The organism is Streptomyces sp. NPDC033270 (genome assembly GCF_055576575.1).
The window spans coordinates 343,660-399,466 of sequence record NZ_JBVIRA010000001.1 but is presented as its reverse complement, the minus strand read 5'-3'; the positions used below and the strand labels follow the sequence as shown (position 1 = coordinate 399,466).

The 55,807-nt window shown below is 71.2% G+C and carries 49 protein-coding genes (1 of these 49 cut by a window edge); 24 read left to right on the top strand and 25 right to left on the bottom strand.

Annotated elements, in window-relative coordinates:
* Positions 1–99 carry the 5' portion of a response regulator gene (locus tag ACZ5XZ_RS01805; protein WP_468973531.1) on the bottom strand. It extends 549 nt beyond the left edge of the window, so 99 of the gene's 648 nt are visible here — the first part of the coding sequence; its start codon is at positions 97–99; the stop codon falls past the left edge of the window.
* On the bottom strand, positions 90–1,310 hold the full coding sequence (locus tag ACZ5XZ_RS01800; RefSeq protein ID WP_468973529.1) for a sensor histidine kinase: 1,221 nt from the start codon (positions 1,308–1,310) through the stop codon (positions 90–92). The genes ACZ5XZ_RS01805 and ACZ5XZ_RS01800 overlap by 10 nt, the downstream gene beginning before the upstream one ends.
* A gap of 115 nt (positions 1,311–1,425) precedes the next feature.
* Here ACZ5XZ_RS01800 and ACZ5XZ_RS01795 point away from each other — a divergent pair, with 115 nt between their 5' ends.
* The gene (locus tag ACZ5XZ_RS01795; protein ID WP_468974155.1) at positions 1,426–2,934 is read left to right on the top strand and encodes a serine hydrolase domain-containing protein; all 1,509 of its coding nucleotides are present in this window, start codon (positions 1,426–1,428) and stop codon (positions 2,932–2,934) included.
* A gap of 83 nt (positions 2,935–3,017) precedes the next feature.
* Positions 3,018–3,560 carry a YciI family protein gene (locus ACZ5XZ_RS01790; RefSeq protein WP_468973527.1) on the top strand — a complete coding sequence of 181 codons (543 nt, stop codon included), beginning with the start codon at positions 3,018–3,020 and terminating at the stop codon, positions 3,558–3,560.
* A gap of 90 nt (positions 3,561–3,650) precedes the next feature.
* On the opposite strand, the gene ACZ5XZ_RS01785 is transcribed toward ACZ5XZ_RS01790, so the two are convergent.
* Positions 3,651–4,460, bottom strand: a complete 810-nt coding sequence (locus ACZ5XZ_RS01785; protein ID WP_468973525.1) for a LysR family transcriptional regulator — start codon at positions 4,458–4,460, stop codon at positions 3,651–3,653.
* A 67-nt stretch (positions 4,461–4,527) separates the two neighbouring features.
* Here ACZ5XZ_RS01785 and ACZ5XZ_RS01780 point away from each other — a divergent pair, with 67 nt between their 5' ends.
* Positions 4,528–5,424, top strand: a complete 897-nt coding sequence (locus ACZ5XZ_RS01780; protein ID WP_468973523.1) for an NAD(P)H-binding protein — start codon at positions 4,528–4,530, stop codon at positions 5,422–5,424.
* A complete protein-coding gene (locus ACZ5XZ_RS01775) occupies positions 5,421–6,110 on the top strand; it encodes an SDR family oxidoreductase (RefSeq protein ID WP_468973521.1) in 690 nt (229 codons plus the stop codon). The genes ACZ5XZ_RS01780 and ACZ5XZ_RS01775 overlap by 4 nt, the downstream gene beginning before the upstream one ends.
* Before the next feature lie 46 nt (positions 6,111–6,156).
* Here the strand turns inward: ACZ5XZ_RS01775 and ACZ5XZ_RS01770 are convergent, their stop codons facing one another.
* Positions 6,157–6,882: a DUF6585 family protein gene (locus ACZ5XZ_RS01770; protein WP_468973519.1), complete on the bottom strand. Its 726-nt coding sequence runs from the start codon at positions 6,880–6,882 to the stop codon at positions 6,157–6,159.
* Positions 6,879–7,946 (bottom strand): AfsR/SARP family transcriptional regulator, encoded by a 1,068-nt coding sequence (locus ACZ5XZ_RS01765; RefSeq protein WP_468973517.1) that lies wholly within the window; start codon positions 7,944–7,946, stop codon positions 6,879–6,881. The genes ACZ5XZ_RS01770 and ACZ5XZ_RS01765 overlap by 4 nt, the downstream gene beginning before the upstream one ends.
* A gap of 160 nt (positions 7,947–8,106) precedes the next feature.
* On the opposite strand from ACZ5XZ_RS01765, the gene ACZ5XZ_RS01760 reads away from it, so the two are divergent.
* Positions 8,107–10,473, top strand: a complete 2,367-nt coding sequence (locus ACZ5XZ_RS01760; RefSeq protein WP_468973515.1) for a helix-turn-helix domain-containing protein — start codon at positions 8,107–8,109, stop codon at positions 10,471–10,473.
* Here the strand turns inward: ACZ5XZ_RS01760 and ACZ5XZ_RS01755 are convergent.
* The 4 genes from ACZ5XZ_RS01755 to ACZ5XZ_RS01740 form a co-directional block, all read right to left on the bottom strand.
* Positions 10,465–10,944, bottom strand: coding sequence for an Rv0361 family membrane protein (locus ACZ5XZ_RS01755; protein WP_468973513.1), 480 nt, complete (start codon positions 10,942–10,944; stop codon positions 10,465–10,467). The two genes, ACZ5XZ_RS01760 and ACZ5XZ_RS01755, sit on opposite strands and share 9 nt — an antisense overlap.
* A 139-nt stretch (positions 10,945–11,083) precedes the next feature.
* Complete coding sequence (locus tag ACZ5XZ_RS01750) at positions 11,084–11,764, bottom strand: hypothetical protein (protein ID WP_468973512.1); 681 nt, start codon at positions 11,762–11,764, stop codon at positions 11,084–11,086.
* A gap of 2 nt (positions 11,765–11,766) precedes the next feature.
* The gene (locus tag ACZ5XZ_RS01745; RefSeq protein ID WP_468973510.1) at positions 11,767–12,711 is read right to left on the bottom strand and encodes a hypothetical protein; all 945 of its coding nucleotides are present in this window, start codon (positions 12,709–12,711) and stop codon (positions 11,767–11,769) included.
* A gap of 315 nt (positions 12,712–13,026) precedes the next feature.
* On the bottom strand, positions 13,027–15,204 hold the full coding sequence (locus tag ACZ5XZ_RS01740; protein WP_468973508.1) for a polyprenyl synthetase family protein: 2,178 nt from the start codon (positions 15,202–15,204) through the stop codon (positions 13,027–13,029).
* A gap of 346 nt (positions 15,205–15,550) precedes the next feature.
* Between ACZ5XZ_RS01740 and ACZ5XZ_RS01735 the strand changes: the two genes are divergently transcribed.
* Positions 15,551–15,847 carry a hypothetical protein gene (locus ACZ5XZ_RS01735; RefSeq protein ID WP_468973506.1) on the top strand — a complete coding sequence of 99 codons (297 nt, stop codon included), beginning with the start codon at positions 15,551–15,553 and terminating at the stop codon, positions 15,845–15,847.
* Between the two features lie 128 nt (positions 15,848–15,975).
* Here the strand turns inward: ACZ5XZ_RS01735 and ACZ5XZ_RS01730 are convergent, their stop codons facing one another.
* Complete coding sequence (locus ACZ5XZ_RS01730) at positions 15,976–16,725, bottom strand: TioE family transcriptional regulator (RefSeq protein ID WP_468973504.1); 750 nt, start codon at positions 16,723–16,725, stop codon at positions 15,976–15,978.
* A 58-nt stretch (positions 16,726–16,783) separates the two neighbouring features.
* Between ACZ5XZ_RS01730 and ACZ5XZ_RS01725 the strand changes: the two genes are divergently transcribed.
* On the top strand, positions 16,784–18,007 hold the full coding sequence (locus ACZ5XZ_RS01725; protein ID WP_468973502.1) for an erythromycin esterase family protein: 1,224 nt from the start codon (positions 16,784–16,786) through the stop codon (positions 18,005–18,007).
* Here the strand turns inward: ACZ5XZ_RS01725 and ACZ5XZ_RS01720 are convergent.
* Positions 18,002–18,943, bottom strand: a complete 942-nt coding sequence (locus ACZ5XZ_RS01720) for a CAP domain-containing protein (RefSeq protein WP_468973500.1) — start codon at positions 18,941–18,943, stop codon at positions 18,002–18,004. The two genes, ACZ5XZ_RS01725 and ACZ5XZ_RS01720, sit on opposite strands and share 6 nt — an antisense overlap.
* Positions 18,944–19,213: 270 nt before the next feature.
* Here ACZ5XZ_RS01720 and ACZ5XZ_RS01715 point away from each other — a divergent pair, with 270 nt between their 5' ends.
* Positions 19,214–19,378, top strand: a complete 165-nt coding sequence (locus tag ACZ5XZ_RS01715) for a hypothetical protein (RefSeq protein ID WP_468973498.1) — start codon at positions 19,214–19,216, stop codon at positions 19,376–19,378.
* A gap of 146 nt (positions 19,379–19,524) precedes the next feature.
* Here ACZ5XZ_RS01715 and ACZ5XZ_RS01710 read toward each other — a convergent pair whose 3' ends face one another.
* Together ACZ5XZ_RS01710 and ACZ5XZ_RS01705 are read right to left on the bottom strand one after the other, a co-directional pair.
* A complete protein-coding gene (locus ACZ5XZ_RS01710; protein ID WP_468974153.1) occupies positions 19,525–20,751 on the bottom strand; it encodes a glycosyltransferase in 1,227 nt (408 codons plus the stop codon).
* A 322-nt stretch (positions 20,752–21,073) separates the two neighbouring features.
* Positions 21,074–21,814: a dienelactone hydrolase family protein gene (locus ACZ5XZ_RS01705; protein WP_468974151.1), complete on the bottom strand. Its 741-nt coding sequence runs from the start codon at positions 21,812–21,814 to the stop codon at positions 21,074–21,076.
* A 112-nt stretch (positions 21,815–21,926) separates the two neighbouring features.
* Between ACZ5XZ_RS01705 and ACZ5XZ_RS01700 the strand changes: the two genes are divergently transcribed.
* Entirely contained in the window at positions 21,927–22,409 is a 483-nt protein-coding gene (locus ACZ5XZ_RS01700; protein WP_468973496.1) for a MarR family winged helix-turn-helix transcriptional regulator, read from the top strand.
* Between the two features lie 127 nt (positions 22,410–22,536).
* Here the strand turns inward: ACZ5XZ_RS01700 and ACZ5XZ_RS01695 are convergent, their stop codons facing one another.
* Positions 22,537–24,162 (bottom strand): amidase, encoded by a 1,626-nt coding sequence (locus ACZ5XZ_RS01695; protein WP_468973494.1) that lies wholly within the window; start codon positions 24,160–24,162, stop codon positions 22,537–22,539.
* A 532-nt stretch (positions 24,163–24,694) separates the two neighbouring features.
* Between ACZ5XZ_RS01695 and ACZ5XZ_RS01690 the strand changes: the two genes are divergently transcribed.
* The 5 genes from ACZ5XZ_RS01690 to ACZ5XZ_RS01670 all read left to right on the top strand — a co-directional run bounded on the left by ACZ5XZ_RS01690 (position 24,695) and on the right by ACZ5XZ_RS01670 (position 29,558).
* A complete protein-coding gene (locus ACZ5XZ_RS01690; RefSeq protein WP_468973492.1) occupies positions 24,695–24,802 on the top strand; it encodes a keywimysin-related RiPP in 108 nt (35 codons plus the stop codon).
* Positions 24,803–24,957: 155 nt separating this feature from the next.
* Entirely contained in the window at positions 24,958–26,877 is a 1,920-nt protein-coding gene (locus ACZ5XZ_RS01685) for a lasso peptide isopeptide bond-forming cyclase (RefSeq protein ID WP_468973490.1), read from the top strand.
* Between the two features lie 14 nt (positions 26,878–26,891).
* On the top strand, positions 26,892–27,149 hold the full coding sequence (locus ACZ5XZ_RS01680; protein WP_468973488.1) for a lasso peptide biosynthesis PqqD family chaperone: 258 nt from the start codon (positions 26,892–26,894) through the stop codon (positions 27,147–27,149).
* 155 nt (positions 27,150–27,304) lie between these two features.
* Complete coding sequence (locus ACZ5XZ_RS01675) at positions 27,305–27,721, top strand: lasso peptide biosynthesis B2 protein (RefSeq protein WP_468973486.1); 417 nt, start codon at positions 27,305–27,307, stop codon at positions 27,719–27,721.
* A 4-nt stretch (positions 27,722–27,725) separates the two neighbouring features.
* Entirely contained in the window at positions 27,726–29,558 is a 1,833-nt protein-coding gene (locus ACZ5XZ_RS01670; protein WP_468973484.1) for an ABC transporter ATP-binding protein, read from the top strand.
* 60 nt (positions 29,559–29,618) lie between these two features.
* On the opposite strand, the gene ACZ5XZ_RS01665 is transcribed toward ACZ5XZ_RS01670, so the two are convergent.
* A complete protein-coding gene (locus ACZ5XZ_RS01665) occupies positions 29,619–30,626 on the bottom strand; it encodes a hypothetical protein (protein WP_468973482.1) in 1,008 nt (335 codons plus the stop codon).
* Between the two features lie 803 nt (positions 30,627–31,429).
* Between ACZ5XZ_RS01665 and lanKC the strand changes: the two genes are divergently transcribed.
* The 4 genes from lanKC to ACZ5XZ_RS01645 all read left to right on the top strand — a co-directional run bounded on the left by lanKC (position 31,430) and on the right by ACZ5XZ_RS01645 (position 38,019).
* Positions 31,430–34,036 carry a class III lanthionine synthetase LanKC gene (lanKC, locus tag ACZ5XZ_RS01660; RefSeq protein ID WP_468973480.1) on the top strand — a complete coding sequence of 869 codons (2,607 nt, stop codon included), beginning with the start codon at positions 31,430–31,432 and terminating at the stop codon, positions 34,034–34,036.
* A gap of 63 nt (positions 34,037–34,099) precedes the next feature.
* A complete protein-coding gene (locus ACZ5XZ_RS01655) occupies positions 34,100–34,228 on the top strand; it encodes a SapB/AmfS family lanthipeptide (protein ID WP_468973478.1) in 129 nt (42 codons plus the stop codon).
* Positions 34,229–34,414: 186 nt separating this feature from the next.
* Complete coding sequence (locus ACZ5XZ_RS01650; protein WP_468973476.1) at positions 34,415–36,175, top strand: ABC transporter ATP-binding protein; 1,761 nt, start codon at positions 34,415–34,417, stop codon at positions 36,173–36,175.
* Positions 36,172–38,019 carry an ATP-binding cassette domain-containing protein gene (locus ACZ5XZ_RS01645; protein ID WP_468973474.1) on the top strand — a complete coding sequence of 616 codons (1,848 nt, stop codon included), beginning with the start codon at positions 36,172–36,174 and terminating at the stop codon, positions 38,017–38,019. Before ACZ5XZ_RS01650 ends, ACZ5XZ_RS01645 begins: the two co-directional genes overlap by 4 nt.
* Here ACZ5XZ_RS01645 and ACZ5XZ_RS01640 read toward each other — a convergent pair.
* Positions 37,965–39,242 (bottom strand): MFS transporter, encoded by a 1,278-nt coding sequence (locus ACZ5XZ_RS01640; RefSeq protein ID WP_468973472.1) that lies wholly within the window; start codon positions 39,240–39,242, stop codon positions 37,965–37,967. The two genes, ACZ5XZ_RS01645 and ACZ5XZ_RS01640, sit on opposite strands and share 55 nt — an antisense overlap.
* 95 nt (positions 39,243–39,337) lie before the next feature.
* Here ACZ5XZ_RS01640 and ACZ5XZ_RS01635 point away from each other — a divergent pair, with 95 nt between their 5' ends.
* Positions 39,338–39,790 (top strand): winged helix-turn-helix transcriptional regulator, encoded by a 453-nt coding sequence (locus ACZ5XZ_RS01635; protein ID WP_468973470.1) that lies wholly within the window; start codon positions 39,338–39,340, stop codon positions 39,788–39,790.
* Between the two features lie 98 nt (positions 39,791–39,888).
* Here ACZ5XZ_RS01635 and ACZ5XZ_RS01630 read toward each other — a convergent pair whose 3' ends face one another.
* From ACZ5XZ_RS01630 to ACZ5XZ_RS01615, 4 genes are all read right to left on the bottom strand, one after another.
* Entirely contained in the window at positions 39,889–40,458 is a 570-nt protein-coding gene (locus ACZ5XZ_RS01630; protein WP_468973468.1) for a GNAT family N-acetyltransferase, read from the bottom strand.
* Positions 40,459–40,545: 87 nt separating this feature from the next.
* Complete coding sequence (locus ACZ5XZ_RS01625; protein ID WP_468973466.1) at positions 40,546–41,133, bottom strand: response regulator transcription factor; 588 nt, start codon at positions 41,131–41,133, stop codon at positions 40,546–40,548.
* A 535-nt stretch (positions 41,134–41,668) separates the two neighbouring features.
* Positions 41,669–42,388, bottom strand: coding sequence for a DinB family protein (locus tag ACZ5XZ_RS01620; protein WP_468973464.1), 720 nt, complete (start codon positions 42,386–42,388; stop codon positions 41,669–41,671).
* Positions 42,389–42,610: 222 nt separating this feature from the next.
* Entirely contained in the window at positions 42,611–44,023 is a 1,413-nt protein-coding gene (locus ACZ5XZ_RS01615; protein ID WP_468973462.1) for an amino acid permease, read from the bottom strand.
* 118 nt (positions 44,024–44,141) lie between these two features.
* Here ACZ5XZ_RS01615 and ACZ5XZ_RS01610 point away from each other — a divergent pair, with 118 nt between their 5' ends.
* The 4 genes from ACZ5XZ_RS01610 to ACZ5XZ_RS01595 all read left to right on the top strand — a co-directional run bounded on the left by ACZ5XZ_RS01610 (position 44,142) and on the right by ACZ5XZ_RS01595 (position 49,823).
* A complete protein-coding gene (locus ACZ5XZ_RS01610) occupies positions 44,142–45,128 on the top strand; it encodes a maleylpyruvate isomerase family mycothiol-dependent enzyme (RefSeq protein ID WP_468973460.1) in 987 nt (328 codons plus the stop codon).
* 77 nt (positions 45,129–45,205) lie between these two features.
* Positions 45,206–47,386: a toll/interleukin-1 receptor domain-containing protein gene (locus tag ACZ5XZ_RS01605; RefSeq protein WP_468973458.1), complete on the top strand. Its 2,181-nt coding sequence runs from the start codon at positions 45,206–45,208 to the stop codon at positions 47,384–47,386.
* A 425-nt stretch (positions 47,387–47,811) separates the two neighbouring features.
* Complete coding sequence (locus ACZ5XZ_RS01600; protein ID WP_468973455.1) at positions 47,812–48,723, top strand: SAM-dependent methyltransferase; 912 nt, start codon at positions 47,812–47,814, stop codon at positions 48,721–48,723.
* A gap of 2 nt (positions 48,724–48,725) precedes the next feature.
* Positions 48,726–49,823, top strand: a complete 1,098-nt coding sequence (locus tag ACZ5XZ_RS01595; RefSeq protein ID WP_468973453.1) for a terpene synthase family protein — start codon at positions 48,726–48,728, stop codon at positions 49,821–49,823.
* Between the two features lie 75 nt (positions 49,824–49,898).
* Here ACZ5XZ_RS01595 and ACZ5XZ_RS01590 read toward each other — a convergent pair whose 3' ends face one another.
* The 5 genes from ACZ5XZ_RS01590 to ACZ5XZ_RS01570 are packed head-to-tail and all read right to left on the bottom strand — an operon-like array spanning position 49,899 to position 54,093.
* The gene (locus ACZ5XZ_RS01590; RefSeq protein WP_468973451.1) at positions 49,899–51,284 is read right to left on the bottom strand and encodes a cytochrome P450; all 1,386 of its coding nucleotides are present in this window, start codon (positions 51,282–51,284) and stop codon (positions 49,899–49,901) included.
* A complete protein-coding gene (locus ACZ5XZ_RS01585) occupies positions 51,281–51,895 on the bottom strand; it encodes a GTP-binding protein (protein ID WP_468973449.1) in 615 nt (204 codons plus the stop codon). The genes ACZ5XZ_RS01590 and ACZ5XZ_RS01585 overlap by 4 nt, the downstream gene beginning before the upstream one ends.
* A complete protein-coding gene (locus ACZ5XZ_RS01580; protein ID WP_384426777.1) occupies positions 51,876–52,205 on the bottom strand; it encodes a DUF742 domain-containing protein in 330 nt (109 codons plus the stop codon). Before ACZ5XZ_RS01580 ends, ACZ5XZ_RS01585 begins: the two co-directional genes overlap by 20 nt.
* A 20-nt stretch (positions 52,206–52,225) precedes the next feature.
* On the bottom strand, positions 52,226–52,600 hold the full coding sequence (locus tag ACZ5XZ_RS01575; protein ID WP_468974149.1) for a roadblock/LC7 domain-containing protein: 375 nt from the start codon (positions 52,598–52,600) through the stop codon (positions 52,226–52,228).
* Positions 52,601–52,626: 26 nt separating this feature from the next.
* A complete protein-coding gene (locus ACZ5XZ_RS01570; RefSeq protein WP_468973447.1) occupies positions 52,627–54,093 on the bottom strand; it encodes a sensor histidine kinase in 1,467 nt (488 codons plus the stop codon).
* Positions 54,094–54,942: 849 nt separating this feature from the next.
* On the opposite strand from ACZ5XZ_RS01570, the gene ACZ5XZ_RS01565 reads away from it, so the two are divergent.
* Complete coding sequence (locus ACZ5XZ_RS01565) at positions 54,943–55,662, top strand: hypothetical protein (RefSeq protein ID WP_468973444.1); 720 nt, start codon at positions 54,943–54,945, stop codon at positions 55,660–55,662.
* Positions 55,663–55,807 lie beyond the last annotated feature (145 nt).

Here is a 55,807-nt window from a genome sequence, read left to right as displayed (position 1 = left end):
GACGGCGGCGAGTACCTGGTGGCCGAAGCGGGTGAGCACGCCGACCAGGCCGTCCCGCATCAGCGGGGAGTCCTCGGCGAGCACGACGGTCAGCGGCACGGCAGCTCCACATGCAGGAGGGTGGGTCCGCCCGGCGGGCTGGAGATGCGCAGTCTGCCGTCCGCCGCGGCGACGCGGTCGGCGAGCCCGGTCAGGCCGGTGCCCCCCTCGGGGGCGGCACCGCCGATGCCGTCGTCCCTGACGGACAGGGTGAGGACGTCGGTGTGCAGGCGGGCGTGCACGTCGGCTCGGGTCGCTCGACTGTGCTTGGTGGCGTTGGTCAGCGCTTCGGCGATCACGAAGTACGCGGTGGTCTCCACGGCGACCGGAACCCGGCGTGGCAGGCGGATGTCGGCCGTGACGGGCAGGGCGGAGCGGGCCGCGAGGTTCTCGACGGCCGCCGGCAGGCCGTGGTCGGTGAGGGCCTTCGGATGGACGCCGCGACTGAGCTCACGCAACTCCTCGACGGCAAGGGTGACTTGGGCCTGGGCGTCGGCGAGCTGCCCGGCCAGCGGTGAGTCCGGCGCGACGTCGAGGCGCGCCAGGCCGAGCGTCACGTTGAGGGAGACCAGCCGCTGCTGCGCTCCGTCGTGCAGGTCCCGCTCGATCCGGCGCCGTTCCGCGTCGAAGGCGTCGACCAGACGCGCGCGGGAGGCTCGTACGTCGGTGAGCTGCCGGCCCAGTTCGCTGTCGCGGGGCTCCAGCATCAGGCGGGTGACGGCGGCCCTGGCACCGGCCCAGGCGGTGATGGTGTACGGCGCGGCGAGCAGCAGGCACAGGCCGACGATCGTCAACGGCCAGGCACCGGGGTCGTCGGCCGGCGAGTACATCACCACTACGGGGACGACCAGGGCGAAGCCCAGTACGAGGAAGTCCATCCACCACAAGGCGGCCGAGGACACCGCGGTGAAGCCCAGCTCGCGCCAGGTCACCGGCTCCCGCATCCGGGTCTGCAGCCATCCGCGCAACCCCGGGCGCTCGGGGGCCTGGTGGGGGTCGGGCACCGGGTCCAGGTCCACCAGGCGCAGGCGCCACCGCTCGAAGCGGGTGACGGCGATGCCCGACAGCGCGACGCCGAGCAGCAGCACCGCGCCCACGACCACGATCAGGGAGACGATGCCCGCGATCAGCGCGCTCACCAGCACGGCCGTGGCGAGGGCGCCGAAGGCGACCCCGGACAGGAGGTAGGCCAAGGACCGCCAAGGCCAGCTCGACCGAAGCATTTTCAGCGGGTTCTGGCCCAGGGCCTGCCAGGCGGTTCGATGTCGCACCCGCCGACCGTACCGGGGCAGGGATCTTGCTGCGGTAGTGCTGGCACTACCTTCGGACTCCCTTTTACGCCAATGCGCCGGCCCGGGGCGAACCGGTGCACTGGGCGCCATGAGAATGTTCACCGTCCGCAGTGGCGCCCGTCGCAGACTGGGCTTCCTGGTGGCCGCGTTCGGCATCACGACGGCCGCCGCCTCCCTCTCCTCGGCCGCATCGGCCGCCCAGCCCGCCGCGCGCCTGGCTCCGGCCTCGATCGACCGCTTCGTCACCGACTACCTGGAGCAGACGCGTCTGCCGGGCGCGGTGATCGCCGTGACCAAGGGCAACCGGGTCGTCCACACGGCCGGCTACGGGCACACCGCCTCCGGGCAGGCGGTGACCGCGCGCACCCGCCTGCCCGTGGCGTCGCTGTCGAAGTCCATGACCGCACTCGCCGTCATGCAACTGGTCGAGGCGGGCAAGGTCGACCTGGACCGGCCCGTGCACCGCTATCTGCCCGAGTTCACCATGGCCGACCGGCGCGCGGCACGGATCACGGTCCGCCAGCTGCTGACCCAGACCTCGGGCATGGCCGACTCGACCTATCCCGATCTGGCTCGCGCCCAACCGCACACCCTCAAAGAGGCGGTGGCTGCGATGCGCGGGGCGCACCTGGCCACCGACCCCGGCGCCAAACACCGGTACCACAACCCCAACTACTTCGTCGCGGCCCGTCTGGTCGAGGTCGTCAGCGGACGGCCCTTCGCCGACTACCTGTCCGCCAAGCTCTTCGAGCCGCTGCGCATGACGCACACCACCTCCGTCGACACCACGGACGACATGCCCGACCACGCCCGCGGCTACGTCCGCGCCTACGGCGCGGTGATCCCCCGTTCCCACCCCCGCTGGTTCGCCGCCGGCAGTCATGGCGTCGTCACCACCGCCGACGACCTCTCCCAGTGGCTGATCGCCCAGAACAACCAGGGGGTGTCCGCCGACGGACGCCGTATCGCCACCGCGCGCACCATCGAGCTCACGCACACCCCGCCACCAGCACCCCGGGACAGCGACTACGCGATGGGCTGGGCGGAGAACCGGCACGACGGCGGCCCCAGAGAGATCCAGCACACGGGCCAACTGCTGACCCACAACTCCATGGCGGCCCTGCTGCCCGACAGCAAGGTCGGCATCGCGGTCGTCACCGACACCGGCATGCTCTCCGGGGACGACGCACCCCAGATCCTCCAGGGCCTCGTCGACCTCGCCCAGGGCAGGCACCCCGAGGTGGCCGAGCCGTTCTCGATGACGGCCGACCGGGTCCTGGCGGCCCTCACCCTGCTGGCCGTGGGCCTCGGCGTCCGCGGCGTCCTGCGCGCCCGCCGATGGGCGCTGCGCACCGCACGGCGACCGTGGTGGCGAACGGCGCTGCGGATGCTGCCCCAAGCCCTTCCCCTCCTTCTCCTCACCCAACTCGCCGCGCTGCTCGGCCTGCTGATGAACCGCTCGGGAACGCTCGCGCAGACCACCTACGCCTGGCCCGCCCTCGTCGTCTGCGCGACCGCGGCGGCACTCGCCTCCACCGCGGTCGTCACCGCACGCGCTGTGGCCCTGCTGCGAAGGCCGGCTGCGCGGCCGATCCGCCGCTGAACAGGTCCCGGCGTCGGCCGCGGGACCGGCCGGCGCCGGGACACCCGTCGCCCCCCAGAGGCCGACACCTCAATAATGTGGTCATGGAATTCTTCTGCTACCACCGCGATCGACCCGGCTCCTTGGCGCTGCGCGAGGAGTTGTTGGAAGCGCACTGGTCCTACATGGACCGCTACGCGAAGGAGATGATCGCCCGCGGCCCGACCCTCGTCGGCGAGGTGCCCACCGGCAGCGTCCACATCGTCGATGTGCCCGATTTCGCCGCGGCCCGCGCGTTCGCCTTCGACGAGCCCGGCTACCAGGCCGGCGTGTACCGGGACGTGCTGCTGCGCCGGTGGCGCAACATACTGGGGCGCACGATGTGGGACTTCCCCGGTGGCGCGACCGGCGGCAACCGCTACCTGGTGCTCGGCCTCGGCACGGGGCCGGCAGCCGACCTCGCTCTGCCGCCCGACCAGGACGAGCTGATCGCGTACGGTCCGCTGCTGTCCGACGACGGCGCCACCTGGGTGGGCACCGCGGCCCTGGTCCGAGCGCCGGACCCGGACTCGGCACGCACCGTCCTGACCCGGGAGCGATACGCCGACATCGAGGTCCACAACTGGCAGTTCGGCGGCCGGTCGTGAGGGATCGGGGTGTTGCCCGTCATCACGTCCTGGGGGATGTCCGCGCCGGTGGCCCGGGCGCGGCCGGCCGTGGCCTTGCGCGCTGACCGCTCAGGGGCGCCGCAGTGTCGCGGTGGCGATCTCCAGGAAGTCGCGTAGCAGCTTCTCGCGCCGGTCCGCCGCAACGGCCAGGCAGGTCTCGATCCCCGGGGCGTCCGTGACGGGGAGGTGGGCGAGGTCGGGGCGGGTGTAGGACCGCGCGACGCTCAGCGGAACGAGCGCGATGCCGTGCCCGGAGGCGATGAGCTCGAACTTTTCTTCCAGAGACGACGTCCGCCGCCTGGGTATGTCGAGCATCCGCTCACCGTCGAGGTCCGCGGAGGTGAGCTCCTGACGGCACGCCAGCGGGTGCGCCGCGGGCATGCAGGCGACCCTGGGCTCGCGGCCGATGGGAATGATGCGCAAGCCCGAGTCGTCGAACGGCCGCCGTAGGTAGCCGACCTGGGCACGGCCGTCCCGGAGCGGCCGGTCCTGCTCCCACCACCGTGCCGGGACGAGGTCGGTCTCGACGTCCGGGTGGCGCGCCGCGAACGCCCGGATCGCCTCCGACACATGGAGCCCCGGGGAGAAGGCGACCACGAGCCGTTGGACGCCCTGATCGACGTCGTGCACGCGCCGCACCGCCGCGGTGACCGACCGGAGGATCGCTTGCGCCTCCTCGTAGAGCTGGTTCCCGGCGGCGGTCAGCTCCACGCTGCGGGTGGACCGCACGAACAGCGTGCACCCCAACTCCTCCTCGAAAGCCCTGATCTGACGGCTGAGAACCGGCTGGGTGATGTAGAGCTGCTCCGCCGCCCGGCCGAAGTGCCGGTGCTCGGCCACCGTGGCGAAGTAGCGGAGCTTGCGTAAATCGAGATCCATGCCCTGAAGGTATCAATTGTCGGGAAGGGTATTGGACGCCGCGGACGGCCGCCCCAAGACTTGACGCATGATCGTCATTACCACTCCCACCGGCCAGATCGGCGGCCGGCTCCTGGAGATACTCCTCGGCGCGCCCCGCACGCACGGCGAAGAGCTGCGCGTCATCGCGCGTGACCCCGGGAGACTTCCCGACGCGGTCCGCGCCCGCGTCGACGTCGTCACCGGCTCGCACGGCGATGCCGAGGTCGTCGACCGGGCCTTCGCCGGCGCGGACGCCGTCTTCTGGGTGGTCCCCGCAAACTCCCAGGCACCGAGCCTGGACGCCATGTACTCCGGGTTCACCCGCGCTGCCGCGAAGGCCTTCACACACCACGGAGTCGGACACGTCGTCGGCGTCTCGGCGCTCGGCCGGGGCACCCCCGTCGCCGGCCGTGCCGGACACGTGACGGCGTCGCTGGCCATGGACGACCTCATCGCGAGCACCGGTGTGCCCTACCGGGCACTCGCCAACCCGACATTCATCGACAACCTGCTGTGGCAGGTGGCTTCGATCCGCGACGACGGCGTGTTCACCGGCACCGTCACCGCTGACCGCACGGCACCGACGGCCGCCACCCGGGACATCGCCGCGGCCGCCGCCGACCTCCTGCTCGACCGCTCGTGGGCGGGGACGGGCGAGGTCCCGGTGCTGGGCCCCGAGGACCTTTCGCCGAACGACCTCGCGCGCATCATGTCCGAGGTGCTCGGCCGCCCGATCCGCTACGAGCGGCAGACGCTCGACGCATGCCGCACCTCACTCGCCGGACACGGCATCGGGGACCCGCTCGTGCAGGGATACCTCGACATGATGCGGGCCAAGGACGAGGGCCTCGACGACGGGGTGCGGCGCACCCCGCAGACCGCGAGCCCGACGTCCTTCCGCGAGTGGTGCGAGCAGGTCCTCAAGCCGGCGGTCCAGGCATGAGCGCCGGGACCGCCCTCATCGTCGGGGCCTCCCGGGCCCTCGGGCTCGGCCTGGCCACCGAGTACGCGCAGCGGGGTTGGGACGTCATCGGGACGGTCCGGGGCGATCGGCGCACCGGACTGCACGACCTGGCCGAGGCGTCGGACGGTCGCGTCACCGTCGAGTCGCTGGACATGACGGAGCCGGAGGAGATCGCCGCGCTACGCGAACGCCTGGCGAAGCGCACCCTCGACCTGCTGTTCGTCAACGCCGCCATCACCCGGGGCGACATTCCCGTCGGCGAGGTCCCGACGGAGATGTTCGCCGAGGTCATGGTCACCAATGCGCTCAGTCCGATGCGCGTGGTCGAGTCCTTCCGCTCGCTGGTCAAACCGACCGGGACCCTCGGCGTGATGTCCTCGCGCCAAGGCAGCCTCGGCCTGAACACCAAGGGCGGTCACGACGTCTACCGCGCCAGCAAGTCCGCCCTGAACCAGCTGATGCGCAGCTACGCCGCCCGGTACGCCGACGCCACGCACACGCTGCTGCTCATGTGCCCCGGCCACGTCCGCACCGAACTCGGCGGACCGGACGCGCCGCTGACCATCGACCAGTCCGTCCCGGGCGTGGTGGACACGATCAACCGCCACAGCGGCGAACCGGGCCTGAAATTCCTCAACTACCAGGATCAGCCGGTGCCCTGGTAGCAGCCGTCGGACGTGGCCCGGTGAGCGCGGCGAGGCCGTCTCGTCGTCATCGGCGCTCGCCGTCCGTTCGGAAGTGCTCGACGAGCACGCTGAGGACGAAGAGGTTCCGGATCGTGGCCGCGGTGTCCGTCAGGGTGTGCCATGTGCCGTCGATGTCGAGCCTGACGGCCCCGCGCTCGATCTCCAGCTGCCGCACCTGCGGCCACCGGGCGGCGACCTCCGCGGAACCGACCTCCTCCCGGGTCAGCCAGATGTCCCCGAAGGCGAGTCGTTCGCCCTGGTCGAGTGCGGCCAGGGCGCGCGGCATCTGGGCGCGGATGACGGCCCGTCGGACTTCGGGCACCCATTCCTCCGCATCGCCGTGCTCCGGCCCGTCGTACAGCACCACCCGCTTCCCTTCGACATCGGTGAGCGTGTGGACGCCGAGAGCGCCGGCTCGGGCCGAGCCGTGCGCGGGCCGGATGCCCTGGTGGAACACCGAGGTGGTGTCGTAGCGGATGACCTGGATCCGTCCCTTGATGGCCACCGTCATCCCGTGCTCGTACAGGTCCAGTCGCGCGTCCACGCGCCCCTTCGTCGCGGCGGACCGGCCGTACCGGGCGAAGGCCAGCAGAGTGCGGATCACCCGGAGCGGGCCGGTCTGCGCGGGGGGCGGATGCCCGGCCCCCGCGTAGGTGGCGCGCCGCCTGCCGATGCGCGCGCGGCCGGCCGCTGCCGAGATCCGCGCCAGCAGCAGTTCCTCACCGTGCGCACGCGGTGCCGGACGGGTCATGGCGTGGTGCGGGTGAGGCCGCGGCCGGCGTCGTGCCCGCGCAGGATCATCAGGTGCGTCCGGCTCAGCAGTCGGCCCGGCGACACCCCCAGATCGTCGGCCAGACGGCGTCGGGTGCGGTCGTAGACGGCCAACGCTTCGGCCCGCCGGCCGCTGCGGTACAGCGCACGCATCAGCATCGCGGCGACCGGTTCGTTCAGGGGCTGCGCCACGGACAGGGCCCACAGCTCGGCGACGGCCTCGGAGTGCCGGCCCAGCCGCAGCTGCCAGTCCAGCTTCCGCTGCGCGAGGGCGATCCTGCGCTCGGTGAGCCGTAGCCGCTCCAACTCGACGAACGGCCCGGGCAGACAGGACAGCGGCTCCCCGCGGAACAGCTCCACCGCCTGGGCGCAGACCCGGACCGCCTCGGCCAGTTCGCCGGCTCGCTCCGCCTTCGCGGCGGCGGTGACCAGCTCCTCCATGCGCGTCACATCCACCTCGACCGCGCCGGGGACCAGCCGGTAGCCGCACCGATCGCGCTGGATCACCGAGTCCTGGCCGTCCCCCCTGTTCAGGATCTTCCGTAGTCGGTAGATGTACACCGGCACCACCTTCGTGTTCGGCGGTTCCATCCCCCACACTCCGTCGAGCAGTTCCTGCTGGCTGACCGTCCGGTCCGGGCAGAGCGCCAGCGCCGCCAGCACGGCCTGCTGGCGGAGCGGCCCCAGGTCCACGGGCTGCCCGTCGCGCCATGCCCGCAGGGGGCCGAGCACGCAGATCCGCACCCGCGGCTCGCCCGTCCGGCCACCGGCGGCCCGTGCCACCGGGCTCGCCGCCTCACGCGGGCCGTGGCCGGGGACGACCAGGCCGCAGTCGAAGGCGTGGACGATGGCGGCGGCCCGGTCGCGCAGCCCGAGTTTGGTGAGGATCCGGGCGAGGCGTCCGGCCACGGCGTCGTCGGGGAGGGCGAGGGAGGAGGCGATCTCGGCGTCCCTCAGGCCGCAGCCGACCGCGTAGAGCAGCTCGCGCTCCTGGGGCGTGAGCGTGGTGACGGTCGATCGGTCGGCGGTCGCGGTCGTCGGCATCGCGGGATCCCCTGACTCCGGTGGTCTGTCTGGTCGATGCCGTCGACGCTGGCCCCGGCACCGTGCGGCGGACAGGCCAGCAGACCGGCCGTATCCGGCCGGTGGCCGCGCTAGAGTCCCTCACCTGGGGGAATCGACCTGCCGGGGGAAGGCCTGACCTGTGACGACCAGTGAGTTCAGCGCCCTGTTGAAGCGGCTGCGGCGGGCGGCCGGGATGACCCAGGAGGCGTTGGCGGAGCGCGCCGGAGTGGGCGTGCGCACCATTCGCGGGCTGGAGACCGGCGAGCGCGCCGACCCCAGGGTGACCACGGTGCGCCTGCTGGCCGACGCGCTCGGGCTGAGCACCGAGGAACGTGAGGAGCTGCTGGCCGCTGCCGTCCGCCGGACCGGGGACGGCAGTCCGGAGGAACCGACCGCGCGCGCCGAGCCGGTTCCGGACGGCCGGCCGGAGTCGGCGTTGGACGAAACCCTGGCCGACGTGTCCGAGCAGCTGGCGCAGACGGTGGCCGCCCGCTGGCGGCGCGAGGAGGAGCAGCGGCAGGTCCACGATCCCTATCCGCTACCGGTGCGCTGGCGGCCGGTTGCCGAGGAGCTGACCGATCACTGGGCCAACATCCGCCGGCTGCCCGCCGGTGCTGCGCCCGGTCCGCTGGACCTGAGCGGACAACTGGACGAGATCGCGGGCGTGTACCGGCGAATCCCGTCCGGGCGGCTGGTGGTGCTGGGCCGTTCAGGGTCCGGGAAGACGATCCTCGCCGTGCGGTTCGTCCTCGACCACCTGACGTCGAGGAGCCGTACCGACGCCGTACCGGTGATCTTCAGCATCGGCTCGTGGGACCCGACCGCCGTGACGTTCCGGGACTGGCTGGCCGCGCAACTCACCCGCGATCACCCCGGACTCGCCGCCCCGGGGCCCGGCGGGTCGAGCCTGGCCGCCGCACTGGTCGAGACCGGCCGGGTGCTTCCCGTGCTGGACGGCTTCGACGAGATAGCCGGCGGACTGCGCCGTCCCGCGCTGGAGGCGCTCAACGCCACCACGCTTCCCCTGCTGCTGACGAGCCGTCCGTCCGAGTACGCCGCCGCGGTGGCGGAGACCGACGTGCTCACCTCCGCCGCCGCGGTGGAGCTGACCGACCTCACCCTGGGCGACCTGGCCGACTACCTGCCGCGCACCACGCGCAAGGCCCGTGGTGGGGCCCCCTCGGCGACCGCCTGGGATCCCGTACTGAACGAGCTGCGCGAACGGCCGCACAGCCAGGCCGGTGCCAACCTCGCCGCGGTGCTGACCACTCCGCTGATGGTCACCCTCGCCCGCGCCGTCTACAGCGACACCCCCGGCAAGGACCCGGCCTCGCTCCTGGAAACCCGGCGCTTTCGCGGCCCCGAGGAGCTGGAGGACCACCTCCTCGACAACTTCATCGCCACCGCCTACCGCCCCCGGCCCGAGCACCGCCCCGGCACCGCGCCGCGCCACGCCGTCGACCCCGAACGCGCCCAGTACTGGCTCGGCTATCTGGCCGACCACCTGACCCGGCTCGACACCCCCAACCTGGAGTGGTGGCGGCTCGGTCACGGGCTGCGCCGCACCACGCGCACGCTGGTGACCGCGCTGGCGACCTGCCTTGCCGTCGGGCTCGTCGACAGTGTCGTCGGCACCCTCTTCGACTCCCTCCCCTTCCAGCTCGCGGACGGGCTGGCGGCGGGGCTCCTCTCCGGGCTGCTGTTCGGCATCGCGTACTGGCTGCTGGTCGCGTCCGACGACATGGCCGTGGAGCCGTCCGGCATGCGCATGAAGCTGTTCGGCCGGGACGGGCGGGCCAGACGCAGGGCCCTCCCCCGACTGGTGATCGGGGTGGTGTGCGGGCTCGTGTTCGGCCTCTGCTACGGCTTCGTCCGCGGGCTGCTCAACGGCGTCCTCGCGCACGGCAGCCTCCCGACCGTCCTGGCCGTCGGCCTCGACGACGGCGTCGTCTACGGGCTCGTGTTCGCGCTGGGAGCCGGCCCCACCTTCGGCCTGCTGGCCCTCTTCGAAGCCCCCCTCGACATCCGGTCCGCCGTCAATCCGGTCAGCCTGCTGCGTACGAACTCCCGGACGGTCGCCACCCAACTCCTGCTCTGGTCCCCCACCTTCGGACTGCTGGTCGGCCTGGGATCCATGGCGGTGATCGGTCTCGTGGAGGCGGTCACCGGCCCGGTCGTCTGGAGTCTCACGGCCTCGCTCAAGCTCGGCCTCATCAGCGGGCTCGGCGGTGCCCTCGGCTATGCGCTGAGTCTGACCGCCTGGGGCCAGTGGGCGGTGTTCTCCCGGATCTGGCTGCCGCTGACCGGCCGGCTGCCCTGGTCGGTCGTCACCTTCCTCGAAGACGCCTACCAGCGCGGGGTGCTCCGTCAAGCCGGCGCGGTCTACCAGTTCCGCCACGCCCGGCTGCAACGCCACCTCGCCCGCGCCTACCGCTCACCCCGTGTCGCACCGCAGCCCAGGGGACGGGACGGCGCACGCCCGACCGACGCCTCGGGGTCAGCCTGACGAGACGGCTCCCCCGCCGGACGACGCCGGTCGGGACTTCTCAGCGGGGGCGCACAACTTCCAAGCGCCCTTTTCCTTGCGGAGGTAGACGGCCCTCGGCTTCTGGGCGGGCCTGGTCACCACGACACTCGCGATGTTCCCCTTGATCCGGACATCCGACGTCGTCACCGGTATCGGCTTCGAACGGGTATCGCGTTCGGCGTCGCCCGATGCGGCGTCATCGCCGGTGACGCCGCGGGCCTCTTCCCGGCAGAGCAGATCGACCATCCGGGGGGTGTCACCCCGATCGACCGCGAGGGCGAAGTCCGCGACCACCTTCTTTATCCTCGACTGCTCGCTGTCCCCCTGATCCGGGAGCAGGTATGCCGTCATGCCTCCGGCGGCGGCGAGCAGAGCGGCAGCCGCCGCGAGGTACCACCACTTCTTTCGACGGCCGGATGCCGTGCGGGAAGACGGCGGACCCCCCGGCATCGGCGGCGGTGCCCCGGCCCCCGGCGGATGAGGTGGCGGTTGGTTTCCTTGTGGGGGCCAGGGCGGCTGGTTTCCTTGTGGGGGCCAGGAAGGCTGCGGCTCCTGACCGGGCTGATGTGACATTTCCCTGCCTTTCCGATCAGGACGGTTCCTCGAAACGCGACATCAGCAGATCGTCCAGCTCCGGCCCGAAGTCCTTCGGGTCGACGTCCCCTTCATAGACCAGGGCGATCTTCCCCACTTCGAGATCCGGGGACAGGCAGTACTTGAGGAGGCCGCCGTCCGTCGTGATCTGCAGCAGGCGCGTCGACGAAATACGCGAGTCGCCCTCCCAGCCGGGGACGCCGTCGGGGAAGTCGGCCAGCCCGGCGATGGTGCCCATGTCGACGGGCCGCGCCACGCCGAACGCGTCCCTGCCCGCCGAGACGAACCCCGCGTGCACCTCGCGCAGGAACACCTTCGCCGCTTCCGGGAAGCTCTCCCAGAAATCCGGTTCCTGGAAGGTGCCGGGGTCGTAGCCGATCCAGGAGACCAGTTCGCCGTCGTCCGTCTCCAGTACGTAGACCAGTACCGGGGAGCCGTCGGTGATGCAGACGCGCACATCGACGCAGTGCTCGTCCAGTACCTCGGCGAACTCCGGCAGGAGGTCGAGGAAACCCTGGTTCCACAACGACAGTGCCGTTCGCCGGCGGTCCTCCGCTTCGGCCGACCGCACGATCGGCAGCCACTTCTCAGGGATCCGTGCGGTCTCATCCGAGTCGCCGCCGACAAACGTCAGCGACCAGTCCTCCAACGTAGCCGCGATTTCTGCAGGGCCCATGTCTAACCTCGATGCTGGCTCTTGAGCAGCTGGTCGATGATCCCCTGCAACTTCGTGCGGGTCTCACTCTCCAGCGCGATCTGTTCGTTTATCCACTTCGGATCGGCCCCCGACACATACGCCGCACTCCGTGATTGCTTCGATTCGTTCGCCGACTTCGACAGCCACTGAAAGTTCAGCGGGGCACGGGAGACCACGTACATGTTTTGCGGTGTGAGCCTCATAAAGCCTCGCAGCTGGACGAGCTCGGCCAACGGGATGATGTGGTCCGGCGAGACCGCGGAGTTCCCGGAGTTGAAGGACCCGATCGTACGGCCGGAAGCGGCCGGATATGCCGGATCGGGGGCCGTGGACGCCGGCCGCGCAACGCCGCGGAGCGGGATGTTCCCCACCTTGCCGGGATTGCCCTTGCGGAGGGCGTCGAAGACCGGGCGTATCGGGGAACTCTTGGGGACCTCCCAGTTCTTGCCCCTGGGCGGCGGCGCGGGTGCGGCCCAGTTCGCCGGAGCCTTCTCCCGGGCCTGCTCGATCTTGGACAGGGTCCGCCGGACCGGGGCCTTGAGGCCCAAGGGGCTCCCGCCCTCGGCTTCGAGCGCCCGCATCGCCTCCATACAGGCCCGCAGTTGGGCGACGACCGTGGCCCTGCGAGCCTCCAGAAGCGACTTCTCCGCGTTGTACGCCGACGCGGCCAGGGATTGCGCCGGCATCCGGAAGACATGCGGTTTGGCGTTGTGCGCCCGTATGTCCGCCCCGACTTGCCGAGCCGCCGCGACCTGCCCCGAGCACAGATCAACGGGCCGGACCGGTTTCGCCGCCGCCGGGGAGACGAACCCGAGCAGTGCGACCAGCACCACCAGCGCGACGAGGAGTCGCTTGAATCTGCGTGACACGCCCATGCGTTCGCCCATCGTCGTGATCCGGCGCCTATCGGCGCGGGAGTTCCCCATGCCGACGCGCCTTCCGTCCCTCGCCGTTCCCTTGCCTGCGAGCGGTTCTCGGTGGTGACCGGCCCACCATTACGGGAGGCGCTGAAATACCGATGAAATCTCGCTGATGAGCGGGGCCAGGACCCTGGCACGGCTCAGGCTGGGCGCGGAGCGGCGTTCGGGGACGACTCCAGCAACCGAGGCGGAAACGCCGCAGCTGTACGGCGCAACTACCGGGCGCTGAAAGCGCACAACGCCGGACAGGCGGGGATCCAGGGAGGGTGGGAGCAGGGTCACCCTGCCACCGCCTTCCCTATGCATGCGGGGCGGCTGCCGTCACTTCCACAACTCGCCGCCCTGAGCGGGGACTTCCCGTCCCCGCAGGGCGGCGTAGTTCCCCAGGGCACGCACCAGGATCTTGGTGATGGACTCCGTCAGCAAGGGATCAAGCCGGCGCCACGCGGCGTCGACGTGGGCCTTCGCCTCTTCGTAGCAGACTTGCACGGCGCCGCAGCCGGTGACGGCGGTGGCGACCTCGCGCACCGTCGCCGCATCCGCTCCACCGCCGCGCACGGACCTCCACAGCCGGGAGATCTCCCCGGCCGGCAGCAGGGAGACGGAGCGGGCGAGCGGCATGGTGACCTTGCCGGCCCGGAGATCCTCCCCGCAGTGCTTGCGGTGTGCGCCCTGCGGGGCGGGAATCGTCGCGCCGTGCAGGTCGAGGAGGTCGTCGGTGATCTGATAGGCCGTGCCGACGGCTTCGAAGTACTCGCCCAGAGCGTCGATCCGCGGGGCGTCGCCTCTGGCGATCAGGCCTCCGATCTCGGCGAAGGCGCGGGCCGGCACCCCGGTCTTGAACCGGTGCGCCGCCTGGATGCGGGACAGCAGCGCGGTCGGATCGTGTGCGGCGACCGCCTGGTCCATCGCTTCGGTGTGGCCTGCTATGTCGACCGCCTGGCCGCCGTGCGCCGCCCGCAGGGTCCGTATCCACCGCTGGTAGACGCCCAGGCGCAGGGCGTCGTCATCGGGCACGACGTCCTCGATGACGCGGTCGAGGACGTAGTACGCGGCGGTGCCGGCGTTGATCGCGGTCGGCACGCCGTAGACGGTGTGCACGGCGGGAACGCCCCTCCGGGAGGTCGAACCGTCCTGCACGTCGTCGATCGCCAGATTCGCGCTGTGGATCACCTCGACGACCGCCAGCAACGGGGCGTAGGGGCCGCTGGAGACTCCGAGCAGCTCCATCGCCGCGCAGCACACGAACGTCCGCCAGCCCCTGCCCCCGGGGTCCGTGAGGTGGCGGATGGGCCGCACCATGGTCTCGTGCACCGTCGTATCGGGCATGCCGTCCGTCGGGGTGCCGCAGCCACCGAGGAGCGAGGCCGTCAAGGCCGGTGAGGGTCGGTCCGGGTAGAGCAGGTCCACCTCGCGCCGGGTGACCTTCTGGAGCCGTCCCAGATATTCCTCGATGTCGGTGACCTTCTGGGCGGGCAGCACTTCCACCCAGGCCCGTCCCCGGACCGGCCGACCGCCCAGGGTGCCCCGCACCTCGGCGTCCGTGCAGAGCAGCCCCCAGCCGAACAGCAGGCTCCGGATGTCCTGGTCCACGTGCGCCGTGACCGTGAGCTGCGCGTCCACTTCCGGGAGCCGGACCTCCCAGGACGTCGGATAGGTGTTCAGCGTGGCGAGCGAGGTCCACGAGGACGATTCCGCGAGGTGCGGCCGGGCACGGTTGACGGTCCCGTCAGGACTCATGGCACCCGCCGCCGTAAGGCGGTCGGTGACACGACGGGAGACCACGTCCTGGACCCGGACGTCTCCGACGCAGAGGTCCCAGCCGCCGTCCAACTCGATGTCCAGCCGGCTCCAGCCGGCATCGACCGTCGTCCTCCCGCCGGTCATCCGCGGAAGGTCGGCGCCGGTGGTGTGGTCGTACCATCCGCTGCCCGACACCGCCATCGGCCGCTCGCCCGGTACGGCGATCACGCCCCGTACGCCGCAGCGCGGTCGGCAATGGCCGCCCAGGTCGCCAAGGCCCCTGTGCGGGAGAGCTGCCCGGGTGGGCGCGACGACCAGGTCCAGTCGGAGGCCGTCCTCCTCCAGCACGGTGAGCCGGTACGAGCCGTCGGCGGTCTCCTGCAGGGCGGCCACACCGCCGTATTCGAGCCCCACTCGCCCCATGGCGGCGACCGCGACCGGCCCGGGTAGCAGCCGGTCGGGAGGCACCGGCGTCCCGTCCGCCAACGCCTCCGCCAGCGCCGCCCCCACCCGCGGGTCCATTGCCCCGTCGGCCTCGACGACCGACCGCAGCATCGCCACCGCCTGGCCGTCCATCCAGGTGCGGACAGCCGGCTCCCGTTCACCGACGCGCGACCGGGACCACAACAACGCGTGCCACGGGACCGATGTACCACCGTCCGCCGCGTCCACACCCCGTAGGAACATCACCGCGAACGTGGACGACTCGCCGGCCTCCCCGGCCAGCCGACCTCGCAGGGCCCACCGCTCCAGCATGCTCCCCCCAACGGCACACCGACACCCGGCCACGGTGAGCGGCCCAAGGAACCCAGTGCCTGCTTCAGGCGTACCAGGAAACCGCCACCGGCCAGGCGAGTTGCCCACCGGCATCCGTCAGCAAACCGCCCTCACAGGTGAACCGCCCACCCCGGCCCCACCCCCCAGGCCACGCAAGCACCCGCAGACACAGCACCTGCTGACGCAGGGGCGCAAGTCCGGCTCCGACTCCGGCTCCAGACCGTCTCCGACTCCGTTCGGGACCGTCTCCGGCTCCTACTCCGACTTATCCCCATCCGGGTTGACGCCCTGACAGATACGTCCTCGATCCGCGATCGTAGGCTGCATGAACTCCGATGAAACCGAGATGCGTGAAGCGGTCCGCGAGCTGGCCGACGCATTGGAGACGATGCTCAACCTGATCAAGGCTGACGCGCTCCCCACCACCCCCGAAGCGCACAGCCTCTTCCAGAAGGCGGGGGCCTTCCTCGACGAGTCGACCCACCGGATCAGCGCCTCGGACCGACCGGAGGAGATCCTCTCCCTGGCCACCGCGCTCAACCGGCTGGTCGTCTCGGTGCGGGAGCAGATCCTCGACGACGCCGTCGCCGCCTCGCCCGCCCCCGACCACCCGACCATGTGAACACTCCGCACGGAAAGCGAAAATCGAAGCCGGTAACCCCAACTTCGGTACCCCGCCCGCGAGCTGAGCCGCTTCATGGCTCGCTGAACGGATATCCGGCCATGATCAACGAGCCATGAGGTGAAGGCTCATCCGCGCTCGCGCAGATACGCTTCCAGCGCGGCGGCCCCGGTCAGCATCGCCCGCCCGCGGGCGGACAGCCTCCCGTGCCAGTCGCGCAGGGCGGCTTCCAGCGGCTCCAGCCCGCCGGCCGCCCGTACTTGGGCGAGCAGCGGGGCGATCTGCTCCAGCAGGTAGCCGCCCCGCCTGAGCTGGTGGGCCAGCCGGGCGTCCCGTACGTCGGCCTCGTCGTAGACGCGGTAGCCGGTCCGCGGATCGCGGCGCGGGCGCACCAGCCCGGCGCGCTCCCATTTGCGCAGCGTCGCGGGCCGGATGCCGAGATTCCCCGCCAGCGGGCCGATGAACGTGCCGCCGGGCCCGGACGGCACGAGCGGCTCGGAACCCGCAGCAGGCCCGGAGGCCGTCGTGGGCTCCAGGTCGCGCAGGGCGCTCTCGACGGCCTGGAGGGTGCGGCGGTCGTCGAGGAGCTGGGCGTGGCTCTCGTCGATGAGGCGGAACGCCTCCTCGACCGTGCCCCCGTTCACCGCCCGCATGATCGACGCCGCCGTCTGGTGGCCGTGGCCGGGCAGCAGGGCGAGGAACGCGCGCAGCGCTTCCGCGTGCAGCGAGGTGTAGGTGCGGTAGCCGTGGGGTGTGCGACCGGCGGCCGGAAGGATGCCGGCCTCCTCGTAGTTCCTGATCGCCTGCGTGGACAGACCGTGCCCGCGCGCCAGATCAACCGGCCGGAGGCGTTCGCCGCTTTGAAGGTTTCGTCCCATGAGGCCGCCGATATCGTGGAAAAGTTTCAACCGAGGGTTCAACGATACCGTTGAAGGCATGGCTACTGACATCAAGGACACCGTCCATGCCGTCGAGGCCGCTGCCGTCATGGGGCTGCTCCCGGCCCGGCCGCGGCTGCTCGCCCTGGGCGAGCCCACCCACGGCGAGGACACCCTGCTCGACCTGCGCAACGAGCTCTTCCAACAGCTCGTCGAGCAGGAGGGCTACCGGACGATCACGATCGAGAGCGACTGCCTGATGGGCCTGGTCGTGGACGACTACGTCACCTCGGGCACCGGCACCCTCGACGAGGTCATGGAGCACGGGTTCAGCCACGGCTTCGGCGCGTCCGCGGCCAACCGCGAGCTGGTGCGCTGGATGCGCGCCTACAACGACGGCCGCCCCGCGCCCGAGCAGCTCCGCTTCGGCGGTTTCGACGGCCCGCTGGAGATCACCGGCGCCGCGAGCCCCCGACAGGCCCTCGCCGCACTCCACGGCTACCTCGCGGCTCAGGTGGACGCGGACCTGCTCCCCTGCACCGCGGAGAGGCTCGACCGTCTGCTCGGCGCCGACGACCGCTGGACGGGTCCCGCCGCGATGATGGACCCGGCCCAGTCCGTGGGGCGGTCGACCGAGGCCAGGGAGCTGCGGCTGCTCGCCGACGATCTGGTGGCGCTGCTCGACGCGCAGACCCCGCACCTGATCACGGCGACCTCGCGGGGCGACTGGGACCGGGCGCGCCTGTACGGGCGTACCGCCACCGGCCTGCTGCGCTACCACTTCTGGATGGCCGACACCTCACCGGCCCGTATGACGTGGCTGGTGAGCCTGCGGGACCGGATGATGGCCGACAACCTCCTCGCCCTCGCCGAACGGGGCCCGGCGCTGGTCCACGCCCACAACGCCCATCTCCAGCGGGACAAGAGCTCGATGCGGATGGGTGACCAGCGGCTGGAGTGGTGGAGCGCCGGAGCGCTCGCCGGCGCCCACCTGGGCGAGGGGTATGCCTTCCTGGCCACGGCCCTCGGCACGATCCGGCACCACGGAGTGGACACCCCGCCGCCGGACACCCTCGAAGGTCTCCTGTACGCCCTCCCGGAGGACCGCTGCCTCGTCGACGCCCCCCGGCTGACCACGGCGTTCGGCGACACGCGGCCCGCTCCCCACGTGTCGCCGTACTTCGGCTACTTCCCACTCGACCCGGCCCACCTGGCCGGATACGACGGGATCGTGTTCATCAAGGACGTCCCGCAGAGTGAGGACCTGTCCGATGGGTCATGACCGGGTGGCGAAGTCCTGGGTCCACCAAGGGCCGTTGGAGCTGAGGTTGACGCCCACGCCGGTGAACTTGTAGGAGCAGTTGAGGATGTTGGACCGGTGCCCCGGGCTGTCCATCCAGCCCCTCAGCGCCGTGGCCGGATCCTTGGGGCTCTTGAAGATGTTCTCGGCCCAGCTGCTCCACCGGAATCCGGCATGGGTCATCCGGGTTCCGGGGTCGACGCCTTCGGGGGTGCTGTGCTCGTAGTAGTCGCGGGCCGCCATGTCGTCCGAGTGTGCCTGCGCCGCGTTCTGCAGCCGGGGGTCGACGGTGAGCGGGCCGCAGCCGTGTCGGGCCCGCTGGTCGTTGACCAGGTCGACGACCTTCTGGGCGAACCGCGCGGCGGTGCCGGTCGCGGCCCGTGGTGCGGCGGGGGCGTCGGCTCTCGCCCCGGCCTCCGTGCGGGAGGTGCGGGGCGGCGTGTTCGCGGTCGTCTTGGAGCCGCTCTCGGGGCGGGCCTTGCGCGGCCGTTGGGGGGCGTGCCGCTTGCCGTGCCGTTCGGTGTCGGAGGGGGAGGCGGACGCCTTGTGGCGGTGGGGCGAGGGGGAGGCACTGCGCGCTGCCGACGGGGCGGAGGCGGTCTCCGTGGGCGGCGCCGCCATGGACCGATTCGCCGCGAGCTCCTGGTCGGGGCCGGAGCCAGGGCGTATCAGCGCCAGGGAGCAGCAGCCCGCGGCGAGCGCGGCCGCCACCGCCAGCAGCATGGCCCTCCGCCGGGGACGGGGACCGCTGCTGACGGCGCGGTGGGTTCCGCCCCGCTGCGCAGTCCGCCCGTGCCGGCCGCCGGGCCCGGGCGCGGTGGAGCGGCGGTGCGAGGCGGGCTCGCCGGTTCGGCGTCCGGTTCCGGTCGACATCCCGTCGCGCGGTACTGCCGACCGGTGTGCGTCGTCGTTGTTCATGGTGTCGTTTCCTGTGCAGCCGTGGGGCCTGCAGAGCCGTGGCCCGTAGGGGATATGGGTCCGTACGGCCCACCGCGCGGGGCGGGCCACGCAAGGGAGACCCCGGGTGACGGCGCCGGATAACGAAAAGTGCTCCGCGTATGTCGTACGGCCCCGCCGCGGCCATGCGCCGGCGATGTCCGCACGGCAGTGACGTCAAGGGCAGAGGTTGCCAGAGTCAGCCAAAAGCGGTAATGGCCCCATACCAACCCAGCGCATATCATCTACGCCATGGCGCCCCCTTGCGTCCCTGACGCCACCGCCGAGGCCAATCGCGCGATACGCGACTTCATGGCCGCCCGCATCGGTCGGCCGCTATGGCCCGAGGAGCAGGACGAGTACGAGCACCTGCTTGCCACATGGGCCGCGGCCGTCCACAGCAACGAGAAAGGCTGATAGACCGACCCGCCCTCCAGGCCGCGGCGCAGCACCCGATGGGCGCGGCGCTGCGACCGGGGGGCGGGAACTCATCTTCGACCAACTGCGTGCAAGGCCGGCTCCCTTGGCGCTAGACCCTGACCCGTCGGACAGGCCCAAGTGGTTCACACAGGAGCGGTGAAGGCATCCATCTGTTCCAGTTCGGCGAGTACGGGGGCGGCTCCGTCCTCCGCGGCGAGGTGGGAGGCGATCGTCCGGGCCCGTTGGGTGAAGGCCTGTCCCTCCACGACGTCGCGCAGCAGGTCGGCCAGGCGAGCGGCCGTCAACTGGCGGCGGGGAATCGGGGCGGGGGCGACTTCCATGGCGACCAGTCGGGAGGCCCAGTAGAACTGGTCGAAGTGGACCGGTACGGGAACGGCCGGCACCCCGGCCTTGAGGCCCGCGCCCGTGGTGCCCGCGCCTGCGTGGTGCACCACTGCGGCCATACGGGGGAAGAGCCAGTCGTGCGGGACTTCGGAGACGGTGAGGACATCGTCGCCGGCCATGTGGATCCCCAGCCAGCCCGACTGGACCACGGCGCGCAGCCGTGCCCTGCGCAGCGCCTGGACGAGCAGTCTGCTCAACTGCTCCGCGTCTCCCATGGCCATGCTGCCGAATCCGATGAACACCGGTTTGCTGCCGGAGTTCAGAAAGTCGACCAGTCGATCGTCCGGGCGCCAGCCGTCGGGGCGGGGCGGCCACCAGTATCCGCAGGTCCGCTGTCGCCCGGACGAATAGCCGACCGGCGGCACCATCATGGGGCTGTAGCCGTGGCACACCGTCTCGGTGCGCAGGGCCCGTAGGGCGCGTCGGGTCGCCTGTTCGGGGAGTCCGAGGTCCTGCTGCAGCACGTGCAGAGACGGTGCGATATTGAGGCCCGCGCTCTTGGCCACGGCGGCCTCGGCGATCCGGTCGCGGCGGCGGCTGGGCACGACGCCGCTGAGACCGAACCGGACGACCGAACGCATCGGCTGGAGGTAGGTGCCCAGGCAGCGCGCCCCCACGCCTTCGGCGACGAACGCGCAGATCGGATGGGTCACCAAATTGGTCAGGAGGACGTCCACCCCGCCTCGGGAGGCGTCCAGGATCCCCTGTGCGATCTGCGGGAGGAGGTTGCGTCGAATCTCTCGGAGCAGACGGCGCGGGGGCGTGGGGCCGATGTCGTTCGACATGAAGTCCAGCGGGTCCAGCGGCAGGGTCCGGCAGTCCAGCCGGTGCGCGCGGACCGCGTCTTCGAAGCGCGCATGGCACGCCACGGTCACCTCGTGGCCGGCAGCCTTCAACCGCCTGCCCAGCCCGAGGTACGGAGCCACGTCACCCCAGGTGCCGGGGCTTGGAATAAGAACTCGCACAGCTCGCCTCGCCAGGTCGTCCTGCTGCCGGGTGGTGGTCCGCAGCACCACACATCGCTTCGGAAAGGATGACCGTTGCGCACCGGGAAGCGGCAGTGACACACAGGCAGCTGCCTGAAAGGCGGTCAGGAATCTCCGCGCTCCGTCGCGGCACGCGCCTCACCGCCCCATGGCCCACGGGATCGAGGCTAACGCGATGCGCCGGGTGCGACGCGGAGATTCGGTTGTGCTGTCCGGGTGGTTGTGAGCCGGACGGCGCCCTCGGGGCCGACGAGCAGGCCGGTGAACCGGTACGGCCTGCTCGTCGGCGGCCTCGGGGGCCTCAGCTGCTGGTCAGGGTGCGACCGAGGAGGGGGAGCAGGCGGTCCCAGTGGCGTTGCAGTGCCGAGGGGTTGAAGGCGTCGGTGTCGGACATGGTGAAGCCGTGGACGGTGCCGGGGTAGATCTCGGAGGTGTAGTCGACACCCGCGGCGTCCAGGGCCTGGTTGAGCTCGCCGAGGGTCTCGGGCGTCAGGTCGGTTTCGGCGTGGCCGAAGTGGACCTGGGCGGTGAGCTTGGAGAGGCTGTCGGGCCCGTCGGCGCCCACGGGGCCGTGGAACGCGGCGACGGCGGCCACCCGGCCGGGGTGGGCCGTGGCGGTGCGCATCGCCAGGAGGCCGCCTATGCAGTAACCGGTCACCGCGACCGGTCCGGCGCCGACCTCGGGCTGGGCGGTGAGGAACCTGAGGTAGGCGTCGGCGTCGCTCAGGACGCGTTCGGCGGTGTGCGCCTCGACCAAGGGCATCACCTGGGCGATGACCGCGGGCCGGGCCTCTTCTCCGATGTGCTCGGGAAGTTCGATCAGCGGTGCCGGGCCGTGCCGGTAGAAGAAGTTGGGGACGAGCACGTAGTACCCGTGCCCGGCCAGTTCGCGGGCCATCTCCCGCAGTACGGGCCGGATGCCGAAGGCGTCCCCGTACATCAGCACGCCTGGGTGCCGCTCGCCGTCGTCGGGGTAGGCGGCGAAGGCGTCGGCACGGCCGTCCGTGGTGGGAATCTGCAGCGACTTGATCTCGGTGGGAATGGCGGATGTTCCTTCCTGAAGTTCGCCGAGGCAACGTTAGTCTCACCAACGTTCTCGGCACGGGCGAACGTACATCGTTAGTCTCACTAACGCAACGGGTAGGATCGGCGCCATGATCAGAGCCGAAGCCGCGGACCTGCCCGACGACGACGCGCCCAAGACGCCCGACAGGCTGCGTCGACGGGCGAGCCGTCTGTTGTCGCAGCTGACCGCGCGCTCGGACCGGCTGATCAACGAAGGGCTGGCCCGGATCGACGCCCGCAAGTGGCACTACGCGGTGCTCGCCTCACTGCAGGATTTCGGGCCGGGCAGCCAGGCGGCGCTGAGCACACGCACCGGCATCTACCGCAGCGACATGGTCGGCGTGCTCAACGAACTGGCCGAGCGTGACCTCGTCGAGCGGGCGCCCGACCCCGACGACCGGCGCCGCAACATCATCACGATCTCCGCCCTGGGCCGCCGCCGCCTGCGCCGCCTCGACAAGGTCCTGGACGACCTCCACGACGACCTGCTCGCGCCACTGAGTCCGGCCGAACGCGACCAGTTCGTGCACTTGCTCACCCGCTTGCTGGACCACCACACCCAGGCCTCCTGACCCGCTGAGCCCTGGCCGGCCTTCCCGGCCGACCCGGTCACACGTCGACCTGGGCCAGCCGGGCAGCGCAGTGACCTGCCCCGCGGCTTCCGGGCGGTCCCTGTCCGGGGGTGCCTCACCGAACGGATCACCGGGCGGCGCCGGTCCCTGCCGTAGGTGTGTCTGCCCCCACCGAAGGCAGATAGCGCGGCGCTCGCCAGGCGTCGAGTCGGTGCTCCACCGCGGCCCCCAGCGACAGGAGTTCGGCGTCCTCGCGGTCACCCGCCATCAGGAGCAGCCCCACGGGCAGCTCGTCGACGAACCCGGCGGGCACCGACAAGGACGGGTAACCGGCCACGGCCGCGGGGGTCGAGGACGGGATGACGTCGTTGTCGCCCCGCGCGCAGTCCGTCGTCCAGGCGGGCGGGTTCGTCGGCGAGGCGATGGCGTCCAGCCGATGGGCGGCCATGGTCTCGTCCAAGGAGCGCCGGGCGAGGTCCGTCAACTCGGCACGCCTGGCCCGATACTCCGGGTCGGTGGTGGAAGGCGCGACGAGGGCCCGCTCGAACAGCTCCTGACCGGCGAAACAGGTGCGCTCCGCCGGGTGGGAACGGTTGAACTCGATCAGCCCGGCGAGGTTTTGCGGCCCGTCGCGCGTGCCGAGGTAGGCATCGATGTCCCGGTGGAACTCGCTCAGCAGCGCCGGGAATTCGAGTGCGGCGAGACGCTTCTGGTACGGGGGTGTCACCTCGACGACCTCGGCTCCCGCGGTGCGCAGCTTCGCCGCGGTACGGGTCATCAGCGCATCCACCTCCGCACCGAGCGAGGGCAGTCGCCACAGGCCGATCCGTTTGCCGCGCAGGCCGGTGGAGCGCGTCAGCTCGTCGGGGAGGCCTCCTGGACCGCCCGGGTGCGAGGTGTCCCTTCCGCTGAGCACCGAGAGGGTGAGCGCGGTGTCGATCACGTTGCGCGCCATGGGCCCCGCGGTGTCCTGCTCGGCGGAGATCGGGACCACACCGGCCCGGCTGACGAGGCCGAGGCTGGGTTTGTGGCCGACCACCCCGTTCATCCCGGCCGGGCACACGATGGAGCCGTCCGTCTCGGTCCCGATCGCCACCTGCGCCAACGACGCGGCGAGCGCGGCGGCCGAACCGGAGGAGGACCCGCACGGATTCCGGTCCAGGACATAGGGGTTGTGGGTCTGGCCACCCACCGCCGACCACCCTGAAGTCGGCTTCGCCGCACGGAAGTTCGCCCACTCGGACAGGTTGGTCTTGCCGAGGATCACCGCCCCGGCCTCCCGCAGCCGGGCCACCAGGACGGCGTCGGCGTCCGGTGGGCTGCCGGCCAACGCCAGCGACCCGGCAGTCGTGGGCATGTCCCGGGTGTGCACGTTGTCCTTGAGCAGGACGGGTATGCCGTCGAGCGGGCCGCGGGTGGCGCCGCTCCGATGCCTGGCGTCGCTGGCGGCCGCCTGGCGCAGGGCCGTCGGGTCGGTGCGCAGCACCGCGTTGATCTCGGGGTCGACGGTCCTGATCCGCCACAGATAGGCCGTGGTCAGTGCCGACGAGGTCAGCGAGCCGTCCGCCATGCGCGCCTGCAGCCGAGGGATCGTCACGGTGTCGAGATCGACGCCCAGTTGTGGGGCCCGGCCGGCTGGTGGCGGGGTATCGGCGCCGGATCCCGCGGCCTGCGCACGCGGGCCCGGTGCGCCGGTGCACAGGGAAACCGCGACCAGGGCAGTGATCAGCGTGGCGGTGCTCCGCTTCCTCATGCTCCTCATGAGGTCAGCCGACTACAGGCCGGCGGCCCGGAACAAGAGCCTTTCGCGCCGCCGTCCCTCGCGCTCTCCGGACCTGCCCGTAGCCGGGGCCCCATGCCCCGCGGTGAGCCGGTCCGGAACTTTCCATCGCGCCGATCGCCTCGCGGTGTTCCCCGGATTCGAACACCCGAGGCGGATGATTCTTCGAATTATCGACTCTCTGTTCGTGCTTATTCCGGACGGGACGGATATCTCCGTTCCCGGCACTGGGCAGGTCGCCGAAAAAACGTTATTTCGCGAACTCACTACCCGCACCCGTCGAGGGCGCAAGGGCGCAAGGGGACGCCCAGCTGTAGTGCACCGGAATTGCACGCCCTCTGAGTACCACTCAATGCCGTAAGCCCGTCGTTGTTTTTTTGAGGTTTTCCTACTTATCGTTGTGCCGCGGATTTCACCGCTCGCAATTTCCGTCCCGGGAGTTGCTCGAAATCCGCTGCACAGGCGCCTGTTGTGTACACCGTCCCCAGGAAAAAGGAGAACGATCATGACGTACGAGCGCCCCACCCTCACCAAGGCCGGCAGCTTCCGCAAGGTCACCGGCCTCAAGAACACCGGCCCGAAGGACGTCCTCGGCGGCAAGCAGCTCCTCTGACCGAGGCCACCCGCGACCGCTGAGCGGTCCGGGGCGCAGCGTGCACCGGACCCAGCCGCCGAGCCGGGCCGGTCATCGGGTGGCGGCAGCCGGCCGCCACCCGTTCTCTGTTCCGCCTCTCTGTTCCGAGTGTCACCGACCGAAGGCCGTAGCCCATGGACCAGTCCTTGTCGCTCCAGGTCGTACCCTCCTGGTTCGTCGTCCTGCCCGACACCGACGCGGCCGGGGCTCTCGCTGTCAAGGCGCTCTCCTACGCGGACCGGAGCCTGACCCATGCATCGGGCCGCCCCTGGCTGGTGGGCCGATGGGCACCGGGGACAGTTGTGACGGGGACGTACGGGGGGACGCGGGTCGCGGTGCTCGGGGAGCATGCCGTCACCGCGCGGGAGGCGGAGCGGGCCGCGGCGGCGGCTGACGCCGGCCCGCCGACGCCATGGGACCGCGCGGCCGACTGGCCCGGCAGTTTCCATCTGGTCGTCAGCGGCGGGGACCGGGTATCGGTGCGGGCCGGCGTGGTCGACCTGCGCCGGGTGTTCCACACCCGGGCCGAGACGTCTGGCCGCGGACCGGTGAGCCTGGCGTCCGACCGGGCCGATGTCCTCGCCGAGCTGGTCGGTGCCGAACTGGACGAGCGCCGCATCGCACTTGAGATGCTCGGTGCACCGTACCCCCGCGCGGGCGACCCACTGTGGCGCGGTCTGCACGCCGTACCGGCCGGGCACTGTCTGACGATCCACCACGACGCCCGGGTCCACACCAGGCGGTGGTGGTCACCGCCCGACCCCGTCGTCCCCCTCGCCGTCGGCGCCGGGCGCCTGAGAGAGGCCCTCGACGAAGCGATCGAGGTGCGAATCCGCGGGCGCGACCTGGTGACGTCGGACCTGGGCGGGCTGGACTCCACGGCCGTGTGCTGTACGGCGGCACGCTCGGGGACCCGAGTCGTCGCCTACACCGCCGGGATCCACGACGAGGCCGGCGACGACGTGTACTGGGCCAGGCGGACCGTCGAGGCGCTGCACGGCATCGAACACCACATCATCCCGGCCCAGGACGTGGCCATGACCTTCGACAGGATCGATGCCCTGGAGGACGTCCTGGACACGCCCAGCATCCTCACCGTCGACCGCAACCGCCGTATGGGCATCGTGGAACTGGCGGCGGCCCGTGGTTCCGGCCTCCATCTCACCGGCCTGGGCGGCGACGAACTGCTGGCCGGTACGCCCGCCCGTCTGCATGCGCTGCTGCGCACCCATCCCCTCGTCGCCTGGCAGGCGGTACGGGGGTACGCCGCCAAATACCGATGGTCGCGACGCGGCGTACTGCGCCAGCTCCTGGACCGCAGCCCCTACCGGACGTGGCTTCGGCGGGTGGCACGCGATCTGACCGAACCGGCGGTACCTGAAGGCGAGCCGTTGCTCGGCTGGGCGGTTCCGCCCCGGATGCCGCCCTGGGCCACCCCGGACGCCGTCCGCACGGTACGCGAGCTGCTCTGTGCGGAGCTGTCCGACGTCCGGCCCCGGGGCCGGGGACATGGCGAACACCGCGAGCTGGTCGCGATGGACGGCATCTCCCAATGGACGCGGCACATCGGTCAGATGGCCGCCCCACTGGGCATCGGCGTCAGCGCGCCCTACTACGACGCCCGCGTCATCGAGGCGGCCCTCGCCGTCCGACCGCAGGAGCGGATCACGCCGTGGCGGTACAAGCCGCTCATCGTCGAGGCCATGCGCGGAGTCGTGCCGGAGGCCAGCCGCACTCGCGACACCAAGGCGAACGCCACGTACGAGGAGGAAGCGGGTCTGCGCGAGCACCGCAAGGGCCTGTTGACGCTGTGCGAGGACTCCCGGCTCGCCCGGCTCGGTCTCGTCGACGAGCGGATCCTGCGCGAATGGTGCCGTCGTGCTCTGGCCGCGGAGACGGAGAGCTATCGGCTGCACCCGACCATCGCCTGCGAAGTCTGGCTGCGCTCCCGGGAGTTGACACCGTCGACCATCGGCCGGGCAGCAACGCGACACGGCCGGGAACCCGCCCCCGCCAGCCCGTCGGCCCTGCCCACCGCCCACCGCGAGACCTGAGAGTGGTGAATTCCGTGTTTGCCCTGAAGCCCGGTGTCCTGCTGACCGAGACCGAGTACGGTGTGGCGCTGCTGGACCAGGAGAGCGCCGAGTACTGGACACTCAATCCGACGGCCGCCCTCGTTCTGCAGACCCTCACGGAGGGCTACGGCCCCGAGCGTGCGGTGGAGATCCTGACCGCGCGCTACGACAACGTCGATGTCGAGCTGGCCACGGAGGACGTCGGCCGCATCGTCGACGAGCTGCGCTCGGCCGGACTCGTCACGTCCTGAGCGCAGCGGGCCCGGAACCTGCCGGTGCACAAGCCATTCGGCCGGCCCCACCGCTCCGCCCGTCGGATCCACCCGTGCCATCGGGGCCATCCGGCGACTTCGTCCGTCCAGGCCCGGCCGACCCGGGCCTGTCTGCCCAGACCGGAGAGCCACGCATGTCGACGCCGGAAGTGGTCCCGTACCGCCCGCGCTCCGTTCCACCGGCCCGCCGTTTCCTGGCTCGGGTGGTGGTGTGCGGTGCCCATCTGCTCGCCACCCAGCCACCCGGCCGTATTCGCGCCGTCCTGCGCCGGCTGCGCCGCGGCGCGAGGCCCGCAACCCTCGCCGAGGCGAGCACGGCGCGGGAGACGGTGCTCGCCGTGAGTCTCGCCGCGGGAGGCCACAAAGGGTGCCTGACCAGGTCTCTGGCCACCGTCCTGCTGTGCCGTTGGTACGGCCAGTGGCCCGTCTGGTGCGTGGGCGTGCGCAGCCGCCCGCCGTTCGCGGCGCACGCCTGGGTGGAGGCCGAGGGGGTCCTGGTCGGCGAGGGCGCCTCGGCCGACTACTTCCAGCGCTTCTTCACCGTGGAGTGAACCGATGACCGCGGCACCCTCCGTCGAGACCCCTCGCACCGGCCCCGGCGGCCGCTCCCGGACGGGTGGGAACCCGGTCGGCGCGAGGTCGGGGCACCGGGCCCTCGCGGCGCATCTGCGCCGGCAGCGCGGGCGGATGGCCGTGGGCGTCGGACTGGGGCTCGCGGGCAGCGTCATGGGGCTCGCCCAACCGCTGGCGGCCAAGCGGGTGATGGACGGTATGAGCCGTGGGCAGCCCGAGGCCTGGCCGGTCATCGTGCTCAGTCTGCTGGTGGTGGCCGGGGCGCTCCTCGTAGGGCTGGGGCACTATGTGCTGCAGTGGTCGTCCGAGTCGATGGTGTACACCGCTCGGCGCCGGCTGACCGAGCGGCTTCTGCGGCTGCGGGTGCCGGTGGTGGAGAGCACCGAGCCGGGCGATCTGATCGCCCGCGTGACCTCCGATACGGCGGTGCTGCGCCAGGCCGTTCCCCAGGCGGTGTCCGCGGCGGTCACCGGCACCCTGGTCACCGCGGCGACGGTCGTCATGATGGGGCTGCTCGACGCCGTGCTGCTGTGCGTCACCCTCGCGGTGATCGCCGTCGTCGCGGTCATCGTCGCGGTCGTGGCCCCGCGGATCGGCCGCGCCACCCGGCGCACCCAGGAGTCGGTGGGACAGATCGGAGCCGCACTGGAGCGGGTCTTCGGAGCGTTCCGTACGGTCAAGGCGTCGGGCGCCGAACGCCGGGAGGCCGCGGCGCTGCACCGGGTGGCAGAGGAAGCCCGCCGGACCGGGGTACGGGCCGCGGCGTGGGAAGCGGTGTCGGCGACGGCCTCGGCGGTCGTCGTCCAGGTCAGTTTCCTCGTCGTCCTCGGGGTGGGGGGCGCCCGCGTCTCCTCCGGCGCCATCAGCGTCTCCACGCTCGTCGCCTTCCTCCTCTACCTCTTCGCGCTGGCTCCTCGCATCGGCCAACTGGCCGAGGGCGTCGGCCAGTTCCAGGTCGGATCGGCGGCGGCCGCCCGTATCGAACACATCGAGCGGCTGGACGTCGAGAAGCTGGAAGCGGAGCCCGTACGAGAGCGGGAAGCGACGCACGGAAAGGCGGCCTCCGAATGCGGCGGGCGACCCGTCGGCGTGGCGTTCCATCAGGTGTGCTTCGCCTACCGCCCCGGACTGCCCCTCGTCCACCACGAGGTCACCTTCTCCGTTCCCCCGCGCGGGCTGACCGCTTTCGTCGGCCCGTCCGGCGCCGGCAAGACCACGGTCTTCTCCCTGATCGAGCGCTTCTACGAGCCTGCGGCCGGTCGCGTGCTCCTGGACGGTGAGGACGTACGGCGGTGGTCTCTGCCCCGGCTTCGCGCATCGATCGGCTATGTCGAGCAGGACGTCCCCGTCCTCGCCGGCACCCTGCGCGACAACCTGACCCTGGGCACCGTCGAGCCCGGCGACGAGGAACTCGCCCGGGTCCTGCGGATGGCCCGCCTGGATGTACTGACCGACCGTCTGCCGCGCGGTCTGGACACCGACGTCGGCCATCGGGGCAGCCGGCTCTCCGGTGGCGAGCGACAGCGTGTCGCGATCGCCCGCGCCTTGTTGCGTCGGCCGAGGCTGCTGCTGCTGGACGAGGCAACCTCCCAGCTCGACGCGGCCAACGAGGCGGCGTTGCGCGACGCGATCACCGAGACCGCCCTCGACACGACGGTGTTGGTGGTCGCCCACCGGCTTTCCACCGTGACCAGCGCGGACCGGATCGTGGTGATGGAGGCGGGTCGGGTACGGGCGGTCGGCACCCATGCCCAGCTCATGGAAGGCGATGCCCTTTACGGTGAGCTGGCGCGCACTCAGCTGCTCGGTCGGTAGTTGCCGTTCTGGGCAGCCGTGCTACCTGGGCGGACGAAGAAGCCGCTGGTGCACAGCCCCCTAGGGGGTGGCTGTGCACCAGGCACCGCACTCGTCCTGGATGCCGGGGAAGAGTTCGACGCGCAGGTCGTCGCCTTCGTGGATGACGTAGGTGGGGCCGGTCCGGTGGTTCCAGCCGAGGGGGAGGAGGTAGTAGCGGCCGTCGCGTTCGATGAGGCGGCGCAGGCCGGTGTATCGGTAGCGGTAGTGGACCTTGGTGCCCAGGTCCGACACCTCCACGCCGGGCCCGGCCAGGCTGAGCCGGTCGGTGCTCAGGAGGACGACGGCGGGCCGGCGCACGAGGTTCGCGGCGGCCTGCCGGGCCTCCCGCTCGCCCAGCCCGGCGGTGCCCAGGCTGAGCCCCCACATCACCAGCAGACCGGCCGTGAAGACCGGTACCGCCCGATTCCACACTCTGGGCAGCACGGGATGGGAGGGCACCGCGATGCCCTCGTCGGTGTCGGGCGGTACCGCGGTGTTCCCGTCTCCGGCCCGGCTACGGGCCCATGGGATCTGGCCGAGGAGCACGCCGGCTCCCAGCACGAGCGGCGCCGTCCATCTGAAGCCGCCGAGCCAGGACCAGAGGAGCAGGAGCACCAGGCCGGCTCCGACGATGCAGAGGTGAGCCCGGGCGACGGCTCGCAGGGCGCGCTGCAGTGCGCGGATGAGGCGTTCCTGGTGCGTCTGGTCGGTTTCCGGCTGCGCGGCCCGTGCGGGGGCTGGGGTCGTAGCCAAGTGACGGAGTATCAGGACCGTGAGGACACAGACGATCGCCAGTGGAGCGGTGACGACATTGAGGCTCTGGATCGCCGTCTCCGCGAATCCGAAGCCGAGGTTGAAGGAGTCGACGCGAAAGTAGCTGTAGTAGGCCGTCAGATAGACCGCGCCCAGGAAGTACATGACGGCCACGAGGAAGGAGGCCTGGGCGATGACGCCGCCGAGGAGGGAGGTCGCCGTACGTTCCTCGCCGGCGGGGGTGGAAGGGGCCGAGGGTGGCGCGGAGGGCGGGGGCGCCGGGTCACCGCTCATGTGCCGGACGGCGAGGGGCAGGTCCCGCTCGGCGAGGGGGTGTTGTCCGGGGAGGCCGGGCCCGTCGCCTCGGGCGGGGAGGGTGAGTTCGTCGCCTCGGACGGGGAGGGCGAGCCGCCGGAGGGCGGGCAGGTCTCGCCGCCCGTCTGGCCTTCGCTGCCTTCGTTCCCGCCTCCTCCGACCCCGCCGCCCACGTCTCCGCCGCCCCCGTCGGCGCCGCCGGACGGATCCACGCCGCCGCCCGCCGGGGGCCTGCCATGCCCCTTGGGTGGCGACTTGACCGGCGGCACCGGGTCTCCGCCGTAACTCGGGCCGCCGCCAACGGTGTTGCCCTGGCCGGTATCGCCCTTGGTGGGCTCGCTCCCCTGCACGCCGCCCCCGGACTGCTCTCCGCCTGACGCGCCTCCCGCCGCCCCGCCCGCCGTCGGGGAGGAGCGGGCGGAGTCCGTGGGCCGTACGGAATCGGATTTCCCGGAAGCTGCGTGTGCGCAACCCGCCATGGCGATGAGTGCTCCGGCGGCGACGAGGGTGCGTAAGAGACGTCTGTTCGCGTATGCCTCTCGGCGTTTCATCTGTGGTCGGCTCCCTTTCTCCTGCAGGGTGCGTAGAGAACAACGCCAGCCGACCGGTCCCGGTTCCCTCGGCGTCGGGATGTCGGGGTTTCGCAGGAGGGACTGTCGGCGGCTCGACCGCTTCCCTTCACACAAAACGTGAATTTCTCACGATCTCTTCGTGACACTCATGACTGGTTCACGCCTCCGCGGCTGTGACAGCGTCGTGGTGTCACCAGCCGAGGGAGTGGGATGAACAAGGGATACGCGGTCTTCTGCGACGCTGACCGCCAGTTCTACGACGCTCCGCACCGGCTGCCCGAAGACGCCCAGGGCCGCAGCGGCCAGTACCCGGTGCTGAAGCGGGAGTTGCCGGACGGCTGGCAGCGGCACCGCTCGGGTGACTGGCTGGCGTTCCGGCCACTCGACCGTGAACTGCCCTCTCAGGGCTGGAAGATTCATATATCGGCCTGCCTCGACAACGCCGAGCGGGTGCTCACGAAGGTCTGGGAGTACTGCGTACCCCGCTCGGTGGCCTTCAAGTGCATGCCGAGCCGGTATCTGCTGCACATCCGCAACGCCAAGTACACCGACCGGGGCGCGAGCGGCAAGTTCATCACGGTCTATCCGGCCGACGAGGAGCAGTGCCGGGTCATCGCCGAGGAGCTGGATGCGCTGCTGGCCGGTGAGCCCGGCCCGTACATCCTCAGTGATCTGCGCTGGGGCGCCGGGCCGGTGTACGTGCGCTACGGCGGCTTCACCGAGCGGCACTGCTACGACGACAAGGGCGAGCTGTGCCCTGCCGTGGAGGACGACCGGGGGCAGCTCGTTCCCGACCGCCGGGAGCCCGCGTTCCGGGTTCCGGAGTGGGTCTCGCTTCCGGAGTTCCTCAAGCCGCATCTGGAGGCGCGCTCCGCCACCACCGTCTCCGACCTCCCGTACGCCATCGAGCGGGCGCTGCACTTCTCCAACGGCGGCGGCGTGTACGTCGGGCGGGACCTGCGGACCCAGCGGCGTGTGGTGCTGAAGGAGGGACGTCAGTACGCCGGGCTGGCCGCGGACGAAGCGGACGCAGTGACCCGGCTGGCGCGGGAACGGGACGCCCTGCGGCGGCTGTCCGGGCTGGGGTGCGCCCCCGAGGTGCTGGACTGGTTCACGCTCGGCGAGCACACCTTCCTGGTGCTGGAGCACATCGAGGGGCGTCCGCTCAACAGCTTCTTCGCGCATCGGCATCCGCTGATCGAGTCCGATCCCAGTCCGCAGCGACTGGCCGAGTACACCGAATGGGCACTGCGCGTGCACCGGCTGGTGGAGGAGGCCGTCGAGGCGATCCACGCCCGGGGCGTGGTCTTCAACGACCTCCATCTGTTCAACATCATGCTCTCCGAGGACGAATCCTCGGTCGTGCTACTGGACTTCGAGGCCGCCTCCATCGATGACCCGGGCAGCCGGCAGGTGATCGCCAACCCGGGATTCGTGGCCCCCGCCGACCGCCGTGGGCCCGACGTCGACCGCTATGCCCTGGCCTGTCTGCGGCTGGCCCTGTTCCTGCCGCTGACCAGCCTGTTCGCGGTGGACCGGGCCAAGAGCCGGCATCTGGCGCGGATCGCCGCCGAGCAGTTTCCGGTGCCGGTCGAGTTCCTCGACGCGGCGGTCGACGAGATTCTGCGTGGTGGTCGAGGCGCCGCGGGCACGGTCGGGAACGGCACTGCGGGCGGCGGGAACGGGCACGACTACCTGCCGGTTCCGCTCGCGGACTGGCCCCGCAGCCGGGACTCCGCCGTCCGCGCCGTACTGGCCTCCGCCACCCCGGCACGGGAGGACCGCCTCTTTCCCGGCGATATCGCCCAGTTCGCCCTCTCCGGCGGCGGGACCTGTTTCGCCTACGGCGCGGCCGGCGTGCTGTACGCCCTCGCCGCGACGGGCGCCGAGCGATGTCCGCAGGCGGAGGAGTGGTTGCTGCAGCGGACGAAGGCACCCGCCTCGGGCAGTCCCGTCGGCTTCTACGACGGCCTTTCCGGCGTCGCCTGGGTCCTCGACCGGCTCGGGCACCACGCACGGGCCCTGGACCTGATGGATCTGGTCACGGCGCAGAGCTGGCAGGACATCGGACCCGACCTGCACGGTGGACTGGCCGGTGTGGGGCTGGCGTTGGACGGGCTCGCCGACTCCGCCGGTGCCTCCGGATTACGGGAACAGGCCCTGCGCTGCGCCGAGTTGGTCGCGGATCGATTCGGCCGGACGACCGCCGGGGAAGGCCCCGGCCCCGCCCGGGCCGGGCTGCTGCACGGCGACAGCGGTGCCGCGCTGCTCTTCCTGCGGCTGTACGAACGCACCGGCGACGGCGCGCTGTTGGATCTGGCCGGGGACGCCCTGCGACGCGACCTGGCGCGCTGCGTGCGGAGCGCGGCGGGGACCCTCCAGGTCGACGAGGGCTGGCGGACCATGCCCTACCTCGGCGCCGGCAGTGTGGGCATCGGGATGGTGCTCGACGACTACCTCTCCCATCGGCCCGATGACGGCTTCGCGGCGGCGCGGGCCGAGATAGTGCGGGCCGCGCAGGCAAAGTTCTACGCCCAGCCGGGGCTGTTCCGCGGTGCCGCCGGCATGGTGCTGTATCTGAGCCGGACCACCGCCCCGGGACCCGGCACCGACGCCGCGGACCTGCGCCGCCAGATCGACTCCCTCTCCTGGGGCGCCGTCCCCTACCAAGGGCATCTGGCCTTCGCCGGTGAGCAGATGATGCGGCTCTCGATGGACCTGAGCACCGGCACGGCCGGATGTCTGCTCGCCCTGGGCAGCGCGCTGCACGACAAGCCCGTGCACCTGCCCTTCCTCCCGCCGCTCCGGCGGCCCTGAAGCCGGCCCCGACCGGGGTCGAACACGAAAGTCATCCCCGTCCCCATATCGAAAGGAATCCTCATGTCGCTTCTCGACCTGCAGACGATGGAGACCCCCAAGCCCGAGGTCACCGACGAGCTGCACACCGGCAGCCGCGCGAGCCTGCTGCTCTGCGGCGACAGCAGCCTGAGCGTGACCACCTGTAACTGACTGCCGGTCGCCGCGGGGCCCCAGGTCCCGTAGCGACGAGGAGGGCGGGTTCCGGGCGCCTGTCGCCCGGAACCCGCCCACCCGCATGCAGCCCACCCACCCAGGGCCTGTCCGATGGGTCAGGCCCTAGAGCCCACCCGCGTGGACACATCCGAAGGAGGCCCGGTCCCTCGCATGGTCGGTCGCATGGTCCCTCGTCCGTCCCCCACGCCCGGGCCCTCCTCGCCGACGCGGCAACCGGACGCCGGGAGTGTTCTGACCGGTGCGCTCCGGCACAGCCTGCTGCGCACCATCGCCGTCGGCCTCCTCGGCGCCGCCTCCGCCGCCACGGCCGTCGCGCTGCCCGCCGTACTCGGCCACACCCTCGACCTCGCGCTCGACTCCGCGCCCGGGGCGGGCACCACCCTCGCGCTGAGTGCCGTCCTGCTGGTGGCAGAGGTGCTGCTGGACGCTTTGGTGACGCTCACCGGTGGCGTCACCACCGCCCGCAGCACCGCCTGGCTGCGCCGCCGCGGAATCGACCATCTGCTGTCGCTCGGCCCGCTGCGCGCCACCGATCGCTTCACGACCGGCGACCTGGTCAACCGCCTCACGGGCAACGCCGCCGAGGCCGGATACGCGCCCACCACCGCGGCCGCCGCCCTGGCCGCACTGCTCACCCCGGTCGGGGCCCTCGTCGCGCTGGCCCTCACCGACATCTGGCTGGCGGCCGTCTTCCTGGCCGGGCTCCCCCTGCTGACCCTGCTGCTGCGGGCCTTCGCCCGGGGCTCCTCCGACAGCGTCCGGCGCTATCAACGCGTACAGGCGGAGATCGCCTCCCGGCTCGTGGAAGCGCTGGGCGGGGCCCGGACGATCGCCGCCGCGGGCACCACGCGCCGGGAAACCGCCCGCGTCCTGGCCCCGTTGCCCGAACTCGGCGCACAGGGCCGGCTCATGTGGCAGGTGTACGGGCGGGCGGTGGTCGGCAGCAGCATTCTGGTGCCGTTGCTGACCACGGCCGTCCTCGCGGTGGGCGGGATCCGGCTCGCCCACGGCGCCCTGACCGTCGGTGGACTGCTGGCCGCCTCCCGGTACGCGGCACTGACCGCGGGCCTGGGAGGGCTGACCGGTCAGCTCAGCGCCTTGGTGCGGAGCCGCGCCGCGGCCCGGCGCATCGGCGAACTTCTGGCGCTGCCCCCGGCGGGGCACGGCTCCCGGCTGCTGCCCGCCGACGGCCGTGGACGGCTCGAACTGCGCGGGGTCACCCTCGCCCGCGACGGCGTGCCCGTGCTGCGCGGGGTGGATCTGGTCGTGCCCGGGGGGACCACCATGGCCGTGGTCGGGCGGTCGGGGGCGGGCAAGTCCCTGCTGGCCGCCGTCGCGGGGCGGCTCACCGATCCCGACGACGGCACGGTGCTGCTGGACGGGGTTCCGCTTCATCAGGCCGATCCGGTGCGGCTGCGCCGAGAAGTCGGCTACGCCTTCGAACGGCCGGCGCTCTTCGGCGACACCGTCGGCGCGGCCATCGCGTTCGGGCCCCGGCCGGTTCCGGCCCACGACATCGAGGCCGCGGCCCGCGCGGCCGGCGCCGATCCGTTCGTACGGCTGCTGCCGCGCGGCTACGCCACACCGCTGGCCGACGCGCCCCTCTCCGGGGGCGAGTTCCAGCGCCTCGGCGTGGCCCGGGCCTTCGCCCACGCCGGTCGCCTGCTGATCCTCGACGACGCCACCTCCAGCCTGGACACCGTCACCGAGCACCATGTCAGCCGGGCGCTGCTGCAGGACGTACGGCCGGGCACCCGGCTGCTGATCACCCACCGGCTGTCCTCGGCCGCCCGCGCCGATCTGGTCGCCTGGCTGGAGCACGGCCGGATACGGGCGGTCGCGCCGCACGATCTGCTGTGGCGGGACCCCGACTACCGCGCGGTCTTCTCCCCCACCGCCCCGGCCCCGGGCACCTCCTCATGACGGCGACCACGATCCGGCTGCTGCCGCGAGCGCTCCGCTTCCTACGGGGCCGCACCCGGGTGCTCCTGCTGATGGGCGGCTGGTCCCTGCTGGAGACCGGGCACACCTTCATCAGCGGCTACGGCGTGGCCAAGGCCCTGGACGACGGCTTTCTGGCCGGCCGCACCGGAACGGCCATGGCCTGGCTGGCCGTTGCCGCGGTGGCCGTCGTCCTCGGCGGGACCGCCGGCCGGGGCGTCTTCCGCGGGCTCGCGGACCTGGTCGAACCGCTGCGTGACGCCCTGGTCCGTACGGTGGTGATCCGCGCGCTGGACCAGGCGGTCGCCGATCCGGCCCGCGCCGCGGACACCGCGGTGGTCTCGCGGTTGACCAATCAGACGGAGCTCGCGCGGGACAGCTTCGCCGGACTGGTCCTGGTGGCCCGTTCCTTCGTCTTCACCTCCGCGGGGGCCCTGCTCGGACTCTTCTCCCTGGCCCCGCAGCTGTTGCTGATCGTGCTGCCGCCCCTCGTCGTCGGACTGCTGCTGTTCCTGGCCACGCTGCGCCCGATGGCACGTCAACAGCGCGCCTTCCTCCAGGCCGACGAAACGCTCTCGGCCCACTTCGGTGCCGTTGCCGCGGGGCTGCGCGACGTGGCCGCCTGCGGCGCGCGCCGCACCGTCATGGGGCGTGCCAACGGCCTGATCGATGCCGAGGCACGGGCGGCCCGGCGCCTGGCGGTGTGGGCCGCGGCCCGCTGTCTCGCCCTCGGCGTCGCCGGTCAGCTGCCGGTCCTCCTGCTGCTCCTCAGCACGCCCTGGCTGCTGCGGCAGCAGCTCACCGCGGGGACCGTACTCGGTGCCCTGACGTATCTCACGCAGGCCCTGCTGCCCGCCCTGCACACCCTGATGAACGCGCTCGGCTCCGCCGGGACCCGGCTCCTGGTCGTACTGGACCGGCTCACCGGGTCCGCTGACCGGACCCCGCGGGGCGGGACGGCCGCGGCCGACCATGCCGACTCCGTGTGCGGCACAGCCGCCTCCGAGCCCGGAAACGCCGCGCCACGCTCCAGGTACCTGACCGATCCGACCGGCCCCCGGGTCGAACTACGCTCGGTGACCTTCGCCTACGGCCCCGGCGCGCAACCGGTCCTGCACGACCTCGATCTCGTCGTCGAGCCGGGGGAGCACCTCGCCGTCGTCGGTCCGAGCGGCATCGGCAAGTCCACCCTGGCCGGCCTCATCACCGGCCTGCTGCCCCCCACGGAGGGCACGGTACGGGTGGACGGCCGCCCGCCGGCCGCGCCCGGCCCCCCTCCCGATGCCGAGCCCGGCCGTCCTCCCCTCCCCGATCCCGGTCCCTCCCGCCACCGGGTGCTGATCCCCCAGCAGGCGTACGTCTTCTCCGGCACCGTGCGGGACAACCTGCGCTATCTGTGTGCTGACGGTGCGTCCGACGCCGCCGTGGCGGCCGCAGCGGACGCCGTGGGAATGGGCCCGTTGGTTGCCCGGCTGGGTGGTCTGGACGCACGGATCGATCCGGCCGCGCTGTCCCAGGGCGAACGCCAGCTGATCGCGCTCGGCCGGGCCCACCTCGCGCCGGCGCCGCTGGTCCTCCTCGACGAGGCCACCTGCCATCTCGACCCCGTGGCCGAGCAGCGAGCCGAGCAGGCCTTCGCCGACCGGCCCGGCACCCTGATCGTCATCGCCCACCGGATCACCTCGGCCCAACGCGCCGACCGCGTCCTGGTGCTGGACGGGATCCGGGCCGCCGTCGGCAGCCACACCGAACTGCTGGACCGCTCGCCCCTCTACCGCGAGCTGGCCGGCAACTGGCAACCGGAATCCGCCGATAGGGGCCGGTGACGGATGTGTCGAGTGCACGCCCACAGCACGAGCCCGAGGCAGCTGAACGCGGCACCCAGTGCGCAGACGGCGCCCCAGCCGGCCACCGTGTAGAGGGAGGTCGCGGCGAGGGCGCCGGTGGCGCTGCCGATCGAGTAGAAGACCATGTATCCGCCGATCAGCCGGCTGCCCGCGTCCGGGTGCAGCGCGTAGATCAGGGTCTGGTTGGTGACATGGACCGCCTGCACGGCGAGGTCGAGCAGGACCACCCCGACGACCAGGGCCCACAGCGAGCTGCGGGTGAAGGCCAGGGGCAACCACGAGGCGGTGAGCAGTGCCAGGGCGAGGCCGGTGGTCCGCCGGGAGAGTCCGCGGTCGTTCAGGCGGCCCGCCACGGTCGCGGCCAGCGCGCCGGCGACACCGATCAGCCCCAGCGCCCCGATCGCGCGGTGGGGCAGGAAGTACGGGGCCTCGCTGAGCGGCAGCGCGACGCTGCTCCACAGAGTGCTGAAGGAGGCGAAGATCAGCAGGCCGAACAGGGCCCGGAGCCGCAGCAGTCGCTCCCGTGCGAACAGAGCGATCGTGGAGCGCAGGAGCTGTCCGTAGCGCAGGGTTGTCGGCGGAGCGTCACTGTGGCGCGGCAGCACTCGGTACAGGACCAGGGCGAGCAGAGCGGTGAGCGACGCCGAGGCGAGGTAGACGGAGCGCCAGCCCGCGAGATCGGCCATGAGGCCGGATGCGGTGCGGGCGAGCAGGATTCCGATGACCACGCCGCTGGTGACCAGCCCGACGACCCGTCCGCGCCCGGCAGGAGGGGCCAATGATGCCGCGAAGGCCACCAGCGTCTGTGTGACGACCGCGAGAAGCCCTGTCGCGGCCATGCCCGCGAGCAGGATCGCCGCCGTGTGGGCGGCGGCTACCACGGCCAGCGCCACCACCAGGAGCAGTAACTGGGCCACGATGAGCCGTCTGCGGTCGGCCACGTCGCCCAGCGGCACGAGGAAGAAGAGCCCCAGCCCGTATCCGACGTGCGTGAGGGTGACCACGATGCCGACGAGTGCCGGGCTCATGGCGAGGTCGTGGCCCATGGTCACCAGGAGCGGCTGGGAGAAGTAGACGTTGGCCACCGCGGCCCCGCAGGCGACCGCGAACAGTACGACGACGCCACGGGACAGGACGAACGCGGAACCCTCCCCGCTTCGGGCCTCGGTCCGTCGTGTCCCAGCCTCACCGTTTCCGGGCATCAGCGCTCCTCCGCACTTCTGGTTTCAACTTGCTACCAGTGGCGACCGTAACCCTGCTGGTAGCATGTTGCAACCATCGTGAGAGGGAGGACGCCATGGTGACCAGGACGCGCTTCGACGACAGCGAATGTCCCGTCGCCCGGTCGGTGGACGCGATCGGCGACTGGTGGTCCCTGCTGATCGTGCGGGACGCCTTCGACGGAAGCCGGCGCTTCGGGGAGTTCCAGCGCAGCCTCGGCGTGGCGAAGAACATCCTCACCGCGCGTCTGCGCACCCTGGTCGCCGGCGGTGTCCTCGAATCCGTCCCCGCCTCGGACGGCAGCGCCTACCGCGAGTACGTACTGACCCCGAAGGGCAAGGCGCTCTTCCCTGTCATCGTGGCACTGCGGCAGTGGGGCGAACAGAACTTCTTCGCCCCCGACGAACCGCACTCACAGTTGGTCGACCGCCGACAGGGACGCCGCCTGCGCGCACTGGAAGTGCGTTCCGCGGACGGACGACGGCTCGACCCCGACGACACCACCGTCCACAAGGTCTCCCCCCGGTGAAAGGTCTCCCCCGGTGATCTGAGCCGGAGGCCTGGGGCGCCCCCGACTCGGCGACGACGCAGGACACCGACCGGTACGGCACCGCCTGAGCAATGGCCTCAAGGCGCATGCCGAGCGGCCGTGCCCATCGACTCTCGGGACAGCGGCTTCTGGTACCAGCCCACGTCCCAGAACCTCCCGAATTTTCGCCCGACTTGCTGGTAGACGCCGACGGGCCGGAAGCCGAAGCGTTCATGGAGCCGTTGTGACGCCGGGTTGGGCAGGGCGATCCCGGCGAGCGCCATATGGACGTCCTCCTGCTCCAGTACCTCGAAGAGCGCGGCGTACAGCAGGCCGCCGACGCCGCGTCCCACGTGCTCGGGCGCCAGATAGACGCTGGTCTCCACGGAGGTCGCATACGCCGGCTTCGGCCGGAACGCGCTGCTGGTCGTGTAGCCGAGGAGCTTTCCGCCCTCCTCGGCCACGAGGAGCCGGTGCGGGCCGGAGTCGGGATGGGCCAGCAGCCACGGCCGGCGCTGTGCCACGGTGAACGGCTCGATGTCGAAGGTGATCGGCGTCTCGGTCACGTAGTGGTTGTAGATCCGGGTCAGCTCTTCGAGGTCGTCCCCGGTGCCAGGCCGGATCCGTGCGCCTGAGACCGTCCCGTCTCCGTTCACCACTGTGCTCATCCGTACGACGGTACCGCGGCACTTGTTACCTCGCGGAGAATTCCAGGCGACTGATCGACATGCGGTAGGCCTCTTACGGGACGGCCCTCACAGCCAGCCGGCACCCTGCGATATGCGGATGGCGTCGACCCGGTTCCGGGCGCCGGTCTTGCGATTGATCGCGGCCATGTAGTTGCGCACCGTACCGCTGCTCAGATGCAGTTCGCCTGCGATCTCCGGAACGGACGCCCCACCCGCGGCAAGCGAGAGTACGGTCAACTCCCTCGCGGTCAGGGGCATATCGGCGGCCTGCAGAAAGTCCAGGGTCAGCGTGTGGTCGACGTATCGCTCGCCCGCCGCGACCTGGTTTATGGCGTGTCGAAACCGGTCCGGCGGGGCGTCCTTGTCCACGAACCCACGAGCCTTGGCGGCGACGGCGCGCCGGAGGGTGCCGGGCCGGCAGGAGCTGGCGAGCACGAGCAGTGCGCAGCCCGGCCCCCCGGGATGGCTCGTCGGCTGCGGCGACCCCGCGGCGTCGCCGTCCACCACACACACCTGGGGCTGGAAGGAACGGGCTCTTCTGGGGGCGCTCGCCCAGCAGGCCGCGATGGCGTCGATGCCCTCCTCATCGCGCAGCAACGCAGCAAGCCCCGATCGCACCAGCCGTGTCTCATGGACCACCAAGACCCGGATCACCGTTGTTCCTTCCGTTGGCCATGCAGTTTGCACTGCTGAATTGTCATGGCCCGGATTTCCAGCCACAGGGGGCTTCGGGGGATTTGACTGGAACCCGCACGCTTCGGCCGTACTGACGCTCCGTTCATTACCCATGAGAATGGCAGGAGTCCACAACTCCTCCATCGTTTGCGCCGATCACGGCCGTACCCACCCCGGCGGCCCCTCGCTCCCGTACGCACGCAAGTCGCCGCCGCACACCGCCGACCGCACCTACTCCCCCAGCTCGCGCAGGGAAGCGGAATCAGAGGAACTTCACACACCACCCGCGGCGATGCCGCGAGCGACACCTCCCGTTTGGGGGTCGCTTCTGGCCAACCCGGGTCTGGCAGCACGCCGGACTCAGGTCTACCTCGGATGCACATGTGACGACTGTGCCCTGTGTGACGCCGCGACTCGGCCTGCGAAAGCCGCGGGCGCGGCGACGGGTGCCTCGCGCCGATCGTGCCGATCGCGCCGACGGGGGCCGTCGTGCACCCTCGCGGAGCGCCCGGGACTACCCGCGAGTGGTGGAGCGGGTCCGCCAAAGGTCGCGGAGCAGCGCGATCTCTGCCATGTGGTGGATGAATTCGAGGTTGGCCCCCCACAGCACATCGACGAACGGGTTGTCCGGGTGGGAGCCGTACGGATACTGCGAGAACCCGATCGTGTCGAGCTGCTCGTCGGTCACGGTGGCGAGGCTGTCGCGCCAGCGGTCGATCAGCGCCCAGAACCGCTCAAGGGCCGAGGCGGCGCCGGGGGTGAAGTCGACCAGCAGTTTCGGGTCCCGCCGCCGTTCGCCGAAGGCCCACTCCCATTCGCCCGCGAAGCAGTAGTGCAGGTGCCCCAGCCGCCACGCGACCGTGGTGACCGGGGTCTGGTCGGGCTCCGGGGGGCCGGTGTGGGCGAGGACCTGCTCGACCCGCTCGACGCGCACGCCCCAGTCTTCGGCGATCTTGGCGACCGTCATGCCGCCGGCGGCCTGCCGGGCGACCTCGGCGTACTCGCTCGCCGGGATCTGCGGGGCGCCTTGGTCGAGCACCCAGTCACCCGGTCCGAACGCCCTGGGCGTCACCGCCTCGCCCCGGCGCCGGATCGACCAGCAACCGGGGGCCGGCTCCCACAGGTACTCCTCGTCGCCGAGCCCCGCCAGCCGGACCTGCGCCATCTCCCTGGCGCAGTCGAACTGGTCGAGCAGCAAGTCCAAACGGCCGCTCCTCGCACGCCCAGTCTCCACGCCCGGTCCCCTTCGCGGTCAGCTACCTCGCTACGTCCAGGCGGAGGCTAACGGCTCACCTCATGGTGCGCGACGGAATTCGCCGCGAGAGCCCAACTTCCGGGAGTGGAAAACCTCTTACGGTATCGGCGCGTAACGACGGCACGACGGTCGGCCTCGACGGTTGCCACGGTCGCAGCAATCAGGAGTGGATCATCGGTCCGACGCCCGGGTGAGCGGTCCTCAGACGGTGGCGGCGGCCCGCCGGTCGCGGCGCTGCTTGAGATGGCCCGCACCGGCCAGCGCCGCTACCACGACGGCCGTGCCGGCGAGCTGATGACGCCCGTCGGAGCTGGCGGCCATGACGCCGAAGACTCCGAGGATGGCGGCAAACGCGAGCCAGGTCAGGTAGGGGAAGCCCCACATCCGCACCGAGAGCAGCTCGGGCGCCTCGCGTTCCAGACGGCGGCGCATCTTCAGCTGGGTGAGGCAGACGATGGTCCAGACGACCAGCACCGAGCAGCCGGCGATGTTCAGCAGCCAGGCGAACACGGTGGTCGGCCAGACGATGCCGGCGATCACCGCCGCGAAGCCGAACACGCAGGACGCCAGCACGGCCGCCATCGGCACACCCTTGGTGACCCTGCCCAGCAGGCGCGGGCCCTGGCCCCGGTTGACGAGGGAGTACGCCATCCGCGACGAGCCGTAGATGTTGGCGTTCATCGCCGAGAGCAGGGCCACCAGCACCACGATCTGCATGATGGTGCCGGCCGCCGGGATGCCGAGCCGGTCGAGCACGGTGACGTACGGGCCCTTGGTGGCGACCTTCGGGTCGTTCCACGGCACCAGGGTGACGACCACGGCCATGGAGCCGATGTAGAAGACGGCGATGCGCCAGACGGCGGTGCGGACGGCACGGGCCACGTTCCGGCTCGGGTGGTCGGACTCCGCCGCCGCGATGGTGACGGTCTCCAGGCCGGCGAACGCGGAGATGGCGGTCAGCAGCCCGGCGGCGAGGCCGGCGGCGCCGGTCGGGAAGAAGCCGCCGTGGCCGGTGAGATGGCCGGTGCCGGGTGCGCTGCCGAACACCCCGAGGATGCCGAGCACACCCAGCACCAGGAAGGCGACGATGGTGGCGACCTTGATGGCAGCGAACCAGAACTCGAACTCGCCGAAGTTCTTGACCGCGGTCAGGTTGCTGGCGCAGAAGAACGCCATGAAGATCGCCACCCAGCCGTAGGCGGGGATGAACGACACCCAGGTGTGCATGATCGCGCCCGCCGCGGTGGCCTCGGCGGCCACACCGGCGCAGAGCATCAGCCAGTACATCCAGCCCGAGGTGGTCCCCGCCCAGGAGCCGAGCTCCTCCTCGGCGTGCACCGAGAACGAGCCGGTGGAGGGCCGGGCCGCGGACATCTCGCCGAGCATGCGCATGATCAGCATGACCAGCGCGCCGGCACCCACGAAGAGCAGGACGATGGCCGGACCGGCCGCCGCGATGCCGGCGCCGGAGCCCACGAAGAGCCCCGCGCCGATCACCCCGCCGAGTGCGATCATCGACAGATGGCGCTGCTTGAGGCCGTGCGACAGCACGGGTTCGCCGCTCTGCACGGCCTGCGGGGAGTCCGGGGTGGACCGGGTGATTGTCCGACTCATGGTCGTGCCTGTTCATTGCTTGAGACGTTCGGTGAGCCGCACGAGTCTGCGGGGGCGGGTTGCACGTATGACGTGAACGCCCACTATTCGGAACTTTCCATTACGTGCAGTGAAGATCATGTCGCGCACCGAAGGCATCCGAGTCGGTGGTGTCATGTGGCTGGACAACCTGGTCCGTGCGCTCGCTTCCCCGTCGGCGGGATTTGCCTTCGAGTGCACTCCAGCATCCACACTGGCCACGACGCGATCCGCGCTGCGCAACACAGCCGCGGAACAGAAAGGGCGGCAGCTGATGGAGACGACGAGCCGGGCGGGGCACCCTCTTCCGTACGACACCTACCGACAGGCGATCGAGCGGGAGACCCTGCGCTTCGCCGACGTGGTCAAGGGCGCCGACCCCGCGACCCCCGTGCCCTCCTGCCCCGACTGGACGCTGGCGGAGCTCACCCGGCATGTGGGAGCACTGCAGCGCTGGTTCTCCGCTCTGCTGACCCAGCTGGTGCAGGAGCCTCCGCGCAGCCGCGATGTGGAGCTGGGGCTGCCCGAGCGCGCGGCGGACTATGCCGACTGGGTGGCCGCGGGTGTCCCCGCGGTGGCCGACGTGCTGCGCAGGACCGATCCCCAGGCGCCGATGTGGGCCTGGGGCGCGGACCAGCACGCACGGTTCTGGGCCCGCCGGATGCTGTTCGAAACCCTGGTGCACCGAGTGGACGCGGAGCGGGCCGTGGGCCGGGAGTCGGACATCGAACCCGCGCTGGCGGCGGACGGGGTGGACGAGTTCCTCGTCAACCTGCCCTCCGCGGGCTTCTTCGCCCCGGCCGTGGCGAAGCTGCGCGGCGACGGTGAGACCCTCGCGTTCCGGTGCGCGGACGCCGACGGCGGCACCGTCGAGGAGTGGCGGGTGCGACTGGAGCCGGACGGCTTCCGCCTGCTGCCGCGGGCCTCGGCCGACGCCACGCCCACCGAGGCGCAGACGGTGGTACGGGGACAGGCGTCGGACCTCCTGCTGCTGCTCTACAAGCGGCGGTCGTACCAGGACGCCGCCTTCGAGATCTCGGGCGAAGTCGCCACACTCGACCACTGGTTCACCCACACGTCCTTCTGACCCTCGGGGCCGCGGTCAGGAGAGGGTCCCTGCCGCGGGTTCGTTGACAGCCGAAGTCCCCTGGGCATCATGAGGGGGTGGCGGGGGGCGGGGACGAGGGGGGCGGCGCGCGGCGGACGGTGACGGTGTTCGTCAGCTACTCGCGGCGTGAATTCCCCTTCGCCGAGGCCGTGACCGCGACGCTGAGGACGCAGGCCGGGCTGGACCCGTGGTTCGATGTGCAGCGGCTGCGGCCGGGTACGGACTGGGCCAAGGCCCTGGACGAGAGCCTCGACCACGCTGACGCCCTGCTCCTGCTGGCCTCTCCGGCGGCCCTCGCCTCGGCATATGTGCGGCGCGAATGGACCCGGGCCCTGGAGCGCGGCATCCCGATTCACCTCGGTGTCGTCGAAGCCGTCGACCTGCCGGCGGAGCTCGCCGGCTTCCCCGTACACGATCTGCGCACCCGGTTCTGGGAGCGCGCCGCCGCACTCGCGGAGGCGATGGCCCAGGCGCGCACCGGACCGGGCGTCGCCGCCCCCCGACCGAACCGCTTCGGCCTGCCCGGCCGGATGCCCGCCCCGGTGGCCGCGACGGTGGTGCTGTCGGCGCTCGCCTCGGTCGCCCTGGTGTGGGCGATCGTGCTCTTGGTGGGCCTGGACCTCGCGGTCGTGCGCCTGGCGTGGAACCCCTTCGACAACGACGTTCCCTGGGTGGACCGGGGCAGCGCGTTGGAGGTGATGCGCACCCAGCGCTGGCAGGGGACGATGTTCGGCCTGCTGGGTCTGACCGCTCTCGCGGCGCCGTTGGTGCCCTGTGTCCTGATCCCGGGCCTGCGACTGTTGCGGCGCCGAAGCAGCCGCAGGGCGCTGGCGATCGGCTTCGTCGCGACCGTGGGCGTGGGATCGATCCTCCTGGTCGGTGTCGGGCTCGTCATGAAGGCCGGGGACCTGCGGAATGCCGCCGTCACGGAGCTGATCCTCCCGACCCCGCCCGAGATGACCGCCGTCGTGACGATGCTCAGAGCACCGTTGGCGGCCGCGGTGGTGTGCGCGGCGGCCGGCGCGGCCGTGGTCGGGTGGTCACGCACGCTGCATCTGTGGCTGCCCACGGGGGCGGACGGGGACCATCACCGCACCCGGATCGTCACCAGGCGGCGCGCGCACCAGCAGTTCGCCGTGGAGTGGAAGGAGTTCCTCGCGGCCTGGGACGCGTACCCCGCGCTGGACACCTCCGCCCTGCCACACGGCGCGGATGTGGTCTTTCTGAGCCAGTGGAAGATCCTTTGTGAGCGCCTGGCCGCGCTGCCGGCACCGGTCGGGGAAGTACCGGTGACGGTCGAGGTGCGGTGTCTGGCGCCGGCAGAGGAGGCCGTCGCCCGCCACCTCAGGGTGGCGTGCCGGCAGGCGGGCATGGCGGCGGGCGCGTCTTCGGCACGGTGGGTCCTGGTGCTGGTCAGTTCGCAGGCTCCCTGGCGAGAGACGGCGTGTGCGATACGGCAGTTGGGGCCCCGCGCGATCTGCGTCCTCCTGGACGCCGTCCGCCTGCCGTCCGACGCGGCGGAACTCCGACGGCACCAGTGGCTGGACTTCCGCGAACGGCGCCCCGACAGCCTGTTCCAGCTCCTGGCCGCGCTGCGGTCCCCCGAAGCCGAGACGGCGGGCAAGGTCCTGCCTCCGACGCCGGTCATCACCGAGCGCTATCGCGCGCCGACCTGGGTGCGCTACTTCGTCGCGTCGTGCCGGAACATCACCGCCTTCTTCCCCGGCTTCGCGCTGGTGGCCGTGGTGTTGCGGCCGTGGCAGGTCCAGAGCACGCTCCTGGTCGCGGTGACCGTCCCGCTGGTCGTGCACCTGGTGCGTATGGGGAACCTCGTGGCGACGCGCAGGATCTCCGCCTCGCGGTTCCGTAGGCACTGTGTGGTGGCGTCGGTGCTGTCGTTCGTGTGGGCCGGCGTGGCGGTCTCGGTGCTGTGGATTCCCGTGACGCTCTCCTCGACCTGGCGAGGGCAGTGGTCCTACGTGCCGAAGGACAGGATTTCGGGTCTGACGACGGTCGCGTTGCTGGGGGCGACGGCCGCCCTCCCCGCGTTCATCACCCTGTTCTTCCCGTACTTCTCCCTGCTGCTCCGCGGACAGTGGCTGCCGACGACGGTGACCCACGCCAACTCGCCGATCCTGCCTGCGCACATGGGCACATGGACGGGTTTCGAGCCGGTGTCGAGCGCTCCCGGCGTCTATTTCGCCCTCCTGATCGAGTTCTGGGCGGCGTACGGATAGCGATCGTCACGTCGGCCGGTCGGGCCAGGGGGGCGCATGGTGGTGTTCGGTGGTACGGGCACCCTCCAACGGCGCGTTTCTGCCCTTAGAGTGGTGGGCTTGCACAGTCAGTCCGCTGGTTCGACAACACTCGATCCGTTTGGTGAGAGCCGGGTGATCCGGCCCGCACGCCTGCCGTGGAAGCGGTGAGAGCCATGTAGCGGAATCCCGTCAACTCGCCGCACCACCCTCGACGTTGGTACCGGAGCCACTGCTCACGCGTGGGTCTCCGTGCGACTGATCCATCAGGCACCGGTAAACCTGCAATCATGATCACGAATATGTATCACCTGGTGGCGAGATGATTCAAAACCGAATTGATCCGGCCCGTTGTGGGCAGTGTGGTCCGGTCTCCCACGCACACCCCAGTACGCCCCGGAGAGCCCATGAAGAGAATCGGTGACCTAGCCATTCGGCCGACGTCAGACGACCAGGCGTTCGACGAGAGCGCGGTGCCGCTGTACTACAGGCGGAAGACGGCCGACATCCTCCACAAGTACGGCCCGGGGCCGCGGGTGCACTTCCATGTCGGTCTCTTCGACCCGGCCGTCACGCTCAACACGACCGTCCCGCAGCGCGTCCTCAAGAGACGGATCGTCGCGGCGCAGGAGGCCATCGTGGCGCACGCGGCCCGCTCGTGGGCGGCCGGCAGCCCACCCCCGGCGCACCTGCTCGACATCGGCTGCGGGCTGGGGGGCGGCTCTCTGTACTGGGCTCAGGAGCACGGCGCGCACGTCACCGGCCTCACCGTCGCGGCCGAGCACATCCCGGTCATCAAGGCCTTCGCGTGTCAGGCCGGCGTCGGCCGGCGGGTCACCCCGCGGCTGGGGGACATCCACGAGCTGTCCGAGGAGCGCAGGTACGACGCCGCGTACGCGAACGAGAGCTCCGGCTACATGGATCGCGGGCGGCTGTTCCAGGTGGTGGCCCGCGCACTGCGTCCCGGGGGCTGGTTCGGCATCCAGGAGCACTTCATCTGCCGTCCTGAATGGGTCGACTGGATCAACGGCTACTACAAGACCCGGCTGGGCACCCTCACCGAATACATCATCGCCGCGAAGGAAGCGGGCTTCGAACTGGAGCAGGACGAGGACGTCACGGACGGGGTCAGCGAGTTCTGGCTGCAGTCGATGGCGTGGAACACCGCCGAGCTGACCCGCATCGAACAAGGGGGGCCACAGGCCGCGTGGTCCCTGCCGCGGCTCCAGGAGAGCGCCATAGCCCACGGCAAACTCTTCCGCATCTGGCGCGACCACGCCGTGGAGACCCGGCTGCTGCTCTTCCGGCTCGGGAGCTGACCATGGTTCCCGAGCACGGGCACCCCTCCCGCATCGGGTGGCAACTCCCGGCGTTCTTCTGCCCCTTCGACGCCCGACTGCACACCGAGGCGAAGGAGATCGAGCGGCGGGCCCTGGCGTGGATCGACGACTTCGGCATCTACCCCGACGCCACCGAGCGCGCCTGGGGTCTGGCCACCCACAGCACCGACTTCTCCTGCCGGATCATCCCTTTCGGCGACATCGACCATGTGCTGACGTTCACCCTGTGGAACTACTGGGCCAACGCGATCGACGACTGGCAGGACGCCGGGCCCGCGACCACCAGCACGGCCGACATCACCGATCACGGCGCCCGACTCGCCCGCGCCCTGGAAACCCCCGGCTGCTCGCTGCTTCCTCCCGGGCCGCTCACGACGGCTCTCGACGACCTCGTCACACGGACCCGCGACCTGCTCACCCCCTTCCAGCTGCGCAGGTTCACGGAGGGGGCCCGGGACTGGCTGATCGGGGCCGGCTGGCGTACCGCCAACGCCGAACGCGGCCGCATGCCGAACCTCAACGACTACGCCGGCCTCGGCGCGCTCGCCAACGGCACCCGGTTCAGCCTCACCTGGGCCGACGCGGCGAACGGGACGCGGCTGCCGCCCGACACCCTCTACTCGGCCCCGGTCCAGGCCCTGACGGACGCGGCGGGGTTCGTCGTCAGCGCCGACAACGACCTCTTCTCGTACAACAAGGACGACGACCAGGAGCCGTGGGAACAGAACCTGATCAACGTCCTTGCCCAGGAGCGCGGCTGCCCACCCCGGGAGGCCGTCGCCGAGGCGGTCGCCCTGCGGGACCGGGTGATGACGCTCTTCGTCCGGCTGCGCGCACAGCTCGCACGGGAAGCGGACGGGCCGCTGCACCGCTACCTCGATTCGCTGGAGCACTACATCGCCGGCAGCATCGCCTGGCAGGACGTCGCTCCCCGCTACGCAAGTCCCCGCAACCGCAACAAGCTGCCCGTCGAAGGGGCGTCCTTCGGAGTCGTGTGGAGTGACACCCCGAGTGTCCCGAGTACCGAGCCGCCTCCCGTGCCCGCGCTGGCGTGGTGGTGGCGGCAGCTGGACCGGTGAGCGGTCCGGGGAGACCGGGTACGGGACGGCGAAAGGGGCCCGCAGCGTGGCAGCTACGGGCCCCTCTCGACGGGCTCAGCGGCGGCGGAACAGGCGTCCCAGCCACGGCCACAAGTGCCGGGTCCGGGGCGGTGGCGCCACATGGACCGCCGTGGCGGGCGCGGGGAACGGCATCGGGCCGGGCGCGGGAGGTGCGGCGGGCGCCGAGCCGGCGCGCTTGGGGGTGAACGTCACCGGCAGTTCCACGAGTTGCTGGGACATCAGCGTGCCCCGGCGACTGAGTTCGGAGTCGTCCACGGTCAGCTCGATGTCGGGCAGGCGCGCCAGCAGCACCTCGATGCCGGTGTCGGCGATGGCGCGGCCGATGTCCTGACCGGGGCACTCGTGCGGGCCGGCGCTGAACGCCAGGTGCGAGCGGTTGCCGTGGACCGGCTGCGAGAGGTCCGGCCGGATCTCCGGATCGACGTTGCCCGCGGCCAGGGAGAGCAGCAGCATGTCACCGCGCTTGATCTCCTGTCCGCCCAGCACGGTGTCGGCAGTCGCCCAGCGCCCCAGGATGGTGTTGATGGGAGGCTGGTCCCACAGCACCTGCTCCAGAGCGTCCGGGAGCGTCATACGGCCACCCGAGAGGTTCGCGCGGAAGCGCGGGTCGGTGAGCACCATCCGCAGGGTGTTCGCGATCAGGTTGGCCGTGGTCGCATACGCCGCGACGAGGATCACCCGCACATGCGCCAGGACCTCGACATCCGTCAGCTCCGCGGGGTGGTCCAGCAGCCAGGACGTGAGGTCGTGGCCGCGGGCGGCCTTCTTGTTCTCCACCAGCTGGTACAGCGTGGTCGTGACGTACTCGTCGCTGGCGAGGGCGGTGTCCGAGCCCTCCAGCATGTCGGGGACCGCCCGTACGAGCCTCGGGCCGTGCTCGTCCGGTGCCCCGATCAGCTGCGTCATCACCAGCATCGGCAACTGGCTGGAGAACTCCGCCACGAGATCGGCCCGGCCGTTCGCCACGAAGTCGTCGATCAACTGGTGGGCGAAGCGCATCACATACCGGCGGATCCCGCGCCGGTCGAAGCGCTGGAGGGACTCCAGCACCGCGCCTCGCAACCGCTCGAAGACCGGGCCGTCATTGAAGTTGATCACTGGCCACCAGGTCACCATCGGTCCCAGCGCGTGTTCCTCGGGAACCACCGAGCCCTCCTGCGCGGCTCGCCACACCCGCGGGTCACGGGCGAAGCGGCTGGAGTTGCGGGCCACTTCGAGGTTCTCGTTGTGGCCGAGGACCAGCCAGGCCGGCAGGTCTCCGTGGACCAGCACGGGCGCCACCGCGCCGTGCTCCGCGCGCAGCTTCTCGTACAGGCGCATGGGGTCCCGCTCGGCTTCCACGCCGTACAGGCGCTGCAGGCCGTCCGGGCCGAGACCGTGGGCCGGACACCCGGGCGGTGGGAGGGGAGTCGTGCTCATGAGATCTCCGATACGACAAGGGAGTGGAGGTAGTGCATGAGGGTCATCAGGACGTCGCGGCTGGAGTCACGGCGCCGGGCATCGCAGGCCACGAGGGGAACGCCCGCGGGAAGGTCGAGGGCGGCGCGGAGCTCCTCCAGCGAATGCTCCGGGGCACCCGGAAAGGAGTTGACCGCGACGACGAAGGGAACTCCGCTCTCCTCCAGGCGGCCCATCACATCGAAGCTGACCTCCAGGCGGCGGGTGTCTACCAGCACCACCGCCCCCAGGGCGCCTTCGAACAGACCGTTCCACAGGAACCAGAACCGCTCCTGACCAGGGGTGCCGAACAGATACAGGACCAACTCGTCGCTGATGCTGATCCGGCCGAAGTCCATCGCGACGGTGGTCGCCGTCTTGCGCTCCACGCCCGCGGGATCGTCGATGCCCACGCCGGCCTGCGTCATCGTCTCCTCGGTGGTGAGCGGCCGGATCTCGCTCACCGAACCGACCAGGGTCGTCTTGCCGACCCCGAAGCCGCCCACCACCACGATCTTGACCGCGGCCGACGCCGTGTGCGGCAGCCGTTCCTCACTGAGCGGCGCCATGGGCTCAGAGTTTTTGAAGTCCATCGATCACTTTCTCGATAAGTGAGATGTCGGGGAGCTCTGCAGGCGGCACCGGTGCGCGCGTGAGCACCCTCTGCTCGTCCAGGAGATCGCTGATCAATACGGTCACGGCGCTCACCGGCAGACCGGTGTAGGCGGATATCTCGGCCACCGAGAGCGGGGACTGGCACAGCCTCAGGATCGCCGCGTGCTCCGGCTGGGTCCCGGGCGTGGGACCGGTCCTGGCCACGATCAGGGTGACGAGGTCGAGGCGGTTGGAGGCGGATGCGCGGCCACCGGTGATGACGTAGAGACGCTCCGGGACGTCATCCATCCCGTCCTGGTCCGAGTCGTTCACCTGACCTGCCCGTCGCTGCGGGGCGGACTCGTGATGTGTTCTCCGAGCCGGATGATGAGGTCGCGCATGCGCTGGCCCATCAGTCCGGCGTCCACGCCCTCGTCGGCCAGTACCGCGAGGTAGGCGCCCGCGCCGGCGGCCATCAGATAGAAGAAGCCGCCGTCCATCTCGATGACCACCAGCTTCATCCTGCCCGCCTGGGGCAGCTCGGCGCCCACCGCGCCCGCCAGGCTCTGCAGACCCGAACAGGCTGCGGCCAGCCGGTCGGCCGCGTCGGTGTCGCCACCGTGCCGGCCCATGCGCAGCCCGTCCGCGGACAACACCACGACGTTGCGGGTCTGCGGCACGCTCTCCGCCAGATCCTTGAGCATCCAGTCCAGGTTGGCCTGCCGCTGATTCACTGTTCTCCTCTCGGCGCGGCGGCGTCGTCGCTACCGCTGTTGCCGTCGCCCGTCAGGCCGTCCTTGAACGCGACCAGCCACTCTCCCGGCGCTCGTTGTGGTCCTGGCTCTGCTTGGCGTGTACTTGCAGTGGTTTCCGCCGCCTCCGCCACGCGAGTTCTGCGGCGTCGCTGTGGCAGGCCGTTCGCCGTACGCTCGACCGTCGGCGACGTCTCGGTGTGGTGGCTCGCGGCCTGCGGCTTCATGGACTGGCGGGGAAGCGACTGCGGCGATCCACCCGCCACCCGGGGGCCGGAGAAGGTGCCGATGCCGTGCGCCACACCCGAGGCCTCGGCCATCGTGGTGATCAGCTGCTGCGGGACGATGAGCACGGCCCGTACGCCGCCGTAGGCGGACGCGCGGAGGGCGACCTGAAGGCCGTAGGCCTGGGCCAGCCTGCCCACCACCGCCAGACCGAGCCGCGGGGTCTCCCCCAGGTCGCCGAGGTCGATGCCCTGCTGTGCCTGTTCCAGCATCTGCTCGGCGCGTCGACGGGCGGACTCGCTCATGCCCACGCCGCCGTCTTCGATCTCCACCGCGATCCCGGACTGCACCTCCGCCGCCGTCAGATGGACGCGGGTGTGCGGCGGCGAATAGCGCGTCGCGTTGTCCAGCAGCTCGGCCAGGGCGTGGATGAGCGGCTCGACGGCCGGACCGATGACGGCGACATCCGTGGCGGTGCTCAGGTCGACCCGCTCGTAGCCGACGATCCGGGACATCGCACCACGCAGCACGCTGTACAGCGGTACCGGCCGGTTCCACTGGCGGCCGGGCCGGGCGCCGCCGAGCACGGCGATGGAGTCGGCGAGCCTGCCGATCAGCGCGGTGTTGTGGTCGATCCGCAGCAGGTCGCCGAAGACACCGGGCGACCGTCCGTGGCGGTCCTCCATCTCCCGCAGCTCCTGCGCCTGCTGATGCACGATCGCCTGCACGCGCCGGGACAGGTTCACCAGCGACCGCTGCGCGGAGTCCCGCAGCCCTTCCTCCGCGTCCACCGCGTCGATCACGGTGCGCAGCACCGACCAGTGGGCCGCCTGGAACTCGGGGGGCAGACCGTTGTAGGAGTCCGCCCACCGTGCGGTGAGCCAGTTGAGAACCTCCTCAGGAGCCTCGTTCAGGCGCAGCCGCGTCAGCATGTCCGGCACCAGGTTGTCGGCCAGCCGTACGGTCGCCTCCTGCTGCCGTGCCATCGCGACCGTCTGCGCGTGGCCGCCTTCCTCCAACGCGACGACCTGCCGGATCCGACGTGCGGCCACGCTCGCGGTGACGGCCACCGCGACCACCGCCGGCACACCGATCCACAGTGCCGCGGTGAACGCCGACGACCCGACGAGGCTCACCACGATCGCGGACGCAACTACTGGTATGAGCCACGCGTAAACCGCCACGGAAGGCAATCTCGACATCGACTTCTGCCGGACCATTAGCACCCTCAACCCATGGGAATAGAAGATCGTAGGACGACCTGCGGGAGCGTATCCGGCATATGCGCAAGGAAGTTGGCAGGGCGTCAGATCACCACCGGGACGAGCGGACCTTTCTGATACCGGTGGCGATCACGCTTCCCTACGGGCACAATGCCGCCCCGCTTCCCTGGGGAAGTAGGCGCCTCGGATCACGACCGCAACCCTGACCTGCTCTCGTCGCCGTCGGTTGTCCGGCGGCGGTGAGGGGGCGAGGTCGACGAGGCGGGCAGACGGCGGCCCAGGCGGCGTTCGGCTTCGTCGATGGCGGTGGCGGTGGCGGGCGCGGGGGCAGTTCTTCGGGGTGCCCCAGGATCTCGGCGCGCCGCTGGAGGTAGGCACGGAAGCGGGCCGTGGCCAGGTCGGGGGCCACGTGACGGCGTCGTGGAAGGCGACGAGCCCCGCCCTGCCCGGCTGTGCAGCACCGCCTGTGTCCAGCCGTTCGGCGCCTTCGCGGCGATCGCCTCGACTATCGGGCGTATTGCCTGGTCAACCAGTTCCGCTCCCATGCCGTCGATGTCGCGGGCATCATGGCAGCAGCCACTGGCACGGCGGGCCGGGGTGCCCGGGCCGGCTGCCCTGGCGGCGTGATGGTTGCCATAGGAAATTCTCGAAAAGCAGGGGCAACTGCCCGGTTTCGCCGAGATCCTCCCCGGCGGCTCGTCGGCCGCCCACCCGCCGGCCGGCGGCGGAGCCCTGGGCGACCCGGCCGCACGGCCTTACGATCAGCGCCTGCCGCACCGCGCACCCCCATACCGCGACGGCCCTCTTCCCTTCCTGACTTCGTTATCTGATCCAGAAGAAGGCTTCATGAAGCTTCGTCGTGCCGTGGTGACGGTCGCCACGACCGCTGTCCTGCCGCTCGCCCTCACCGCCTGCTCCGGCGGCTCCGACAGCCCCTCGAAGGACACGTCCGCCCCGTCGGCCAGTGCCGGTGCCCCCGAGGCCCGCCTGCTCAACGGCACCCGGCTGAAGTCCCTGCTGCTTCCGGTCGGGGTGCTGCCCAAGGGCTACAAGGCCGACCCGGAGGCCACCCGCGACTCCGGGGGCACCCTGGCCGCCGCGTCGTCGAAGAAGCCCCTCGACCTGGCGAGCGCCTGCCCGAAGCTGGAGGCCAGCGCCTGGATCCAGACCAGTGGCATCGAGGGCGCCGCCTTCGCGCAGGGCGACTTCGTCAACGCCTCCCAGGAGGAGTTCAACCAGGAGCTCGACAGCTTCCGGGGCACGGACGCGCAGACGGTCATGAAGCGCCTGGGAGAGGTCCTCAAGCACTGCGCGCACTTCAAGGACGCCTCCGGTGACACCAAGGCCTCGGTGACGATCAAGACCACGACCGTGCCGAAGGTGGGCGACCAGACCCTCAAGGCCGAGCTCTCCGCACCTGAGTGGGAGGGCGGCACCACGCTGGTGGCCACTCGCGTCGGGAACGTCGTCGTCACGACCTTCTACAGCGTCCGGTCCCGTGACATGGGCGCCGCCGGCCTCGATCTGACCAAGAAGATCGTGACGCGGGTGCAGCAGGCGAAGTAGCCGGCCGGCGGTGCGGCGGTGCCGCGGTGGGGGGGGGGGGGGGGGGGGGGGAACCCACCCGGGCGCGGAGGGGAGAGAAAAACCCCCCCCCCCCCCCCCCCCACCCCCCCCCAAAGACCGCAAAAAGAGAGTGTTTTGGGAGGAG

Excerpts from the sequence above, each read along its gene's own strand:
- ACZ5XZ_RS01795 (WP_468974155.1), top strand. The coding sequence starts at position 1,426 with ATGTTCACCGTCCGCAGTGGCGCCCGTCGCAGACTGGGCTTCCTGGTG.
- ACZ5XZ_RS01790 (WP_468973527.1), top strand. The coding sequence starts at position 3,018 with ATGGAATTCTTCTGCTACCACCGCGATCGACCCGGCTCCTTGGCGCTG.
- ACZ5XZ_RS01785 (WP_468973525.1), bottom strand. The coding sequence starts at position 4,460 with ATGGATCTCGATTTACGCAAGCTCCGCTACTTCGCCACGGTGGCCGAG.
- ACZ5XZ_RS01780 (WP_468973523.1), top strand. The coding sequence starts at position 4,528 with ATGATCGTCATTACCACTCCCACCGGCCAGATCGGCGGCCGGCTCCTG.
- ACZ5XZ_RS01775 (WP_468973521.1), top strand. The coding sequence starts at position 5,421 with ATGAGCGCCGGGACCGCCCTCATCGTCGGGGCCTCCCGGGCCCTCGGG.
- ACZ5XZ_RS01770 (WP_468973519.1), bottom strand. The coding sequence starts at position 6,882 with ATGACCCGTCCGGCACCGCGTGCGCACGGTGAGGAACTGCTGCTGGCG.
- ACZ5XZ_RS01765 (WP_468973517.1), bottom strand. The coding sequence starts at position 7,946 with ATGCCGACGACCGCGACCGCCGACCGATCGACCGTCACCACGCTCACG.
- ACZ5XZ_RS01755 (WP_468973513.1), bottom strand. The coding sequence starts at position 10,944 with ATGCCGGGGGGTCCGCCGTCTTCCCGCACGGCATCCGGCCGTCGAAAG.
- ACZ5XZ_RS01750 (WP_468973512.1), bottom strand. The coding sequence starts at position 11,764 with ATGGGCCCTGCAGAAATCGCGGCTACGTTGGAGGACTGGTCGCTGACG.
- ACZ5XZ_RS01745 (WP_468973510.1), bottom strand. The coding sequence starts at position 12,711 with ATGGGGAACTCCCGCGCCGATAGGCGCCGGATCACGACGATGGGCGAA.
- ACZ5XZ_RS01740 (WP_468973508.1), bottom strand. The coding sequence starts at position 15,204 with ATGCTGGAGCGGTGGGCCCTGCGAGGTCGGCTGGCCGGGGAGGCCGGC.
- ACZ5XZ_RS01735 (WP_468973506.1), top strand. The coding sequence starts at position 15,551 with ATGAACTCCGATGAAACCGAGATGCGTGAAGCGGTCCGCGAGCTGGCC.
- ACZ5XZ_RS01730 (WP_468973504.1), bottom strand. The coding sequence starts at position 16,725 with ATGGGACGAAACCTTCAAAGCGGCGAACGCCTCCGGCCGGTTGATCTG.
- ACZ5XZ_RS01725 (WP_468973502.1), top strand. The coding sequence starts at position 16,784 with ATGGCTACTGACATCAAGGACACCGTCCATGCCGTCGAGGCCGCTGCC.
- ACZ5XZ_RS01720 (WP_468973500.1), bottom strand. The coding sequence starts at position 18,943 with ATGAACAACGACGACGCACACCGGTCGGCAGTACCGCGCGACGGGATG.
- ACZ5XZ_RS01715 (WP_468973498.1), top strand. The coding sequence starts at position 19,214 with ATGGCGCCCCCTTGCGTCCCTGACGCCACCGCCGAGGCCAATCGCGCG.
- ACZ5XZ_RS01700 (WP_468973496.1), top strand. The coding sequence starts at position 21,927 with ATGATCAGAGCCGAAGCCGCGGACCTGCCCGACGACGACGCGCCCAAG.
- ACZ5XZ_RS01695 (WP_468973494.1), bottom strand. The coding sequence starts at position 24,162 with ATGAGGAAGCGGAGCACCGCCACGCTGATCACTGCCCTGGTCGCGGTT.
- ACZ5XZ_RS01690 (WP_468973492.1), top strand. The coding sequence starts at position 24,695 with ATGACGTACGAGCGCCCCACCCTCACCAAGGCCGGCAGCTTCCGCAAG.
- ACZ5XZ_RS01685 (WP_468973490.1), top strand. The coding sequence starts at position 24,958 with ATGGACCAGTCCTTGTCGCTCCAGGTCGTACCCTCCTGGTTCGTCGTC.
- ACZ5XZ_RS01675 (WP_468973486.1), top strand. The coding sequence starts at position 27,305 with ATGTCGACGCCGGAAGTGGTCCCGTACCGCCCGCGCTCCGTTCCACCG.
- ACZ5XZ_RS01670 (WP_468973484.1), top strand. The coding sequence starts at position 27,726 with ATGACCGCGGCACCCTCCGTCGAGACCCCTCGCACCGGCCCCGGCGGC.
- ACZ5XZ_RS01665 (WP_468973482.1), bottom strand. The coding sequence starts at position 30,626 with ATGAGCGGTGACCCGGCGCCCCCGCCCTCCGCGCCACCCTCGGCCCCT.
- lanKC (WP_468973480.1), top strand. The coding sequence starts at position 31,430 with ATGAACAAGGGATACGCGGTCTTCTGCGACGCTGACCGCCAGTTCTAC.
- ACZ5XZ_RS01655 (WP_468973478.1), top strand. The coding sequence starts at position 34,100 with ATGTCGCTTCTCGACCTGCAGACGATGGAGACCCCCAAGCCCGAGGTC.
- ACZ5XZ_RS01650 (WP_468973476.1), top strand. The coding sequence starts at position 34,415 with ATGGTCCCTCGTCCGTCCCCCACGCCCGGGCCCTCCTCGCCGACGCGG.
- ACZ5XZ_RS01645 (WP_468973474.1), top strand. The coding sequence starts at position 36,172 with ATGACGGCGACCACGATCCGGCTGCTGCCGCGAGCGCTCCGCTTCCTA.
- ACZ5XZ_RS01640 (WP_468973472.1), bottom strand. The coding sequence starts at position 39,242 with ATGCCCGGAAACGGTGAGGCTGGGACACGACGGACCGAGGCCCGAAGC.
- ACZ5XZ_RS01635 (WP_468973470.1), top strand. The coding sequence starts at position 39,338 with ATGGTGACCAGGACGCGCTTCGACGACAGCGAATGTCCCGTCGCCCGG.
- ACZ5XZ_RS01630 (WP_468973468.1), bottom strand. The coding sequence starts at position 40,458 with ATGAGCACAGTGGTGAACGGAGACGGGACGGTCTCAGGCGCACGGATC.
- ACZ5XZ_RS01615 (WP_468973462.1), bottom strand. The coding sequence starts at position 44,023 with ATGAGTCGGACAATCACCCGGTCCACCCCGGACTCCCCGCAGGCCGTG.
- ACZ5XZ_RS01610 (WP_468973460.1), top strand. The coding sequence starts at position 44,142 with ATGTCGCGCACCGAAGGCATCCGAGTCGGTGGTGTCATGTGGCTGGAC.
- ACZ5XZ_RS01600 (WP_468973455.1), top strand. The coding sequence starts at position 47,812 with ATGAAGAGAATCGGTGACCTAGCCATTCGGCCGACGTCAGACGACCAG.
- ACZ5XZ_RS01595 (WP_468973453.1), top strand. The coding sequence starts at position 48,726 with ATGGTTCCCGAGCACGGGCACCCCTCCCGCATCGGGTGGCAACTCCCG.
- ACZ5XZ_RS01590 (WP_468973451.1), bottom strand. The coding sequence starts at position 51,284 with ATGAGCACGACTCCCCTCCCACCGCCCGGGTGTCCGGCCCACGGTCTC.
- ACZ5XZ_RS01585 (WP_468973449.1), bottom strand. The coding sequence starts at position 51,895 with ATGGACTTCAAAAACTCTGAGCCCATGGCGCCGCTCAGTGAGGAACGG.
- ACZ5XZ_RS01580 (WP_384426777.1), bottom strand. The coding sequence starts at position 52,205 with ATGGATGACGTCCCGGAGCGTCTCTACGTCATCACCGGTGGCCGCGCA.
- ACZ5XZ_RS01575 (WP_468974149.1), bottom strand. The coding sequence starts at position 52,600 with ATGCTCAAGGATCTGGCGGAGAGCGTGCCGCAGACCCGCAACGTCGTG.
- ACZ5XZ_RS01570 (WP_468973447.1), bottom strand. The coding sequence starts at position 54,093 with ATGGTCCGGCAGAAGTCGATGTCGAGATTGCCTTCCGTGGCGGTTTAC.
- ACZ5XZ_RS01565 (WP_468973444.1), top strand. The coding sequence starts at position 54,943 with ATGAAGCTTCGTCGTGCCGTGGTGACGGTCGCCACGACCGCTGTCCTG.